The organism is Gluconobacter sp. P5H9_a, assembly GCF_018812085.1.
In the GTDB taxonomy this organism is placed as follows: Bacteria; Pseudomonadota; Alphaproteobacteria; order Acetobacterales; family Acetobacteraceae; genus Gluconobacter.
Window position 1 is genome coordinate 33,545 of record NZ_JACRVW010000017.1, and the last position, 57,671, is coordinate 91,215.

The 57,671-nt window shown below is 56.1% G+C and carries 48 protein-coding genes and 3 tRNA genes (1 of these 51 cut by a window edge); 36 read left to right on the forward strand and 15 right to left on the reverse strand.

Annotated elements, in window-relative coordinates; genetic code table 11:
* Both KP708_RS13195 and KP708_RS13200 read left to right on the forward strand, forming a co-directional pair.
* Positions 1-240, forward strand: a 240-nt coding sequence (locus KP708_RS13195; RefSeq protein WP_215757195.1) for a hypothetical protein, incomplete at its 5' end; no start/stop codon positions are given.
* 61 nt (positions 241-301) lie between these two features.
* A tRNA-Pro gene (locus tag KP708_RS13200) sits at positions 302-378 on the forward strand.
* A gap of 48 nt (positions 379-426) precedes the next feature.
* On the opposite strand, the gene KP708_RS13205 is transcribed toward KP708_RS13200, so the two are convergent.
* The 3 genes from KP708_RS13205 to KP708_RS13215 form a co-directional block, all read right to left on the reverse strand.
* On the reverse strand, positions 427-1,533 hold the full coding sequence (locus tag KP708_RS13205) for an AI-2E family transporter (RefSeq protein WP_202207326.1): 1,107 nt from the start codon (positions 1,531-1,533) through the stop codon (positions 427-429).
* An 89-nt stretch (positions 1,534-1,622) separates the two neighbouring features.
* Positions 1,623-2,054 (reverse strand): DUF3574 domain-containing protein, encoded by a 432-nt coding sequence (locus KP708_RS13210; RefSeq protein ID WP_215750827.1) that lies wholly within the window; start codon positions 2,052-2,054, stop codon positions 1,623-1,625.
* Complete coding sequence (locus KP708_RS13215; RefSeq protein WP_252347493.1) at positions 2,051-2,689, reverse strand: NUDIX domain-containing protein; 639 nt, start codon at positions 2,687-2,689, stop codon at positions 2,051-2,053. Before KP708_RS13215 ends, KP708_RS13210 begins: the two co-directional genes overlap by 4 nt.
* 268 nt (positions 2,690-2,957) lie before the next feature.
* On the opposite strand from KP708_RS13215, the gene KP708_RS13220 reads away from it, so the two are divergent.
* From KP708_RS13220 to fusA, 3 genes are all read left to right on the forward strand, one after another.
* Positions 2,958-4,760 (forward strand): ABC transporter ATP-binding protein/permease, encoded by a 1,803-nt coding sequence (locus KP708_RS13220; RefSeq protein ID WP_215750829.1) that lies wholly within the window; start codon positions 2,958-2,960, stop codon positions 4,758-4,760.
* A 96-nt stretch (positions 4,761-4,856) separates the two neighbouring features.
* A complete protein-coding gene (gene rpmB, locus KP708_RS13225; protein ID WP_007282133.1) occupies positions 4,857-5,159 on the forward strand; it encodes a 50S ribosomal protein L28 in 303 nt (100 codons plus the stop codon).
* Positions 5,160-5,325: 166 nt separating this feature from the next.
* The gene (fusA, locus tag KP708_RS13230; RefSeq protein ID WP_202207330.1) at positions 5,326-7,428 is read left to right on the forward strand and encodes an elongation factor G; all 2,103 of its coding nucleotides are present in this window, start codon (positions 5,326-5,328) and stop codon (positions 7,426-7,428) included.
* 454 nt (positions 7,429-7,882) lie between these two features.
* Here fusA and KP708_RS13235 read toward each other — a convergent pair whose 3' ends face one another.
* Entirely contained in the window at positions 7,883-9,472 is a 1,590-nt protein-coding gene (locus KP708_RS13235) for a S10 family peptidase (RefSeq protein WP_215750830.1), read from the reverse strand.
* A gap of 86 nt (positions 9,473-9,558) precedes the next feature.
* Positions 9,559-12,324, reverse strand: coding sequence for a phosphoenolpyruvate carboxylase (locus tag KP708_RS13240; protein WP_252347494.1), 2,766 nt, complete (start codon positions 12,322-12,324; stop codon positions 9,559-9,561).
* A gap of 125 nt (positions 12,325-12,449) precedes the next feature.
* On the opposite strand from KP708_RS13240, the gene KP708_RS13245 reads away from it, so the two are divergent.
* The 8 genes from KP708_RS13245 (at position 12,450) to KP708_RS13280 (ending at position 19,753) form a co-directional block, all read left to right on the forward strand.
* Complete coding sequence (locus KP708_RS13245) at positions 12,450-13,739, forward strand: DUF445 domain-containing protein (protein ID WP_215750936.1); 1,290 nt, start codon at positions 12,450-12,452, stop codon at positions 13,737-13,739.
* A gap of 120 nt (positions 13,740-13,859) precedes the next feature.
* Positions 13,860-14,342, forward strand: a complete 483-nt coding sequence (locus KP708_RS13250) for an SUF system Fe-S cluster assembly regulator (protein WP_046902051.1) — start codon at positions 13,860-13,862, stop codon at positions 14,340-14,342.
* 12 nt (positions 14,343-14,354) lie between these two features.
* Entirely contained in the window at positions 14,355-15,842 is a 1,488-nt protein-coding gene (sufB, locus tag KP708_RS13255) for a Fe-S cluster assembly protein SufB (RefSeq protein ID WP_046901415.1), read from the forward strand.
* A 3-nt stretch (positions 15,843-15,845) separates the two neighbouring features.
* Positions 15,846-16,616, forward strand: a complete 771-nt coding sequence (gene sufC / locus KP708_RS13260; RefSeq protein ID WP_046901416.1) for a Fe-S cluster assembly ATPase SufC — start codon at positions 15,846-15,848, stop codon at positions 16,614-16,616.
* Positions 16,613-17,806: a Fe-S cluster assembly protein SufD gene (sufD, locus tag KP708_RS13265; RefSeq protein ID WP_215750832.1), complete on the forward strand. Its 1,194-nt coding sequence runs from the start codon at positions 16,613-16,615 to the stop codon at positions 17,804-17,806. The genes sufC and sufD overlap by 4 nt, the downstream gene beginning before the upstream one ends.
* Positions 17,803-19,014, forward strand: coding sequence for an aminotransferase class V-fold PLP-dependent enzyme (locus tag KP708_RS13270; protein WP_215750833.1), 1,212 nt, complete (start codon positions 17,803-17,805; stop codon positions 19,012-19,014). Before sufD ends, KP708_RS13270 begins: the two co-directional genes overlap by 4 nt.
* The gene (locus KP708_RS13275) at positions 19,011-19,379 is read left to right on the forward strand and encodes an SUF system Fe-S cluster assembly protein (RefSeq protein ID WP_064273147.1); all 369 of its coding nucleotides are present in this window, start codon (positions 19,011-19,013) and stop codon (positions 19,377-19,379) included. The genes KP708_RS13270 and KP708_RS13275 overlap by 4 nt, the downstream gene beginning before the upstream one ends.
* Before the next feature lie 17 nt (positions 19,380-19,396).
* Positions 19,397-19,753: an iron-sulfur cluster assembly accessory protein gene (locus KP708_RS13280; RefSeq protein WP_046901420.1), complete on the forward strand. Its 357-nt coding sequence runs from the start codon at positions 19,397-19,399 to the stop codon at positions 19,751-19,753.
* Here KP708_RS13280 and KP708_RS13285 read toward each other — a convergent pair.
* The 3 genes from KP708_RS13285 to KP708_RS13295 all read right to left on the reverse strand — a co-directional run bounded on the left by KP708_RS13285 (position 19,698) and on the right by KP708_RS13295 (position 24,017).
* The gene (locus tag KP708_RS13285; protein WP_252347508.1) at positions 19,698-21,023 is read right to left on the reverse strand and encodes a class I SAM-dependent RNA methyltransferase; all 1,326 of its coding nucleotides are present in this window, start codon (positions 21,021-21,023) and stop codon (positions 19,698-19,700) included. The two genes, KP708_RS13280 and KP708_RS13285, sit on opposite strands and share 56 nt — an antisense overlap.
* On the reverse strand, positions 21,016-23,475 hold the full coding sequence (locus KP708_RS15850; protein WP_371822765.1) for a DEAD/DEAH box helicase: 2,460 nt from the start codon (positions 23,473-23,475) through the stop codon (positions 21,016-21,018). Before KP708_RS15850 ends, KP708_RS13285 begins: the two co-directional genes overlap by 8 nt.
* Positions 23,476-23,564: 89 nt before the next feature.
* Positions 23,565-24,017, reverse strand: coding sequence for a hypothetical protein (locus KP708_RS13295; protein WP_046901422.1), 453 nt, complete (start codon positions 24,015-24,017; stop codon positions 23,565-23,567).
* A 158-nt stretch (positions 24,018-24,175) separates the two neighbouring features.
* Between KP708_RS13295 and KP708_RS13300 the strand changes: the two genes are divergently transcribed.
* The 18 genes from KP708_RS13300 to recO all read left to right on the forward strand — a co-directional run bounded on the left by KP708_RS13300 (position 24,176) and on the right by recO (position 45,607).
* Positions 24,176-25,645, forward strand: a complete 1,470-nt coding sequence (locus tag KP708_RS13300; protein ID WP_215750835.1) for an NAD(P)H-hydrate dehydratase — start codon at positions 24,176-24,178, stop codon at positions 25,643-25,645.
* A gap of 69 nt (positions 25,646-25,714) precedes the next feature.
* Positions 25,715-25,799: transfer RNA gene (locus KP708_RS13305), tRNA-Leu, on the forward strand.
* Between the two features lie 56 nt (positions 25,800-25,855).
* Complete coding sequence (gene tig, locus KP708_RS13310) at positions 25,856-27,187, forward strand: trigger factor (protein ID WP_215750836.1); 1,332 nt, start codon at positions 25,856-25,858, stop codon at positions 27,185-27,187.
* A 131-nt stretch (positions 27,188-27,318) separates the two neighbouring features.
* Positions 27,319-27,963, forward strand: a complete 645-nt coding sequence (locus tag KP708_RS13315) for an ATP-dependent Clp protease proteolytic subunit (RefSeq protein WP_046901425.1) — start codon at positions 27,319-27,321, stop codon at positions 27,961-27,963.
* A gap of 199 nt (positions 27,964-28,162) precedes the next feature.
* A complete protein-coding gene (gene clpX / locus KP708_RS13320; protein WP_046901426.1) occupies positions 28,163-29,428 on the forward strand; it encodes an ATP-dependent Clp protease ATP-binding subunit ClpX in 1,266 nt (421 codons plus the stop codon).
* 158 nt (positions 29,429-29,586) lie between these two features.
* Complete coding sequence (lon, locus tag KP708_RS13325) at positions 29,587-32,127, forward strand: endopeptidase La (RefSeq protein ID WP_215750837.1); 2,541 nt, start codon at positions 29,587-29,589, stop codon at positions 32,125-32,127.
* Between the two features lie 139 nt (positions 32,128-32,266).
* The gene (locus KP708_RS13330; RefSeq protein WP_007282110.1) at positions 32,267-32,554 is read left to right on the forward strand and encodes an HU family DNA-binding protein; all 288 of its coding nucleotides are present in this window, start codon (positions 32,267-32,269) and stop codon (positions 32,552-32,554) included.
* Positions 32,555-32,624: 70 nt separating this feature from the next.
* Positions 32,625-32,699 (forward strand) — tRNA-Val (locus tag KP708_RS13335).
* Positions 32,700-32,721: 22 nt separating this feature from the next.
* Positions 32,722-33,444, forward strand: a complete 723-nt coding sequence (locus tag KP708_RS13340; RefSeq protein ID WP_215757196.1) for a biotin--[acetyl-CoA-carboxylase] ligase — start codon at positions 32,722-32,724, stop codon at positions 33,442-33,444.
* Positions 33,445-33,461: 17 nt separating this feature from the next.
* A complete protein-coding gene (locus tag KP708_RS13345) occupies positions 33,462-34,259 on the forward strand; it encodes a type III pantothenate kinase (protein ID WP_046901429.1) in 798 nt (265 codons plus the stop codon).
* A gap of 51 nt (positions 34,260-34,310) precedes the next feature.
* Positions 34,311-35,969 carry a ribonuclease J gene (locus KP708_RS13350; protein WP_064273152.1) on the forward strand — a complete coding sequence of 553 codons (1,659 nt, stop codon included), beginning with the start codon at positions 34,311-34,313 and terminating at the stop codon, positions 35,967-35,969.
* A gap of 11 nt (positions 35,970-35,980) precedes the next feature.
* Positions 35,981-37,297 carry a proline--tRNA ligase gene (gene proS / locus KP708_RS13355; protein ID WP_099212244.1) on the forward strand — a complete coding sequence of 439 codons (1,317 nt, stop codon included), beginning with the start codon at positions 35,981-35,983 and terminating at the stop codon, positions 37,295-37,297.
* Complete coding sequence (locus KP708_RS13360) at positions 37,297-38,544, forward strand: lipoprotein-releasing ABC transporter permease subunit (protein WP_215750839.1); 1,248 nt, start codon at positions 37,297-37,299, stop codon at positions 38,542-38,544. The genes proS and KP708_RS13360 overlap by 1 nt, the downstream gene beginning before the upstream one ends.
* Positions 38,537-39,226, forward strand: a complete 690-nt coding sequence (locus tag KP708_RS13365; RefSeq protein WP_215750840.1) for an ABC transporter ATP-binding protein — start codon at positions 38,537-38,539, stop codon at positions 39,224-39,226. Before KP708_RS13360 ends, KP708_RS13365 begins: the two co-directional genes overlap by 8 nt.
* Before the next feature lie 60 nt (positions 39,227-39,286).
* Positions 39,287-42,709: a DNA polymerase III subunit alpha gene (gene dnaE, locus KP708_RS13370; protein WP_215750841.1), complete on the forward strand. Its 3,423-nt coding sequence runs from the start codon at positions 39,287-39,289 to the stop codon at positions 42,707-42,709.
* Positions 42,710-42,880: 171 nt separating this feature from the next.
* Positions 42,881-43,675, forward strand: a complete 795-nt coding sequence (gene rpsB, locus KP708_RS13375; protein WP_046901435.1) for a 30S ribosomal protein S2 — start codon at positions 42,881-42,883, stop codon at positions 43,673-43,675.
* A 102-nt stretch (positions 43,676-43,777) separates the two neighbouring features.
* Positions 43,778-44,686, forward strand: a complete 909-nt coding sequence (gene tsf, locus KP708_RS13380; protein ID WP_046901436.1) for a translation elongation factor Ts — start codon at positions 43,778-43,780, stop codon at positions 44,684-44,686.
* A 123-nt stretch (positions 44,687-44,809) separates the two neighbouring features.
* Positions 44,810-45,607 (forward strand): DNA repair protein RecO, encoded by a 798-nt coding sequence (gene recO, locus KP708_RS13385; RefSeq protein WP_215750938.1) that lies wholly within the window; start codon positions 44,810-44,812, stop codon positions 45,605-45,607.
* Here recO and KP708_RS13390 read toward each other — a convergent pair.
* Positions 45,567-46,043 (reverse strand): hypothetical protein, encoded by a 477-nt coding sequence (locus KP708_RS13390; RefSeq protein ID WP_215750842.1) that lies wholly within the window; start codon positions 46,041-46,043, stop codon positions 45,567-45,569. The genes recO and KP708_RS13390 overlap by 41 nt on opposite strands.
* Here KP708_RS13390 and parC point away from each other — a divergent pair.
* On the forward strand, positions 46,020-48,230 hold the full coding sequence (parC, locus tag KP708_RS13395) for a DNA topoisomerase IV subunit A (RefSeq protein WP_211496928.1): 2,211 nt from the start codon (positions 46,020-46,022) through the stop codon (positions 48,228-48,230). The genes KP708_RS13390 and parC overlap by 24 nt on opposite strands.
* Positions 48,231-48,232: 2 nt before the next feature.
* On the opposite strand, the gene KP708_RS13400 is transcribed toward parC, so the two are convergent.
* The gene (locus KP708_RS13400; RefSeq protein ID WP_215750843.1) at positions 48,233-48,949 is read right to left on the reverse strand and encodes an arginyltransferase; all 717 of its coding nucleotides are present in this window, start codon (positions 48,947-48,949) and stop codon (positions 48,233-48,235) included.
* Between the two features lie 115 nt (positions 48,950-49,064).
* On the opposite strand from KP708_RS13400, the gene cls reads away from it, so the two are divergent.
* Positions 49,065-50,477 (forward strand): cardiolipin synthase, encoded by a 1,413-nt coding sequence (gene cls, locus KP708_RS13405; protein WP_215750844.1) that lies wholly within the window; start codon positions 49,065-49,067, stop codon positions 50,475-50,477.
* Between the two features lie 3 nt (positions 50,478-50,480).
* Here the strand turns inward: cls and KP708_RS13410 are convergent, their stop codons facing one another.
* Positions 50,481-51,107, reverse strand: coding sequence for an endonuclease/exonuclease/phosphatase family protein (locus tag KP708_RS13410; RefSeq protein WP_215750845.1), 627 nt, complete (start codon positions 51,105-51,107; stop codon positions 50,481-50,483).
* The gene (locus tag KP708_RS13415; protein ID WP_046901442.1) at positions 51,104-52,180 is read right to left on the reverse strand and encodes an AI-2E family transporter; all 1,077 of its coding nucleotides are present in this window, start codon (positions 52,178-52,180) and stop codon (positions 51,104-51,106) included. The genes KP708_RS13410 and KP708_RS13415 overlap by 4 nt, the downstream gene beginning before the upstream one ends.
* A gap of 51 nt (positions 52,181-52,231) precedes the next feature.
* Between KP708_RS13415 and KP708_RS13420 the strand changes: the two genes are divergently transcribed.
* The 3 genes from KP708_RS13420 to KP708_RS13430 are packed head-to-tail and all read left to right on the forward strand — an operon-like array spanning position 52,232 to position 54,552.
* Positions 52,232-53,122 carry a sulfurtransferase gene (locus KP708_RS13420; RefSeq protein WP_252347495.1) on the forward strand — a complete coding sequence of 297 codons (891 nt, stop codon included), beginning with the start codon at positions 52,232-52,234 and terminating at the stop codon, positions 53,120-53,122.
* 3 nt (positions 53,123-53,125) lie between these two features.
* A complete protein-coding gene (gene metC / locus KP708_RS13425) occupies positions 53,126-54,343 on the forward strand; it encodes a cystathionine beta-lyase (RefSeq protein ID WP_215750846.1) in 1,218 nt (405 codons plus the stop codon).
* Entirely contained in the window at positions 54,343-54,552 is a 210-nt protein-coding gene (locus KP708_RS13430) for a hypothetical protein (RefSeq protein WP_215750847.1), read from the forward strand. Before metC ends, KP708_RS13430 begins: the two co-directional genes overlap by 1 nt.
* Here the strand turns inward: KP708_RS13430 and KP708_RS13435 are convergent.
* From KP708_RS13435 to KP708_RS13445, 3 genes are all read right to left on the reverse strand, one after another.
* Positions 54,532-56,034, reverse strand: coding sequence for a YifB family Mg chelatase-like AAA ATPase (locus KP708_RS13435; protein ID WP_215750848.1), 1,503 nt, complete (start codon positions 56,032-56,034; stop codon positions 54,532-54,534). The two genes, KP708_RS13430 and KP708_RS13435, sit on opposite strands and share 21 nt — an antisense overlap.
* Before the next feature lie 36 nt (positions 56,035-56,070).
* Positions 56,071-57,318 carry a phosphoglycerate dehydrogenase gene (serA, locus tag KP708_RS13440; protein ID WP_215750849.1) on the reverse strand — a complete coding sequence of 416 codons (1,248 nt, stop codon included), beginning with the start codon at positions 57,316-57,318 and terminating at the stop codon, positions 56,071-56,073.
* 80 nt (positions 57,319-57,398) lie between these two features.
* On the reverse strand, positions 57,399-57,671 hold the 3' end of the coding sequence (locus tag KP708_RS13445; protein ID WP_202207355.1) for an inositol monophosphatase family protein. The gene runs 534 nt beyond the window's last position; only the last 273 of its 807 coding nucleotides appear in the window; its start codon lies beyond the right edge, outside the window; its stop codon occupies positions 57,399-57,401.

Below are 57,671 nucleotides of genomic sequence, written 5' to 3' on the forward strand. Positions count from 1 at the left end.
GCCGAAGCCGAAGCCGAAGCCGAAGCCGAAGCCGAAGCCGAAGCCGAAGCCGAAGCCGAAGCCGAAGCCGAAGCCCCTTTCTCAATTTATGACACAGAAGAAGTTTTGGTTCTGCAGGATGCGAATCAGCACCTTGCTGCCTCCGTCAGGCATCTGGATGCAGAAAACGAATTTTTGCGTTCTGAAATGAAGGAAATTCTGGAAGAACTTCAAATTTTGAGAAGTCTTCTTCCGGTATAGGGCAGATGCCCCATTGCGGGGATGAGTTTACGCTGCTAAACCACCGCCACCGCAGGACGAACGGGCAGTAGCGCAGCCTGGTAGCGCACCAGTCTGGGGGACTGGGGGTCGTGGGTTCGAATCCCGCCTGCCCGACCAGTCCTGCGGTAATTTCCTGAAAAAATGATGTTTTTGTAAAAGGCCTTTTCAGGCCTTTTTCTTGTCTGTGCGCTCTTCTGTCCAGAGCGTCCACAGCAGGTGCAGTGCGGCCATAATTGCTGGTCCAAGGAATAAGCCGAGAAGGCCCCATGTTTCTGCTCCGCCCAGAATACCGAGCAGGACCCAGAGGAATGGCATCTTGGTGCTGCCGCCAATTAAAACGGGGCGGACAAAGTGGTCAGCTACAAAAATCACGACTGAACCCAAGGCCATCACCACGATTGCGCCGATCATGCTGCTTTTGGCCAAGAGCAGGAGTGCGACCAACCCGACGGTTGGCCATGCAAGAAATGGTATCATTGCGGCAACAGCCGTGAGCATGGCAAAGAGCAAGGGCTGTGGAGCACCTGTCAGCATATAGGCGGCTCCCATGATCGCCCCTTCTCCTAGGCCGACCAGCACCAGCCCTGCGAGAGTTCCGTGAACGGATGAGATCATCTGCTTGGCAAGGCTTTCTCCTTGCTCACCAAACAGCCGATGCGAGCCGACAAGCCCTTTGCGGATAACGTAATCACCATCCTTTAGCAGGAAGAAGAGCGTTAACAGGGAGAAGGCGAAAAGTGTGCCCCGACGCGCTACCTGCGACCCAACCTGCTTTGTCATTTGCATGCCATGTGCGACATCGACTGAGTGGAGCAGATGTGACAGCCGTTGCGGGCTGGTCATGTGGTTTTGCCACCAGGTGGTTGCCTGCGTAGCGACGAACGGAAGGTGAGGAACCCACTCAGGCATCGGGATGCCGTTATTGCGTACGTCCTCAATCCACTCCAATGCGCTTCTGATCTCGTCGGCAAGTTTGACGCCAACAAGTGAAACGGGGACCAGAAAGATCAGAGCAACAACTAACGTGAAGCTCATAGGCAGCCAGTCATTGCGGCCAAACCGACGCTCAGCGCGCTGGTAAAGCGGCCACAGGGAAATTGCGAATACACATCCCCATAACAAAGCGGGAAGAAAATTTTTCAGTGTGTAGAGACCGATAGCCACGAAAAAGAGGGCCAGAAACCCACGCGCCCGCCGCTGTATGGTTCCGGTGGAATCCGAGGCTTCCACCGGAATGACTTCAGGGGAACGAGGAGGAAATTGATCGGTCATGGGGGTCCTGAAAATAGTGGCCGGAAATTATGGCTGATGCGCTATCCGTTCGCGCACTGGCGAAGTGTTTGCATCATGCCCGTAGGTTCTCAGTTGAACAGTGAGCATCCGGACTGGATGGTGAGGCCCACAGCCTGTTGGGAGAACTGTTGCCGGTAAGCGGCTTGAATTGCACGCAGATTGTGCTGAAGGTTCTTATCAGGAGGCGTCACAACCCAGAGAATTCTGGACGGCTCCCTGCCTACGATATGGGTGACTGTGTTCATCCACTGCCCATCAGCCTTGAAAACTGTCAGGCCGCTCGGGAAATAGGGAGTAATTTGGGATGTGACAAATGTCTGCCACTCATCATCTGTTATCGGCAAGCCGCCGGGGCGCGTCTGCCCGAACATCATCCTGATCTGTAATGTATCCTGAGCGCGCATTTCGCGGCAGAGATCGGGTGTGACACTGACTGGTACGACACAGCCTCCCAAAAGGGGAAGCGAGAGGAGCAGCGCAGTGAGACCGAGGTTTTTCATGAGTGTGTTTGTGCCAGTGCATTTTTAAGGATGGTACATTCGCTGCGAGTGAACAGACCCCGCCGGATAAACAGATCGATCAGAACAAGATTGACGTTGAACTTGAAGTCATCAGTATCTCGGACGAGAGAGAATGCATCCGTTAGTGGTATCAGATGAAAGCTCTCAACTTCGCCATCTTCTGCTACCGGTACAAAATCTGTCGGCAGGACCAAGTCGTAACAGTGAAGAACATCTCTTCTAAGGCCTTCAGGGCGGTCCATGGCGTAGTGCAGTCGGCTGACGGGCTCTGCGCGGCGGGATAGCTCTTCCGGGATGCCAGCCTCTTCCTGAGCTTCCTTGATCACCGTCATCTGTGGGTCAAGCCCGGCACTCATGCCGCCAGCGACCAGATGGTCCAGTTTTCCAGGATCAAGACGCTTGGACATACTCCGACGGGCGATCCATAGCATTGTGCCCGTGGAATGCTCCACGAGGCCATTCATATGGATGCCTTCTGCCGCTACTCCCAGAACAGGAATGGCACCCCGGTCAACACGCCCAATGACATGGCCTTGCGCGTTGCGAACGTCGAAGGGCTCATCATGCGAAGCATACACGCCCTGTCTGGCAAGAGTTTGGGAGAGGGGAAACAAGTCCTCTCCTGACGCAACGCCAAATTTTTCCTGTGTTTTTAATCCCAAAGATTCAAGCTGGAGGGACGTTTCGGGGGAAATCCATCCAATCTGCTCGTGAGCACAAAAAAACGGGAGCCGTCCGCCGGGAAGGCGTGCGCTATTGCAGGCCTCTATATGTCGGAGGAACGGATCAAGATTCGGGAATGGAGACTTTTCTAGCACAATCGAAAGTTTCGCATGCGCGCGGGCGATTGCAAAGCGGAGCTTCTCTTTCTCATAGTCTGGCATGTCAAAGAAACACGATTCGAAATCGGAAAGCCTGTCTCTCAAAGAACTCTGGAAAAAAATTCGTCCTGAAAACCCTGGCCGTACGGCGTTCTGGGTCGGGGTGGCGATGGTTCTGCTTCTTGTAGAAAGCGGGACGACTGTTGCGACCCCCTGGCTATTCAGTCGGATGGTGTCGGCGTTGTCAGAGCATCAGGCGCTGCTGGCTGTCCCCTTCTGGCTGATTGGCCAGTATGCGATCATCCGTGTTGTTGCTGGCCTATCGACACCGCTCCGTGAAATGCTGATTGCTCCTATTGAAGCTGACCTGCAGAGGCGTGTTGCGCTGGTCGGACTGGAGCATCTTCATGCCATGAGCGTCCGGTTTCACCTTGATCGGCAGACGGGAGCTCTCACGAGGACACTGGATCGTGGCTCGGATGCGATTGGCACACTGCTCAGTCTTGTCCTCTTCAACGTTCTGCCAAACACCATCGAACTGATGATGACGCTTTTCGTCGTGTTTCGGATCTTTGACTGGCGGTATGTTGTGGTGGCTGTCGGCGGGATCGGCGTTTATGCAGCTGTATCGTATGTTTTTACACGTATGCGAATGACGGCCCGGCGTGCGCGGAATACAGCCAACAGTCAGGCACAATACCAACTCGTTGACAGTATGCTGAACTTCGAGACAGTCCGCAGTTTTGCCAACAGTCATCAGGAAATTCTCCGCTACGATCGGTCGCGCGTCGCTCTGAAAAACGCTGAAATTCGTCTGAAAAGGTTGGTTGGCCTTTCCCAGATGGCGCGAAGCCTGCTGATTGCGGGGGCAACCGCGATCATATTGTTACTGGCCGCTCATGACATCGTGCAGCACAGGATTGGTGTCGCGCAGTTCGTTCTGATCGGTAGCTACCTTCGAGGGCTCTATAGTTCTGTAGGAGCGCTGAATTACGTCAGTGCGGGCTGGAGAAATGCCCGGGTAGATCTTGAGAACTACCTTGAACTTCTTGGTACGCACTCAGAGATTGTTGAGGCAAAAAATCCGGTATCCCTGCCGGTCAAGCTTGCAACCGGTGGTCCAGCGTCGATCAGGTTCGAGCATGTTTCCTTTAGTTATGATCCGTCCCGTGAGATCTTGCATTACATTAATCTTGACGTTCCGGCAGGAACGTCTCTGGCGATTGTCGGTCATACGGGCTCGGGGAAATCGACGATTGGACGTTTGTTGACCCGTGCATACGATCCTACATCGGGTTCCATCTCTATTGATGGGAAAAACCTGCGGGATGTCGCGCTGGAAGACTTACAACGTGTGATTGGCACGGTCCCCCAGGATACCGTTCTGTTCAACGCGGGGATTGGCGAAAATATTGCCTATGGAGATCCGTCTGCTCCTGAATCTGCGGTCGAGCTCGCAGCGACCCGTGCGCAAATCCACGACTTTATTAATGAACTGCCAGAAAAATATGACACAGTCGTTGGAGAGCGGGGACTGAAACTCTCAGGAGGCGAAAAACAGCGCGTCGCAATTGCTCGTGTGCTTCTCAAGGACCCACGCATTCTGCTTCTTGATGAGGCGACGAGCGCGCTTGATACGTGGACGGAAGCCGCGATACAGCAGGAGTTGCGTGCGCTTTCTCTTTCCCGGACAACAGTGATCGTTGCGCATCGTCTGTCCACAGTGCAGGACGCCGATCAGATTGTTGTGCTGGATGCAGGCAGGGTAGTCGAACGCGGAACGCACACGGAATTGCTGCAAAAAGACGGTTATTATGCAAGAATGTGGTCGGTTCAGGCAGGAGAAGCGGTCATGAGGGCTTGACGAAAGCCCTCTCGTTCGCGATAAGCCGCGCCTGATTTACGGAACGCGCCGGGCCTCCGCTGTCCTGCGTCATCCAGCATCGAGGAAAGTGCTACCATGTCTCGCCGTTGCCAGGTCACGGGCAAGGGCGTGCTGACGGGCAATAACGTCAGCCACGCCAATAACAAGTCCCGCCGTCGTTTTCTCCCGAATCTGCAGGAGACCACGATGATCTCCGATATTCTTGGTTCGTCAGTGCGCATGCGCCTGTCCACCAACGGTATCCGTACGATCGAGCACAATGGTGGGCTGGATTCGTTCCTGCTGGGAACGCCAAACCGCAAGCTTCCTGAAGAAGCTCAGGTCATCAAGCGTCGTATCCTGCGCGTTCAGGAACGCAAGGCTGCACAGACCGCCTGAGAAATCTTCCCGGCTGATGTCGGGTCATAAAGATTACTCTTGAAAACCATGGCGGTCTGGGTCATTCAGCCGCCACTGGGACAAATCAGGTTCGGCTTTAACGAGCCGCAGCGGAGGTGTTTCAGTCCAGACTGAAACACCTTTTATTGTTTTTTGGAGGTTCTCCGTGTCCGAAAGCGTTCAGGAAGCCAAATCGGCTCTCTCGAAGATCCGCAATATCGGTATTACCGCACATATTGACGCTGGTAAGACCACCACGACCGAGCGCATCCTGTACTACACGGGTGTCTCCCATAAGATCGGTGAAGTGCACGACGGCAACACCACCACCGATTACATGGCACAGGAGCGTGAGCGCGGCATCACCATCACGTCCGCTGCCGTGACGTGTGAGTGGAACGACCACCGCATCAACATCATCGACACCCCGGGCCACATTGACTTCAACATTGAAGTGAACCGTTCGCTCCGCGTGCTCGATGGCGCCATCTTCGTCATCGAAGGTGTTGCTGGTGTGCAGCCGCAGTCCGAGACCAACTGGCGTCTTGCTGACCGCTACAACGTGCCGCGCATCATCTTCATCAACAAGCTCGACCGTACGGGTGCAGACTTCTACTACGCTTTCAGCACGCTGAAAGAGAAGCTGGACATCGTTGCAGTTCCGCTGCAGCTGCCGATCGGTGCTGAAGAAAACTTCGTTGGTGTGGTCGATCTCGTTGAGATGCGTGCGATCGTGTGGGAAGGCGGCGAACTCGGCGCCAAGTTCCACTACGAAGAGATCCCGGCTGACCTGAAGGAAAAGGCTGAGGAAGCTCGCCAGACCTTGCTTGACACCGCTCTTGCCGTTGATAACGACGCCATGGAAGAGTACTTCGAGAAGGGCGATGTTGACATCGCCACGCTGAAGAAGTGCATCAAGAAGGGTGCAATCTCCGGCGAATTCCGTCCTGTCATGTGCGGTACGGCGTTCAAGAACAAGGGCGTTCAGCCTCTGCTCGATGCCGTCATCGACTATCTTCCGGCTCCGGACGAAGTTGAAGGCATCCGTATTGCTCCGCCGGAAGGCGAAGAGGTTGACGAAGACTTCCTGCCGATCGTTCCTGTCGATCCGGATGGAAAGTTTGCTGGCCTTGCGTTCAAGATCATCTCCGACAAGTACGGCACGCTGACCTTCGTTCGCGTCTATCGCGGCGTTCTGAATGCTGGCGACACGATCCTGAACACGACCAAGGGTCATAAGGAACGCGTTGGCCGCATGTTCCAGATGCATGCTGACAAGCGTCAGGAAGTGAAGTCCGTTGGTGCGGGTGACATTGCTGCGTTCGTTGGTCTGAAGGACACGGTCACGGGTGACACGCTGGCTGATGCCGCTGATCCGGTGGTTCTGGAGCGTATGCAGTTCCCGGTTCCGGTTATCGACATCTCTGTCGAGCCGAAGACCAAGGACGGCGTCGAGAAGATGACGCTGGCACTGCAGAAGCTGACGGCTGAAGATCCGTCCCTGCACCTCAAGACCGATCAGGAAACGGGTCAGACCATCCTGTCCGGCATGGGTGAGCTTCACCTGGACATCATTGTTGATCGTTTGCGTCGTGAATACGGTGTTGATGCCAACATTGGCGCGCCTCAGGTTGCTTATCGTGAGACGATCACGAAGCCGCATGTCGAGACCTACACCCACAAGAAGCAGTCGGGTGGTTCGGGTCAGTACGCTGAAGTCAAAATCGAGTTCGCTCCGTCTGACAAGCCGGACGAGATCATCTTCACGAACAAGGTCGTCGGCGGTACGGTTCCGAAGGAATACATCCCGGCTGTCGAAAAGGGCATCCGGATGCAGAGCACCACGGGTGTTCTCGCTGGCTTCCCGACGGTGGACTTCCAGTTCACGCTGCTCGACGGTAAGTACCATGACGTTGACTCGTCGGCTCTAGCCTTCGAAATCGCGGCCAAGGCCTGCTTCCGTGAAGGTATGAAGAACGCCGGTCCGGTGATTCTTGAGCCGATCATGGACGTTGAAGTCACGACCCCGAACGATCACGTGGGTGACGTTGTTGGCGATCTTAACCGTCGCCGCGGCATCATCCAGAGCCAGGAAACGTCTGGTTCGACCGTGATGATCCGTTCCCAGGTGCCGTTGAAGGAAATGTTCGGCTACATTTCCCATCTGCGTTCTGCAACGAAGGGTCGTGCATCCTTCACCATGCAGTTCCACCACTACGAGGCTGTTCCTCGTAACGTGGCTGAAGAAATCATGGCGAAGTCGGCCTGATTTTTTCACCTCGGTGAGACATCTGACCCCGCCAGAGCAATCTGGCGGGGTTTTTTGTGCCTGTATTTCATAAGGATGCACCAATGCGTCCGCCTGACAGGCAGACATGCACTGTTGCTTGTTCTTCCTGCGAATAACCTTTTACACGCAGAATTTTTCCCTCGGAGTGGAGCACTCAGGCATACCGGCCTCTGGTACACGCTATCCCGGGCTTGGGAGAGGTAGGGTGGGCCCGTTTCGGTCGTTATTTCGGCCGTCCAGATATGACCGCTTCGGCAAAAACTCTCACTGATCAGATCAGTGACAGGGTGGCATCAATCAAACCGTGCTGCATGTACGAGTTTGTGATTAACGGGTCCTGATAGAATTCTCGTTCGGGTAAGTTAGGGCGCCGAAGCATAAAAAAGGCGACGAAAGGTTGCCCCTTCGTCGCCTTTTCTAAAAACGCTAGAGATCAGTGCAGATTGTCTGTCCGGCGGATGAACGCTGCGACATTGTCATGAAGCTGCTGTAGTGCTGCCGGGTCTACGTAAACCATGTGCCCAGACGAATACTGAGCGTACTCGATGTTCTTCTGAAGGTTGGTAGCCATCGGAAGATGCTTCATCTCGTAAATGCCTTCGTAGTAAGGCGTTGCGAGATCGTAGTAGCCACCGTTCAGCATCACATGCAGGTTTGGGTTCGTCTTGATTGCCATGGCAAGGTCGCTCATGACATTGGGAACGCCCTTGGGCTGATAACCATGTCCTGGCTGGGTGTGTTTGTTGTCCCAGTTCCCTTCGGGATTAAAGAGGCGGTAAGTTTCGTCTGTGCCGTACTTCAGGGTGTTCCGCACATAATCATTGAAGACCGAAACATAGGCAGAGCTGATTGCACTGGACTGCGGATCGTAATCCGCTTCCTTCGTCATCGGATCAAGCGTCGGGCTGGAATACCGCGTATCGAGGCGACCTGTTGCCATTCCCGTTGCAGCCTGAAGCTGCTGTTCGAATTGGCCGCCGTTCACGCGGAGATCAGAGCGCAGAATATAGTCCACCGGCAGGCCAGTGTAGGTGTGGAGCTTCTCTGCGATGGCCTGACGCTCGCTTTCCGGCAGGTCTGCTCCCTGACGGAGGGCAACGGTATAATCCGTCACAGCAAAATGCTCGACTTCCTTCAGGAAGGCCTTCAGGTCCGGGTGCTGCTGCGGAAGGCAATGGTGATACCACGCCGTTGCTGCATAGGTGGGTAGAGCGAGAACATACGGGTCATCAACGCCAGGATTGAACTGCGGTGCATCAGCGCTGTTGTCGTAATTCAGGATCTGGGAGAGCAGGATGACACCATTGAAATCGATGTTCTCTTCCTGCTCCAGATCATTGATGACGACTGCGGAGCGCATGGTGCCGTAGCTTTCGCCAAACAGGTATTTGGGCGAATTGTAGCGGTGGTATTTTGCAAGGAACTTCGAGATGAAGTGGGTAAACGCTTCCCCGTCACCATCGACACCAAGGAACTCCTTGGCGGCATCCTTGCCCGCAATGCGCGAGAAGCCGGTTCCCGGAGCATCAACAAACACAACGTCAGACACGTCCAGTAGAGACTGGGGATTGTTGATGAGGGCGTAAGGTGCCGCGGGAAGATGCTGGTCACCAGGTGTGTTGACGCGGCGTGGCCCGAACGTGCCCATATGAACCCAGACAGATGCCGACCCAGGCCCGCCGTTATACAGGAAGGTAATGGGCCGCTTAGCCGAAGGAACGCCATCCTTGAAGTAGGCGGTATAGAACATGGATGCGACAGGCGGGTTCTTGTCACTGTCGTCTTTGCCGGCTTCAACCTTGATGCCGCGCTTGGTCAGAACCTCATTGGAATCATTATATTCTGACCCGTGCACGAGAATGGTCCCGGCAACAGCCTGATAAGGAATTGTCGAGCCATCCACGACTACCGTGCCGCGTGTCACGCTGTCGGCATTGGGGGCAGGAGTGTCCTTGGCGGGTTCAGCGGCAAGAGCGGGTGTTACCATCATGGCAACACCCAGGAAGAGAGCCTTGCGAAGCATTCAGAAGGGCCTTGTGTTAAGTGTTCTGCCCTTCTCTAAACGCATAGCTGACTTGCAGACAAGCCAGATGTTATAATGTTTCGTTCTTAACCGAATGCACGGTTCGTATGCATGATCGCCACGCCGATTTCCCGTAGCAGATTGAACGAGCGTTCCAGTGGCTGGAAAATTTCCCGGTGTTCCCGGGCAAAGCCACTTTCTTCGCCCGCGTCGCCCGGCTCGCCAAAGTCCAGATTGGCCACGCTCGGGCCAGAGACCGGGAAGAGGTCATCCAGCAGATGTAGAGAGCGCGGGATATCCAGACACAGGATCAGGTTGGTGATGGAATCACGTGTCAGGCTATTGCGCGGACCAAAATAGGGAATACGCGTAGACAGAACCCACAGTCGATCAATCAGGGCAAAGCGGATGGCGTGCAGTAGCTTTTCACGGGGCTCCATACGCGGGGCATCCGGCCACGCGGCACGTAGGGCAATATGATCCGTCTGGATACGGCGGAACATTGCCGGTGCGCTCGTCCAGAAGCGCAGAACTTCCAGTCCATGGGAAATGGTCAGGAAATTCTGACGCTCTTCTTCGTCCTGCGCTTTGGATGCGCGATCCAGCCAGGTTCCCGGATCAAGCTGACGTATTGTTGCGCGCAGGACTTCCAGATCGGAGTGAGCCAAGGCCTGTCGGGCAAAGTCCATGGCTTCGCGGAAACGTGGCGAGCTGGTGACAAACTGCTCGAATGTTTCCGGATGGCGCTGCGCCGCACTTCCAAGTCCGTGCAGCACATTGGCCCACCAGCCAAGCTGTTGAAGGATGGCATTGTTCGGGATGGCGCGTAGCTGACTTGGATGCGTGATGCGCGTCACTGTAGCGGCATCAGACTGGCGTGCAGAGGGACGGGAGCCTGTCTTGTCGATCAGGGATGGTCCAAAAGCACTCAATAGTGCCGCATATCCCGGATCGTTGACCAGAGCGCCCATGTCCAGCGCGATGGTCGAAAAGAAGTCTGCTGCAAAATCCGGGCGTTCATAGACTGGATCATTCACGCTCGTCGGAACGTGCGCCACATGCTCGGCCAATGTTGCAATCGTGGAGGCTGCAATGCTTCCCGTTCCGAACAGCGTATAGCCGTCACCACCCTGAAATGCGGTTTCTACACGGCAGCCGACGCCTGCATTCTGGAATGCAATCCGCGTTCTTGCCGGAGAAAAATAGTCCAGACGCTGACGAAGACTGAAAGGATGGGCGCCGCGGCCGATGCTTTCGCCATGGGTGTCGAACAGTGTGAGGGCAACGTCCCCGAGATCATGTTCTTTCAAGAGGTCCAGCGTCCGCATCCGTAGCCGCTCAACCAGATTCGTGGCGGCTAACTGCCCGACATATCGACCCGAGTCCGAATAACCGAACTGGAGGGATAGTCTGCCATTCGCTCGCAGATAATCCCGCCAGTGTGGGGAGCGGAACGCTTCCTCAAGGATGGTCTCTCCGTTTTCGAGTGCGCTTTCCGTCTCGAAAAGAGGAGAAATTTCGATCTGATGATCCTGAATACCGAACAGGCGGGCGAGCCACAGCGTGGCCAGCAGTGTGTATCCGCTTTCTGTCTCGGCAATGAGGAAGCGGATGGGGGAGCCGGAGTCGATGTGCTTGAGAATCTGCGCCATCGTCATCATCAGACGTGCGGCCGATGCCGGTTCAACGAGTAGAGAGCCAAAATCAACATGGCGCGCCGTCAGATCATCGAGGGCATCATTGATCCGAGACAGGAGCACGCGGCGGCGGGACGGCAGAGCCGGATCATCCGTCAGGCCCAGGCGCGTTCTGGCAACATTGTAGATTTGGGCGGCATTCAGGCGCGTGTGGATGTGCGCAATACCAAGCCCGTGGCTCATGAACCCAGCCCGGAGCGTGCGCAGACGCAGGGCATCTGACGCTTCCAGTCCCGATGCGGCATCACGGAAAAAGGGCTGGAGTTCTTTCGCGTCCAGCAGGGCTTTTTCCCGATGTGCGATCAGGGTCTGTGCAAAGTCACGGATGTCTTCGGGGGTCGCGCTTTTGCTTCTCGGACATGCAGCATGTTGTGTCCGGACCGCTTCCATAGCGCGGCGAACACGCATCGCCAGTGACGTATCCTGAAGGCGGAGTTCAGTCAGGCCCGATTCAAGGCGCTCAAGCTGGGCAAGTTTGAGTTCCAGACGGATGCGGATTGTGTCCCACCAGCCAATGTCATTGCGCCCGTCTGTATCAAAACCAACCCAGCTTGCGAGAATGACAGGTGAGGGATCCACATGATCCGCCTCATTCGCCCAGCGGGATGTCATTTTTTCAATGAGAGATGCCGTCAAATCATCAAGAGCATCGCGGCCACGTAGAACGGCTGCCAAGGCCAGGGACTGTTCATCAGCGAGTGTTGGCGGTGCAGAGCGACGATGTGTTGTCAGACAGGGAAGAGGTTCTTTCGGATTGGATGCACGTTCTGCCAGGAGGGCATACACATGGTCAGCTAAAGCAAACGTCGGGTGAGCCGTAAAAACAGCAGCGATTGCGGGTTTGGTCAGAGCTTCGGGAGAAGGGGCCTGCTCGACCAGTTTCGCCGCGACCTGCTTGAGACGTTCTGTCGGATCTGCGTCTTCAAGGCCAACATAGTGCCGAAGATGGGCTGCACGCTGGGAGAAGTATTCATCCCGCAATGTTCGAACTGTATGCTCCAGTTCCTCGATTTTCTCGCCTTTTCCGATGGACAGTTCATCACCAATGGAGGCAATCAGATCACCCAGGCCGTTGCGCTCCTGTGTGAGGCGCGTGGTCATGGCGTCGATGCGTTCGGAAAGAGATGTGTCGTGCCGGGAGGCGCAGTCAGACATCGGGAGCAGTCTCGCTTCTGCGGGAGGTAAATTGAAAACGGGCAAGTTATGTTCCATGCCCGGCCTGTAAGCGCAACCTTGTTGCGGACGCGACAGTGCGTCCGGATGATGCTATCGGAGGCTTCATGCATCCGGATATGAAGAAAGATGTCAGTCAGGTCATTCCGCAGAAGGGATCTTCGCCAACAAGATTGGCCGGAGGCCTTCTAATCGGCATGGGCGCGGTTGCCACAGGTACGACCTATCTCGCGGCCAGACATTTCCACGACGATAGCCTGGCGTTAGGCGTACTCCGGGCAGGCTCACGAGCAGGCGTTGTTGGAGGCTTGGCGGACTGGTTTGCAGTGACAGCCCTGTTCCGACATCCGATGGGGCTTCCTATTCCTCATACGGCTATCCTTCCCAGACAGAAGGTGCGGTTAGGGCAGGCGCTGGGCCGGTTTGTGTCCGGTCAGTTCTTTACGGATGCGGACGTTCATCGGGCCCTCTCCAAGATTGATCTACCAGGTCTGATTGCGGACGCTCTCAGCGAGCCATCTACCCGACAGACACTTGTCGCCACGCTGCGCGCCAGTATCCCCAGCCTGTTTGATCGCCTTGAGGACGGTCGGGCGAGTGCTGCTCTATCGCGCGCGCTGCCGGTCCTGCTCAATGGTGAGGAAATCGCGCCACTCGTCTCTCGCGCCATGAGGGCGATGGTGGACAGTGAGATGCATCAGGAAGTGCTCTCCTTCCTTCTGGCAAAGCTCAAGGCCACGGTCGCCGCCAAGGAAGGTGATCTGAGGCAGTTCGTCGAGGAGCGGGTGCGTGAGCAGGGGGGACGCTTCCTCGGCTGGGCCATTGGGGGATCGGTTGCCAATCGGGTTCTGACTGCTCTTCAGGCAGAAATTGAACGGATCGATCCGATGGACTCGGATATTCGGCACGGTTTCACGACGTGGGTGCGGGCTGAAATCGATCGGATGGAAACGGATCCGGATCGCCGACAGGATCTGACGCGAGCGATTGGCTCAGTTCTGACGCATTCCAGTCTGAAAGCCTGGAGCGGTGAGCTCTGGGAGCGCGTTCGCCGGATGGCAGAAGAGGATTGCGCAAAAGAGGACGGTTGGAGTGCCTCTGTTCTGGATACGGCGATTACCGGTCTGGCAACGTCCATGCGTGAAAATGATCCGCTGAGAGAGCGCATCAACACAACCGTGGAGCGCATGGTCTCGAAGCTGCTTCCTGGCGTCAGAGACAAGCTCTCCGGGTTCATCGCCAACGTCATGGCAGGATGGGATGGCGATGACCTTGCGCGCCGTCTGGAAGCACGTGTAGGGCGGGATCTGGCCTATATTCGCGTTAACGGGACTGTCGTCGGGTTTTTGGCTGGAGCTGGCCTTGATCTGATCTCCCGCCTGTTTTTCGGTGTCTGAAGAGGTTATAACTCCGTTTAAGACATCACAAACTTCTTGACCTTTGTGACAGCATGGGTCATCTGGAACCTAATCAGGACTTCATAAGTCTTGAATGAATGTAATGTGAGTGTGCAAGCTATGCTGAGGCTCTCCAAACTAGCCGATTATGCCACCGTCCTCCTTGTCCACCTCGGACAGCACGAGGGTCTGGCAACAGCCGCCGCGCTGGCAGGAGAGACCGGAGTACCCGAGCCAACCGTTGCAAAGCTGCTTAAGGGTTTGGCTTCGAGCGGACTCGTCATCTCTCATCGAGGGGCCCGTGGCGGTTATCGGCTGGCAGGTGCGCTGGAAGAAATTACGATCGCCACGGTTATCGCTGTTGTTGATGGTCCGATTTCGATTACAGCCTGCTGCGACGGTCGGGAGTGCGAACATAGCTCCCTGTGTGGCCTTTCGGGGCAATGGGACATGGTGAATGACGCCATTCTCCGAACGCTCAACAGTATTACGCTTGCGGATATGGACCGACATTCCGTTCTACATAGCGGGAAGGAGCCCAAGGAGCCTTCTCTCGACACTACCGGCGCCGGGCCAGTCCCCGTGGCTGATCCGGTCAACTGAGGACACCAAATCATGCCAGCTGTGACGGAGACCCGCGAGACAGTCGAAAAGCTCGCGAAGTCCAGTTACGAGTGGGGCTTCGAGACTGATATCGAAATGGATATCGCTCCCAAGGGCCTGAATGAAGATACGGTTCGCCTGATCTCGGAGCGTAAGAGAGAGCCTGAGTGGATGCTGGAATGGCGTCTCAAGGCTTTCCGCATGTGGCTGGAAATGAAAGAGCCTGAATGGGCCAAAGTCAGCCACCCTCCGATTGATTATCAGGATGCGCATTACTTCGCTCAGCCCAAGAAGAAGCCTGGCCCGAAAAGTCTGGATGAAGTCGATCCCGAACTTCTCAAAACCTATGCCAAGCTAGGCATTCCGCTGCATGAGCAGGCGTTGCTGGCTGGTGTTGAAGGTGCTGAAGATCAGAAGCGTCTTCCTGTTGCCGTTGACGCTGTTTTTGACAGCGTGTCGGTTGCGACAACCTTCCGCAAGACGCTTGAAGAAGCTGGTGTCATCTTCTGCCCGATTTCGGATGCCATTCGCGAACATCCGGATCTTGTAAAGCAGTATCTTGGTTCGGTTGTACCAGCCGCTGACAATTTTTTTGCAGCATTGAATTCCGCCGTCTTTACGGACGGGTCGTTTGTGTTCGTTCCAAAAGGTGTGCGTTGCCCGATGGAGCTCTCCACATACTTCCGGATCAATGCCCGCAACACCGGCCAGTTTGAGCGGACCCTGATTATCGTCGAAGATGGGGCGAGCGTCTCTTATCTGGAGGGGTGTACGGCTCCTCAGAGAGATGAAAACCAGCTTCATGCGGCGGTTGTCGAGCTGATTGCGATGGATGATGCGTCCATCAAGTACTCTACGGTGCAGAACTGGTATCCGGGAGACGACGAAGGTCGCGGTGGTATTTATAACTTCGTGACGAAGCGCGGAGCGTGCCGCGGCGCACGGTCCAAGATTTCCTGGACTCAGGTTGAAACCGGTTCCGCGATTACGTGGAAGTATCCCTCCTGCGTTTTGGCAGGCGAGGGCTCGGTCGGCGAATTCTACTCCGTTGCTGTGACCAATAATCACCAGCAGGCCGATACAGGTACGAAAATGATTCATCTGGCGCCGAATACGCGCTCGACGATCATTGCCAAGACCATTTCGGCCGGCCGCTCTGACAGCACATATCGTGGTCTTGTTCGTATGCAGCCGAAGGCACGCAATGCGCGCAATTTCACGCAGTGCGACAGTCTGCTGATTGGTGATCAGTGTGGTGCACATACGGTTCCGTATATCGAGAGCCGCAACATGACCGCGCGTATCGAGCACGAAGCAACGACGTCTAAAATCTCCGAAGACCAGCTCTTCTACTGTCGCTCTCGCGGGCTTTCTGAAGAAGACGCAGTTGGTTTGATTGTTAACGGATTTTGCCGCGAGGTGCTCAAGGAGCTGCCAATGGAATTCGCGGTCGAGGCTCAGAAGCTACTCCAGGTCAGCCTCGAAGGAAGTGTGGGTTAAGACATGAATGATTTTCTCAAGATCCAGGGCCTCGAAGCACGCATTGATGCCGATGGGACGCCAAAGGAAATCCTGAAAGGGATCGACCTTGAAATTCCAAAGGGCGAAATTCATGCCATCATGGGCCCGAATGGCTCTGGCAAATCTACGCTCTCCTATGTCCTTTCCGGCCGCGATGACTACGAAGTAACAGGCGGCAGTGCGACCTTTAAAGGTCAGGATCTTCTGGCTCTGGACCCGGAAGAGCGTGCGGCTCTGGGCGTGTTTCTCGCATTCCAGTCTCCCGTCGAGCTGCCGGGCGTCAATAACGCCAATTTCCTGCGGACAGCCGTCAATGCTGTGCGCCGTGCGCGCGGTGAAGACGAACTGGATGCTGTTGCTTTCCTAAAGGCCGTCCGGGCTGAGACCAAGCGTCTGTCCATGTCTGACGAAATGCTCAAGCGTGCTGTTAATGTAGGTTTCTCCGGCGGTGAGAAGAAGCGCAATGAAGTGCTCCAGATGCGCTTGCTGCAGCCCTCTTTCGCTATTCTCGACGAGACAGACAGTGGTCTGGATATTGATGCCCTGCGTATCGTTGCAGATGGCGTGAATTCTCTTCGTGGGCCTGATTTCTCGGCACTTGTCATCACGCATCATCAGCGTCTGCTCGATTACATCGTTCCTGACCGCGTGCATGTCATGGCCAAGGGCAAGATCATCTTTAGTGGTGGTCCGGAAGTGGCAAAGACGCTTGAGAAGCAGGGCTACACCCAGTTCCTTGAGGCTGCAGCGTGAGTACAGGGACCGCAGTTCAGTCGTCCCCAGCCCTGAGCGCTTTCGTCGGGCGCGCAGCGGGACATGGCTCTGTTCTGGCTGAGCGCGGGATTCCCACGCGGCGTGTTGAGGCATGGCGATATACGCCCCTGCGGGCCTTTACGGAAACGGTGTGGAACGAAGCGCCTGCACTGTCGGATCATGATGTGCAGTCTCTGTTGGACGCTCTTGCGTTGCCAGAAGCCGAAAGCCGTGCGGTTTTCGCGAATGGGCAGGAAGCTGCATCTCAAACATGCCTTTCGGAAAATCTCGTTCGTTCGCAGGGTGAAGCCGTTGACCCGTTAGAGGATCGCTTTTCGGCTATTCTCAACGCAGCCCTGCGTCAGGATGGTCTGTCCATTCGCGTGCCTGCGGGCGTTGCTGCTGGAACGCTAAGCCTCGTTTCCCTCACCTCAGGGAACGCCATTTCCACACATCTGCGCCATCAGATTGTTCTGGAAGACGGTGCATCTCTGACGGTGTTCGATGTTAACGCAGGGGACGGTCGGTATGTGACCAACCCGCGGTTTGACATTGTGGTTGGGAAGGGTGCCCAGCTGAATCACGTCAAACTGCAACGTGAGGGTCTGGACGCGGGGCATCTTGCTCTTGTTTATGCATCCGTGGACGCGAACGGAAACTACGACAGCTTTACCCTGAATCAGGGTGGTGAACTGGCGCGGCACGAAGTTGTTGCGACGCTGACCCAAGCCCATGCACAGGTCCATGTGAACGGAATCCAGATCGTGGATGGTACACGCCTGAACGACCTGACATCCATGATTCATCATGCAGCGCCTGATTGTGGGTCGCGCCAAACGGTTAAGACTGTGCTCTCTGAGAGCGGACAGGGCGTGTTCCAGGGCAAGATTCTCGTCGATCGTGTTGCCCAGAAGACTGACGGCTATCAGATGAATCAGGCACTTCTTCTGTCAGAGAAAGCGCAGATTAACAGTAAGCCTGAGCTGGAAATTTACGCGGATGACGTGAAGTGCAGCCATGGCGCGACTGTGGGGGCACTGGATGACGAGCAGCTTTTCTATCTGCGCTCTCGTGGTGTGCCAGAAGCAGAAGCGCGCGCTATTCTCGTTCAGGCCTTCCTTCTGGATGCACTTGATCTCGTAACAGACGAGACCCTGCGCGACGTACTGATCCGGAGCATCACAGCATGACGCCGGCTGTACGCGCGCAGTTTCCGATCCTGTCTGAGCAGGTGCATGGTCGTCCGCTCGTCTTTCTCGACAGTGCCGCTTCAGCCCAGAAGCCGGAATGCGTGATCGAAGCTATGCGCGATGCGGCGTATCATCAGTACGCCAATATTCATCGCGGCTTGCACTGGATGAGTGAGCGGACAACAGAAGCTTACGAACGTACGCGTGATGCTGTCGCAGGGCTCATTAATGCGCCAAACCGCCATGAGGTTGTCTTCACGCGAAACAGCACAGAGGCCATCAATCTGGTGGCGCATAGTCTTGGCTCACTGATGAAGCCAGGGCAGGCGGTTCTGATCTCGGAACTGGAGCATCATGCCAATATTGTCCCATGGCTCATGCTGCGGGACCGGGTTGGTATCGAACTCCGTGTAGCCCCAATGGATGAGAGTGGTGACATCAATCTTGAGGCGTATGAAGCGCTTCTGGATGATGGCAATGTCGCTCTCGTGTCCATTACGCATATGTCGAATGTGCTGGGGACCGTCACACCTGCCAAAAAACTGGCAGAAATTGCCCATGCTCATGGCGCGCGCATTCTGTTTGATGGGTCGCAGTCTGTCGTACATCGGAAAATCGATGTGCAGGATATCGGAGCAGACTTTTTTACCTTCACTGGCCATAAGCTTTATGGGCCAACAGGTATCGGCGTACTCTGGGGGAAGCGGGAGCTTCTAGATGCCATGCCACCGTTCCTGGGTGGCGGCGAGATGATCCAGAATGTTTCTTTCGAGCGTGCGACCTGGGCAACTGTCCCTCATAAGTTCGAAGCGGGAACCCCTGCCATTCTGGAAACGATTGGTCTGGGCGCCGCCGTTAAGTTCGTGGAGGGGATTGGCTACGACGCAATCTCTCGTCACGAAACAGCCTTGACCACATATGCCGAGCAGCGTTTGGGCGAGGTTGAGGGTCTTAAAATTCTTGGGTCTCCGCAGGTTCGCGGTGGTGTTCTGTCCTTCGTGATGGACGGCGCTCATCCCCATGATCTGGCTACCTTGCTGGATCAGTTGGGAATTGCGATCCGTGCTGGTCAGCATTGTGCGGAGCCGCTTGTCCGTCGTCTCGGTGTGCATGCTACGGCACGCGCCAGTTTCGGTATTTACACGACACAGGATGAGATTGACGTCCTGATCACAGGCCTTGAACGGGCACGGAAGATGCTCACATGAGTGATGCCATGACCGAACAACACCCCATTGATGAGAGCACTCCCGTAACAGGTGAGGGCACTGGCCCGGACCAGGACGCTGTTATAGCGGCCATTGCGACCGTTTATGATCCGGAAATCCCGGTAAATATTTATGAGCTGGGCCTGATCTACGCGATTGACCTGCATGATGACGGCCGGGTCAACGTGGAAATGACCCTGACGGCTCCCAATTGTCCGAGTGCTCAGGAACTGCCGGAAATGGTGCGTGACGCCATTCTGAAAGTGCCAAATGTGACGAATGCCACTGTGGAAATCGTATGGGATCCGCCGTGGGACATGAGCCGCATGAGTGATGATGCGCGTCTTGCGCTTAATATGTTCTGATCTGAGGGGCAAAAGTCATGTCTGAAACCCTGACACGTCGACCACTTCCCGCTCTGATGTCTGTGTCTGATCGTGCAGCTGAGAGGTTGCGCGTTCTCTATGCCGGCGCTCATCAGGGACAACTTTTACGCATTGGTGTTGGTACGCGAGGCTGCTCAGGCCTGTCTTACGAAATGACTTTTGTGGATGAGCCAGCCGTAACGGACGAGCGCGTAGAAGACCAAGGTGTGACCCTGCTTGTTGATCGCAAGGCCACACTTTTTCTGACGGGAACAGTCATGGACTACGAGATCAAGGATCTCGAAGCCGGATTTACCTTCAGGAATCCAAATGAGAAGGGACGTTGCGGCTGCGGCGAGAGTTTTCACGTTTGATCCGTTTAGGATCACGTGAAAATACCAGAACCGTTTCCACTTCTGTGGACCAGAGGAACTGGTCCACAATTGTCCAGTTCAGGACTGAATAGCCTGCCTCTTTTAATGCGCGGCCATCTTTTTCCAACGCAGCAGGATTACAGCTCACATACACGATGTCTTTAACGCCAGATTTGGCGAGTGGCATTGTCTGTGCACCAGCACCAGCATAAGGCGGATCAAGAACGACAGCTCGCGTTGACTTCAGATCCTGAGGCAGAAGAGGCTGACGCATAAGATCACGATGGAATCCGTCCACCCGTCGACCGCCTGCTGCGGCCTTTAAGCAAGTTGCAGCAGCAAGATCGCCTTCATACGCTATTACGCGGCCTTTTTCCGACATGGGGAATGTCAGAGTACCGCAGCCTGCGAAAAGCTCGACGGTGATATCTTTTTTGTTGAGTGGCGGAAGCCCATCAACAACAGCCTGTACAATGGCATTTTCCGCATCTTCAGTCGCCTGAAGAAAGGCAGCAGGAGGCGGAGTAATTTCCACGCTTCCAAATGCTTCCTTGACTGCCCGCGTCTGTGAGACCGTTTCAATAGAACGGTCTTTCGGGTTTTGCCATGAAATCCGCGGCAGTCCGTGTTGCCTCCCGAAGGCGGCAAGTTTCGTGCGGTCAGCGGTAGTCAACTCAGCTGGCGTTGAAAGCGTCAGGTCTGGGCCACTATCCAGAAGATTGAGGACTAAGCCTCCGCGGCCGGTCAACGCACCCAGAGAAGACAGGACCTCACGAAGTGGCGTCAGCAAAGCAAAGAGGGTCGGGTGCAGGACATGACACTCCGTCATATCCACCGGATCGCCATTGCGTCGATGAAGCCCGAGGATAACGCCGCCTGGAATACGCTGGATCGCGAGGTCCATGCGTCGGCGCGTGTATGACGGGGTTTGATAACGCTGCGGAACAGGAAGATCTTCAAAGCCTGCTGCGGTGAGAGCTTCAGCGACTCGCGTTGTCTTCCAGTCCAGCAGCGCAGGCAATGACATCTGTTGAATCGCACAGCCACCGCATTCGCCAAAGAGAGTGCACGGGGGTGCAACTCTATCTGACGACGGAGCCGTAATTTCAATCAGTTCAGGGCGCGTACCAGAAAAGCGGGCTAGCACTTCCTCTCCTGGCAATGTGCCAGGAATAAAAAGAACATGCCCGTCGTGATGAGCCACGCCGTCAGCCGCAGCGCCTAAACCTTCAATCCGGAGGGGAAAAGCTCCGGTCCCGGGGTTATTCATCACCGTAATGACGAGCATCGTGCTGAACGGGAAGGGTCAGGTCTGTTTCGGCTGCCACCGACAGCCTGTGTCGCCGAGGCACCAGCATGAATGCAGGTGTATCGCCGCCAAAGCCTGTCTTCGGCGCATCGGTTTCAAAGGCAGGGGCAAGTTCAACGGACTGGCGATCGTGAGGAGCAGGCTGCGCAACGGGGGTTGCAACAGGCTGTGGCGCGTTTGCCACCTGTGTCTCGTCACGATCCGTGCGATTGCGCTTGCGCCCTCCGCGTCGGCGCTTGTTACGGCGCTGGCCTTCCGATTCGTCCTCAATGCTGGGTTCTTCGGAAGTTTGCGATGGAAGTGCCTGCTTGGGTGTATGAATCAGGCGGCCGTTCTCGTCTTCCTGAGCCCAATCAACAGACTGTATTCCGGCGAATTCCAGACGGGGAATAACCTTTCCTGTCAGGGTTTCAATCGCGTCCAGGAGGCGGCGGTCACGCGGTCCAGCAATGCTGAAGGCATGACCATGCTTACCGGCACGACCAGTGCGTCCGATGCGATGCACATAGTCTTCCGCATTGAACGGCAGATCAAAATTGAAAACATGCGACAGACCGCCGATGTCAATTCCACGTCCGGCAACGTCAGAGCAGACCAGAATCTTCAGCTCGCCAGACTTGAAGCTATCAAGCGTCGAAAAGCGTAAGGACTGTGCAAGATCGCCATGCAGATGACCTGCGGCGAATCCATGCTTCGTCAGATAACGCTGGAGCATGTCCACGTCGCGCTTGCGGTTACAGAACACAATGGCGTTCTGAACATTCTGCGCCTGAAGCAGCTTACGCAGTGCCCGGCGCTTCTCGTCCTCTTCAACGACAATCAGACCTTCTTCAATCGTGGTTGCGACAGAAGATGGACGGGAGACCGTGATCTGTACCGGATTTCTCAGGAAGGCATCGGCAAGGCGACGAATTTCGGGTGCCATAGTGGCGGAGAAGAAAAGCGTCTGGCGATTTGCGGGCAGCAGGCTGACGATTTTTTCAATATCGGGAATGAATCCCATATCGAGCATACGGTCAGCTTCGTCGATAACCAGCGTGCTTGTCTGAGTCAGCAGCAGGCCGCCGCGTCCGAACAGATCGAGAAGGCGTCCCGGAGTCGCAATCAGGACGTCCACACCGCGGTTCAGAACTTCGCGTTGTTCGGCCATGCTTTCACCGCCGATCAGCAGCGCATGGGTCAGGCGTAAGTGCTTGCCGTAAAGCTTGAAATTATCTGCAACCTGGAGGGCCAACTCGCGGGTCGGCTCAAGAATGAGCGAACGCGGCATTCTGGCCCGAGCGCGAGAACCAGACAGCTTCTCAATCATCGGAAGCGTGAAGGATGCTGTTTTTCCCGTTCCGGTTTGAGCCACACCCAGAACGTCGTGCCCCTTTAGAACTTCAGGAATAGCCTGAGCCTGAATAGGAGTCGGATGCTCGTAACCCAGTTCCTGAATGGCGCGCATGATGGCGTCAGAAAGGCCAAGATCAGCAAAACGCGGACGATCTTCTGAGGCCTCAACAGCGACTACAACTTCAGCTTGTGCCGGCTCAGGTTTAATCTCAGCCGTCATTTCCGGAATAGCTGGGGCAGTTACCGGAGCTTCAGCCTCGGGCCGAATCTTCCTAGGGCGTCCACGACGAGCTGGTGCTTTCGCTGGAGCCTCTGCTGCCTCTACCGGAGGAGCAACTTCAGGACGGGCCTCGGCTTCTGCTGGTTCAGATGCGGGTACCTCGGCTGCGACAGCAGCTTTGGGTTTGCGCCCGCGACGTGGCTTCGGTGTTTCTGCTGGCTCAACGACTTCAGGTGTAGCCTCAGCAGCAACGACTTTCGGTTTGCGCCCGCGCTTTTTGGGAGCAGGCGCTGCGACTTCTTCAACGACACCGTCACTTACAACCTTCGGCTTGCGACCGCGGCGCTTGGGCGCAGGAGTTTCGGTTGCTTCCGGGGCAACAGCTTCGACGGACTCGGTTGTTTCCGGAGCTGGCTTGCGTGCATTGCGGCGAGGAGTGCTCACAGTGTCGGTATCAACCGTCTCGCTCTTGGGACGACGGCCACGACGTACTGGGGCAACTTCAGCAGTTTCTGGTGCGCTTTCCTCTTCGGAGATTGCAACTGCCTTCGTGCGCCGACGAGAAGGTGTTGCGGTCTTGGCAACGGCTTCTGTCTCTGTCTTTTGAGCAGCGGGACGACGACCGCGAGGCTTCTTTTCAGCTACGACCGGCTCAGGAGTAGCCGAATCGGCATCTTCCGTTTCGATCGGGGAATTCTTGATTGCCTTCGCACGGCTGCCTACGGGGCGTCCGCGTTTTGCAGGGGCAGAGGTACGGGGCTTGGAAGGACCGGAGGTCGTTTTCGCGCTCAAATGACTCTCGAGACTCTCGTTGACGGTACAGACCTGACGGAATGGACCGGAGTTGAGGGCGGGCACATGTCCCGCAACTTTAAAGTGGTGCGTTATCGGCTAAACGCTGGAAAGGCAAGCGATACAGCCCATGAAGCGCCATATCGCTACCACAATCACATGCCGTGCGCCATGGCTGCAATCAGAATGTTCACAAGACCAAGGCCAGCCATGAGAACCATACGGTTTCTGAGAGTGTCAAAAACAGCAGGCTGAGGGCGCATGGCCCGACGGGCTCGCAGGAATGGACCGCGAACTGTCGTTATGAAAACCACCGCCATGGCAATGCCGATCAACTGCATGGCATTGATCGTCCAGTTCACGGCAGCAAAGCCGCCTTCATGGAAAACAAGTGCCCAGCCGCTCACCAAGGAAAAAGGCACAACCTGCCAGAGGCCTTTGAAAAAACGTGTGTAGTTCTGCAAAAGAACCGACGAGCGTGGTCCGGGGTCGAGGAGGCCAACTGTGGAGCGGACAACCAGGGCGGAGTAGATTGATCCGCCAATCCAGTATGTCATGCACAGAAGATGGATTGCGAGCACTAGGCTCCAGAGAAGTGAACCCGTCATTGATCCTCGTCATGGTCAGGTGGGTGAAGGAAGAGCAGGGATATCCCTGATGTATCGGCCGGAGGTTACCCGAGGGGAATGTCCAAAGGCCATAGGGAACGCGGATGTTGCCTGTGCTTTCTGTAAGCACGCCCGCTCATCAGGAGAAGAACAGAGTTATGCCTCCATACTCTCTTGCGCTGCTAACACCCGAGGAAAGCGACGTGATGGATCATGCTGCTTCGGCTGTCGTTCCTGTCGCGCAACTCATGGAAAATGCGGGATGGGCCGTTGCTCGAGCCATTCGCAAGCGGTTTCAGAAATGTCGCGTGGCCGTTGTTTGCGGCCCGGGTAACAACGGAGGAGACGGTTACGTCGTGGCCCGTCTTCTGGCGCGATGGGGATGGTCGGTCCGAGTGGTGGCGATGGGCACTCCCAAAGAGGGTGGGCCGGCATTTATCGCTGCGTCAGGGTGGGCTGGTCCTGTGCTGCCATTCGAGAGAGCATCTCTGGAAGGAGCTGACCTGCTGGTTGATGCTGTTTTTGGGTCCGGGTTGAAGCGTCCAGTCAGTGACGACGTAGCTGAAGTGCTCGCGGCTGTTCCTCGGCGTGTGGCGATCGATATGCCGAGCGGCGTATCCGGAGAAACTGGAGAAGTGCTCGGTCAGGCACAGAGTTGCGCGTTGACGGTCACATTTGTGAGGCCACGGCCAGGTCATTTTCTGGAGCCCGGGCGAGGATTGTGCGGGGAGCTGGTCTGCGCCGATATCGGTATGCCTGAGCAAGCATGGAGTGGCCTGACGCCAAAAATAAGTTTCAATTGGCCGGGGCTTTGGGAGCTGCCGGTCTCCGGAGAGGGAGACTATAAATACCGACGCGGTGTTGTGAGTGTTTGTGGCGGCGCTGTTATGCCGGGCGCCACAAGGCTGGCAGCACGAGCCGCACGGCGGACAGGCGCCGGGCTTGTCCGCATCGCAGCCCGAAAAGCTGCCGAAGCCTATCGACTCGGCGACCCGGGACTCATCATTGATGACCAGCCTCTTGGTTCCCTGCTGGAAGATTTGCGACGGAAGGTTTGGATCTGCGGGCCCGGCCTGGCCCCTGAAGAGGTTTCCGAAGTTCTCCCTGCGCTATTGGCCGCAAAAAAAACGGTTCTTGCGGATGCCGGTGCTTTGGCGTGGGGAGCGGAAGACCTTTCTCGTCTGAGAGGTGTGGCGGCTGTCACGCCGCATATCGGCGAATTCAAAAAGCTGTTTGGCTCTGTGACGGGGAGTCGAACTGAAGCTGCCTTAAATGCTGCGCGTGAGTTGAATGCCGTGATGGTCATGAAGGGGGCAGATACGATCATAGCTGCGCCAGACGGACGCATTGCGATCAATGCGCACGCCACATCAGCGCTTGCTACTGCAGGATCGGGCGACACGCTGACAGGGGTGATTGGGACTTTGATGGCTGCGGGAATGGAGACCTGGGAGGCGTGTTGCGCAGGTGTCTGGCTGCATGGTGAGGCGGGAATACAGGCAGCCCGTGATCACGGTGGGTGGCCCGTCGCAGAGGATCTGGATCTTCCCTTGGGAGAGGCGCGGAGCGTTGCGACAGAGCTTGCAAAGGCGGATTTAAGCAAAAACCCGGTGGCCGCCCTGTTGTGAAGTAGCGTTTCATGCGCTAAAGGCCGCGCTTCCAAGGTTCGGTAACACGAACCCCGGAGACGGGGCTGAGCGGGCGTGGTGGAATTGGTAGACACGCCAGATTTAGGTTCTGGTGGCGCAAGTCGTGGGGGTTCAAGTCCCTCCGCCCGTACCAACCCGGTTTCCTGAGAAGAGATTTTAACATACCCGACCGAGAGGATCGCCTGGCTCATGCAGGTTACGCCCACGCTCAACGAAGGACTTAAGCGCGCCTTCACTGTCGTTGTCCCGTCTGCCGACCTGCAGGCTCGTCGCGCAGCCCGACTCGCAGAAGTAGCGCGCACGATCAAGCTTCCGGGTTTTCGTCCGGGCAAGGTGCCGGCATCTCTCGTCAAGCAGCGTCACGGCGCAGCCGTGAATGCGGAACTGATGGAAGAAGTTGTCAACGACACGGTTGGCAAGCTTCTCCAGGAACAGGACGTCCGTCCTGCTATGCAGCCGAAGGTAGAGCTGGTTTCTGCTCCGGACTCTGATGGCGATCTGGAATTCAAGATCGAAGTCGAAGTTCTGCCGGAAATTGCAGTTCCTGACCTGTCCGGTCTGAAGCTGACGCGTCTGACCTCCAGGGTTGACGAAGAAGTCGTGAACAAGGCTCTGGCTGACCTCGCCCGTCGCAGCCGCAAGTTTGACGCCATTGAAGAAGATCGCGCTGCCGTAAAGGGTGACGTGGTCTGCGTTGACTTCGTTGGCAAGCATGATGGCACGCCGTTTGACGGTGGCACGGCTGAAGACGTGAACGTCGAAATCGGCGGTGAAGGCTTCATCCCGGGKTTTGCCGAGCAGATGGAAGGCATGAAGGCCGGGGAAGAGCGCGTTATCAACGTGACGTTCCCGGAAGACTATCAGGCTGAAGAACTGGCCGGTAAGGCTGTGACGTTCGATATCAAGGCGAAGTCCCTGAAGAAGCCTGTTGATCCGGAAATCAACGATGATCTGGCCAAGGACATTGGTCTTGAGAGCATCGAGCAGATCCGTTCCCTGATCACGGAGCAGGCTGAAGGCGAGTACAAGCAGCTTTCCCGTCTGCGCATCAAGCGCGAGCTTCTGGATGCCCTGTCCGAGAAGACCGACTTTGAAGCCCCGCAGAGCATGGTTGACGCCGAGTTCGGTCAGATCTGGACCCGCGTTGAGCAGGATCGCGAAGCGGGTCGCATGGACGAGGAAGATGCAGGCAAGGACGAAGAGACCCTGCGTGCAGATTACCGTCGTATTGCAGAGCGCCGTGTGAAGCTGGGTCTGCTGCTGGCTGAAATTGGTCGCAAGCAGGAAATCCAGGTGTCCCGCGAGGAACTGCTGGGTGCGATGCAGCAGGAAGCTCAGCGTTACCCGGGTCAGGAAAAGATGGTTTTCGAGTTCTTCTCCAAGAACCCGCAGGCTGTTGAAGGGCTCCGTGGCCCGATCCTGGAAAACAAGGTTGTCGACTATCTGATCGAGCTGGCTGACGTCACCGAAAAGGAAGTCACACCTGAAGAACTCGCAGAAATCCCGCCTGCCGAGCTCTGAGAGTACTGACGTAAGAAGGACGGGCACTCTCAGGAGTGCCCGTTTTGCTGTCTGCTCCCTTTGACGGAACGCTCTCTCGGGTCCATGTTAGAGAGAACAGACAGCCCATCGGGCATTGAGGAACAGACAGTATGACCATTGGGGACCGCGATCCCGTCGAGGTGTTCAACAACTCTCTGGTGCCGATGGTGGTCGAACAGACTGCCCGCGGAGAGCGAGCTTTCGACATTTTTTCACGCCTCCTTCAGGAGCGTATCATCTTCCTGACCGGCCCGGTTTACGATCAGGTTTCATCCTTGATCAGCGCTCAGCTTCTGTATCTTGAGAGCGTCAATCCGACCAAGGAAATTTCGTTCTACATCAACAGCCCTGGCGGTGTCGTTTCCGCTGGTCTCGCGATCTATGACACGATGCAGTACATCCGCTGCCCCGTCAGCACTGTTTGCATTGGTCAGGCGGCATCCATGGGATCGCTGCTGCTGGCTGGTGGCGAGAAGGGGCATCGTTACTGCCTGCCGAATGCGCGCGTGATGGTGCATCAGCCATCTGGCGGTGCTCAGGGCCAGGCTTCCGATATTGAGATTCAGGCTCGTGAGATCCTGTTGATCCGCCAGCGCCTGAACGAAATCTATCGTGAGCATACCGGGCAGACGCTTGAAGAGATCGAGCGCAAGCTCGAGCGTGATAGCTATTTGTCTGCTGAAGAAGCGAAAGAATTCGGCCTGATTGACGCTGTTGTGCGACGTCATCCCAACGTGGCAGCCAGTCAGGATTGAGTTTGTTTGAAGTGACAGGGGAGCAGGTTGCTCCCCTTGGAAAGAAAAAGCGGCATACCGATATGCCGCTTTTCATGTCTTGGAGCCCAGGGCTTCGGGGTTGCCGAAGGCTGAGACCTCGGCCTAGAGTTTTAAGTGCTTCCGCATGTCTGCTGCCGAAAAGTGGTCGGTGCGTGCGTGAGGGGAAAGAGGAACAGCGATGAGCAACAAATCCGGCGATTCCAAAAACACCCTGTATTGCTCGTTCTGTGGGAAATCCCAGCACGAAGTGCGCAAGCTGATCGCTGGCCCGACAGTTTTCATCTGTGATGAATGCGTTGAGTTGTGCATGGACATCATTCGCGAGGAGCATAAAACGCATCTCGTGAAGTCCCGAGACGGTGTTCCGACGCCAAAAGAAATCTGTAAGGTTCTAGACGATTACGTCATTGGTCAGTTCGAGGCCAAGCGCGCGCTTTCTGTGGCCGTTCATAACCATTATAAGCGTCTGGCCCATGCTCAGAAGAGCAATGACATCGAGATCGCGAAGTCGAACATTCTTCTGATTGGCCCGACCGGAACAGGCAAGACGCTGCTGGCTCAGACGCTGGCTCGTATTCTCGATGTGCCGTTTACCATGGCTGATGCCACGACGCTGACCGAAGCCGGTTATGTGGGCGAGGACGTTGAAAACATCATCCTGAAGCTTCTTCAGGCATCAGACTATAACGTTGAGCGTGCGCAGCGTGGCATCGTCTACATCGATGAAATCGATAAGATTTCTCGCAAGTCCGATAACCCCTCCATCACGCGTGACGTGTCGGGCGAAGGTGTACAGCAGGCGCTGCTCAAGCTGATGGAAGGGACAGTTGCGTCCGTTCCGCCGCAGGGTGGCCGAAAGCATCCCCAGCAGGAGTTCCTGCAGGTGGATACGACGAACATGCTGTTCATCTGCGGTGGTGCATTCGCGGGCCTGGACAAAATCATTGCCGCTCGCGGCAAGGGCTCGGGCATCGGCTTCGGAGCGGATGTGCGTTCTGATGACGAGCGGCGTCTTGGAGCAATTCTTCAGACCGTTGAACCTGAGGATCTTCTCAAGTTTGGTTTGATTCCAGAGTTCATTGGGCGTCTGCCTGTTATCGCGGCTCTGAACGACTTGGATGAAGCTGCTCTGATCCAGATTCTGAGCAAGCCCAAAAATGCGCTGACCAAGCAGTATGCACGTCTTTTTGAGATGGAAGGCGTCAAGCTGACATTTACGGAAGACGCACTTTCCGCCATCGCCAAGCGTGCTATCGAACGTAAGACAGGTGCACGTGGTCTTAGATCGATCATGGAGAATATTCTCCTTGGAACGATGTTCGATCTCCCCGGGCTGGACAGCGTTGAGGAAGTCGTCATCAATCGTGAAGTGGCGGAAAGCAAAGCCAACCCTGTTTATGTGTACGGGAAAGGCAAAAGCGAGCCGGCTGAGCAATCTGCCTGAGGATGTTGAAGGGGGCGTCTTGTCAGGCGGCCTTTTCGTTCCGACATTCTGGATAGATGCTGTCTGAATTCGTGCCTTTTCTGCATGAAGAGACATCACGGTGTTCGCGCTGCCAGGCAGGCGGAGGCCGTGGGATCGTCCCTATGGAGATCAAGTGAATGACTGACGATACCAAGCCTAAAACGCGCCGTCGCACAAAGAAGGTGGACGACGCTGCTGTTGTAGAAAAGAAGCCTGTCCGCAAGCCGCGAGCCAAAGCTGCCGCTCCAGTAGAGGCTGTGCCTGAGGCCGCTCCGGCTTCGCGTCCGGATGTTATGGCTGTACTGCCGCTGCGGAACATTGTTGTGTTTCCACACATGATTGTTCCGCTGTTCGTCGGCCGGGAAAAGTCTGTCAAGGCGCTGGAAACGGTCACGCGTGACAGCAAGCAGATCCTGCTTGTTGCGCAGAAAGATGTTTCGCAGGATGACCCTTCTGCTGACGACATTTACCGTTACGGCACGGTTTCCACCATCCTTCAGCTGCTGAAGCTGCCGGACGGCACCGTTAAGGTTCTGGTCGAAGGAACCCGCCGTGTTGAGATCACGCGTCTGTTCGACGTGGACGGTCACTTCGAAGCTGAAGTGAAAGAAATTGCGGAGGAGCCTTTGTCGGCTACTCCGGGCAGCGATCTGGAAGCCCTTGGCCGTTCAACGGTTTCCCAGTTTGAGCAGTACATTAAGCTTAACAAAAAAATCCCGCCTGAAGTCATGGTTTCGATCAACCAGATCGAGGATCTGTCAAAGCTGGCGGACACAATTGCCAGCCATCTGAATCTCAAGATTTCCGAAAAGCAGGAAATTCTTGAGATGGCCTCTGCTGAGCAGCGTCTGGAGCAAGTCTTTGCTCATATTGAGACAGAGATTGGTGTTCTGCAGGTTGAGAAGCGTATCCGGAACCGCGTGAAGCGGCAGATGGAAAAGACGCAGCGCGAATATTATCTCAATGAGCAGCTCAAAGCGATTCAGAAGGAGCTTGGGGAAGGCGAGGATGGCAAGGACGAACTTGCCGAGCTTGAAGAGAAGATCAACAAGACGCGCCTGAGCCGTGAAGCCAAGGAAAAGGCCCATGCCGAGCTGAAAAAGCTCCGTGGCATGAGCCCGATGTCTGCGGAAAGCACGGTCGTCCGGAATTATCTGGACTGGCTGTTGGGTATTCCGTGGAAAAAGCGTTCCAAGATCACCAAGGAGTTCACGCACGCTGAAGGTGTGCTTGAAGCCGAACATTACGGTCTGGAGAAGGTCAAGGAGCGTATCCTTGAGTATCTTGCCGTGCAGACGCGTTCCCAGAAGATTAAGGGACCGATCCTGTGCCTCGTAGGGCCGCCGGGCGTTGGTAAAACGTCTCTCGCACGGTCAATCGCCAAGGCAACGGGCCGTCAGTACGTTCGGATGTCTCTGGGTGGTGTGCGCGACGAATCGGAAATTCGCGGTCATCGTCGGACGTATATCGGGTCCATGCCTGGAAAAATTATTCAGGGCATGAAGAAAGCGAAAACGTCTAATCCGCTGTTCCTGCTGGATGAGATCGACAAGCTAGGCGCGGATTGGAGAGGCGATCCTTCGTCTGCACTTCTGGAGGTCTTGGACCCAGAGCAGAACTCAACGTTTGCCGATCACTATCTGGAAGTCGATTACGATCTCTCCGATGTCATGTTCGTGACGACGGCTAACAGCCTGAACATGCCGCAGCCACTGTTGGATCGTATGGAGATCATCAATCTTTCCGGATACACGGAAGATGAGAAGGTCCAGATCGCGCGTCGTCATCTGCTGTCAAAGCAGGCTGAGGCCCACAATCTCAAGCCGGATGAATGGTCTGTTTCCGATGAGACGTTGTTGGAGCTGATCCGGTCCTACACGCGTGAGGCGGGCGTTAGAAATCTCGAGCGTGAGATTGCCCGGTTGGCTCGTAAGGCCGTGAAGGAAATCATTACGACGGGTGTGACACACGTTGAGATCACGCCGGATAACCTGGAAAAATACGCAGGTGTCCGTCGCTTCCGTCATGGTGAGACTGAGACGGAAGATATGGTCGGTGTCGTGACCGGACTTGCCTGGACGCAGGTCGGCGGTGAGATCTTGACGATTGAGAGCGTCATGGTGCCTGGGAAGGGGCAGGTGAAGCAGACTGGCAAGCTGGGGGAAGTGATGCAGGAGAGCATCTCGGCCGCCCTGTCTTACGTCCGATCACGAGCCCAGGACTTCGGCATCCGGCCACCTCTCTTCGAGAAGCGCGACATCCATGTGCATCTTCCAGAAGGGGCTACGCCAAAGGACGGTCCGTCCGCAGGTATCGCGCTTGCTACGTCTCTCGTCAGTATTCTGACGCAGATTCCCATCCGTAGAGATGTGGCGATGACGGGCGAGATTACGCTGCGTGGTCGTGTGCTGGAAATTGGTGGCTTGAAAGAAAAGCTGCTTGCAGCGCTTCGGGCAGGGATCAAAACTGTTCTTATCCCGAAGGATAATGAAAAGGATCTTGCCGAGGTTCCTGAGAATGTCCGTCATGCTCTCAAGATTATTCCAGTCAGTCACGTCGACGACGTTCTGAAAATTGCTCTCACGCGTATGCCTGAGGCGATCGAATGGGATGAAAATGTCGATCCTGTAGGTGGAATTCCGGCTGAGAAAGTGGCTCCAAGGGCACTTCCGCACTAACGGTTGGGTTCTTATACGATTCTAACAGTTGACGCGGCCAAAAAGCGCTTCATAGTGCGGCCGCAGATCGAACAAGCGCCTGAGCCGCAAGACTCTTCGGAGGTTGGCTCAGGTGCTCTTAACACCAGAAAGGCACATCATGGAGAAGCCCCTCAACAAGCAGGAACTGATCGCCGCCGTTGCTGACGCCGCCGATCTTCCGAAGGCCAAGGCCAGCGAAGTTGTCGATGCGGTGTTCAGCACGATCGAGAAGACGCTTGCCAAGAAGCAGGAAGTTCGTCTGGTTGGTTTCGGTAGCTTCGTGACCGCTACGCGTAAGGCCGCCAAGGGCCGTAACCCGCGTACGGGCGAAGAGATCGACATTCCGGCATCCACCTCTGTCCGTTTCAAGCCGGGCAAAGGTCTTAAGGACGCCGTAAGCGAATAATTTCGCTTTTTTGGTTCTGAGTGCCTTTACGGGTGCTCAGAACCGTGTATATAGGCCACGTGTTTTCAGAGGGCGATTAGCTCAGCGGTAGAGCGTCTCGTTTACACCGAGAGGGTCGGCAGTTCAATCCTGTCATCGCCCACCACATGAAGACTGTTTTTTTGACTATGGCCTGGCGTTTCGAAGTTTATGAGACGTTGGGATCGACTTCCGATCTCTGTAAAGAGAAAGCCGAGGCTGGAGCCCACGAGAGGCTCGCCGTTCAGGCACTTTTCCAAACATCAGGGCGTGGAACCCGAGGTCGCAGTTGGGTAGATCCCGGCGGTAATCTGGCAATTTCTCTGTTGTTCAAACCGCAAAATCCTGAATTTTTTTTAACTGCGTGCCCGTTTCTTACCGCTTTGGCGCTTTACGAAACAGCGCAGAGTTTCTGCCCTTCAAAAGCAGAATTTTTGCTGAAATGGCCGAATGATTTACTCCTGAGTGAACGCAAAATGGCGGGAGTTCTGATTGAGGCGGGCGGTGTTGCGTCTAACAGATGGGTTGTTGTCGGTATTGGTGCAAACCTGGCGCAGGCGCCTGACGTCCCTGGTCGTCAGTTGGCAGCCCTTTCCGAAGTCGCTCCTGCAGTCGATCCCATCAAGTTTGGCGAGGCACTGACGGCGGAAATGGACCGCTGGATTGCCGCGTGGAATGATCATGGTTTCGAAGTCATTCGTCGGGCATGGCTCGAAAGAGCGCATCCGGTGGGACGTCATCTTGCGGTTCAGCGTGGTGAAACTTATATAACAGGTTCATTKTCAGGGTTGGATGAACAGGGGCGACTGCTTCTCGCTCTCCCGGGTGGTGAAACCATACCGGTCGTAACAGGTGATATCCTGCTGGGTTAAAGGGACCGGATCGGAACGTGCTTCTCGTCATTGATGCTGGCAACACCAACGTTGTGTTTGCCGTCCACGACGGCCAGTCGTGGATCGGTCAGTGGCGCATGTCCACCAGCGACTCCCGTACAGCAGATGAATATGCCGTTTGGTTACTGGGCCTTTTTGATCGTATCGGGCTGACGCCTGCTTCTGTCACACGCGCGATTATCGGAACTGTTGTTCCCGCAGCATTATATGATTTGCGGCGTTTCTGTCGTCAGTGGCTCGATGTGGAGCCACTTGTGGCTAATGCTGGCTTGGATTGGGGCATTGAAGCACTAGTCGATAATCCGGCAGAACTTGGTGCGGATCGTCGATTGAACGGTCTGGCAGCCCAGCACTTTTATGGTGGCCCGCTCATTGTTGTTGATTTTGGCACGGCAACAACGTTTGATGTCGTGAATGAATACGGTCAATACTGTGGTGGGGCGATTGCTCCGGGCGTCAATCTGTCCATTGATGCCTTGCACAGAGCGGCCGCTCGATTGCCACGGATGAGCATCGGGCGCCCTCTGAACGCAATTGGCCGAAGCACAAGCGTTGCCATGCGTTCCGGACTCTTCTGGGGCTATGTTGGCCTGGTTGAAGGGATCGTAGGAAGAATTTCCGAAGAAATGGGCGGACGCCCCAAGATTGTTGCAACAGGCGGTCTTGCGCCTCTGTTTTCAGAGGGCACCAACCTGTTTGACGTGATGGCCCCGGATCTGACCCTGGATGGCCTCCGTCTTCTGGCGGACCGCAATGCGCTCCTGCCGATCTCTAATTCCCCCGAAGGCATGTAGGCTTTCGGCAATGAATATCGCTCATGATGGTAACACACGTAAGGAATAACTATGACGGATACACCTGACGGTTTGTCCTTCCTGCCTTTGGGCGGGACGGGCGAGATCGGCATGAATTTCAATCTCTACCGCCTCACTAAAAACAGTAAGGAAACCTGGCTCGCCATCGATTGCGGCATTGGCTTCTCAGGTAACGACACGCCTGAAGCTGAAGTGCTGATGCCGGACCCGACGTTTATCGCGGACCGCGCAAAGGATCTTTGTGGGCTGGTCATCACACATGCCCATGAAGATCATCTGGGTGCAGTAGCCCATCTCTGGCCTTATTTGCGCTGCCCGGTTTATGCCACGCCGTTTGCTGCCGCAGTGTTGCGTCGTAAGCTGCATGAAGCGCATCTGGTTAATCAGGTAAAAATTCATGTGGTGATGCCGGGCTCGCGCTTCCATGTCGGCCCGTTTGATCTTCAGTTTGTGTCGGTGACGCACTCTGTCGCGGAGGCACAGGCAGTTGCTCTGCGAACACCCCATGGGCTGATCGTTCATACCGGTGACTGGAAGCTGGACGAAAATCCGCTTGTTGGCCCGGTCACTGATCTGGAAGAGTTTCGTCGTCTGGGTGACGAAGGCGTTCTGGCGATGGTGGGTGATAGCACCAACGTCATGAAGGAAGGCCGCTCAGAGTCCGAAGCGGACGTCCGCAAGGGTTTGACGGATCTGATCACAAGTCTTCAGGGGCGTGTGGCCGTAACGTGCTTTGCCAGCAACGTGGCGCGCGTTGAGAGCATTGCGAAGGCTGCCATGGCGGCTGGTCGTGCTGTCATGATCGTGGGCCGTTCCCTGCGTAATCTTGAAACTGCTGCCCGTGAGTGCGGTTACTTCAGCGATCTGCCTCCGTTCCTGACGGAGCAGGACGCACGCGACGTCCATGATGACAACCTTCTGATGATCATCACGGGAAGCCAGGGCGAGCCTCGTTCTGCCCTGTCCCGTATCGCGTCCGATACTCATCCGAATATTTCGCTGGGTGAGGGTGACACGGTCATTTACAGCTCTCGCGTCATTCCGGGGAATGAGCAGGCCGTCATGGCTGTGCAGGACAACCTGTCCCGTCGTGGTGTGACTGTTCTGACTGACAAGGACGCGAAGGTTCACACGTCCGGTCATGCAACGGGCGATGATATTCGCGTTCTGTATGGCATTGTCCGTCCGAAATACAGCATTCCGACGCATGGCGAATGGCGTCATCTGACGGCACACGCGGCTCTGGCTCATGAAATGGGTTCTGATCCGATCCTGTTGGAAGATGGCGACATCCTGAACCTGTCTCCAGGTGAAGTGAAGGTTGTCGATACGGCACCGACTGGTCGCCTGGCGCTGGATGGCGGTCGTCTTCTGCCCATGACGGGTGGTGTTCTGGCGGCACGCCGCAAGATGCTCTTCAACGGCATGGTTCTTGCGAGCTTCGCTGTTGATGACGAAGGCTATGTGATCGGTGAGCCAAAGATCAGTGCGCCAGGTCTTCTGGAATCGGAAGATCCGGAAAGCATTCGCATTCAGGAAGAATTCGCTGATTCTATTGACGAAATTCCTGATGAACTGCGAAAGGACGACACGGCATTCCGTGATGCGGCCAAGACGGCCCTGCGCCGTGCCCTGGGGCGCAAGCTCCAGAAGCGTCCGCTTGTCGATGTTCATCTGCTGCGCGTCTGAGAGAATAGAGTATGCGTCTGAGTAAAGCCTTTCAGCCGACGCTGAAGGAAGTTCCGGCGGAGGCGCAAATTGCGTCTCATCGCCTGATGCTACGTGCAGGTCTGGTTCGCCAGACCTCCTCGGGTATTTATGCCTGGTTGCCAGCGGGCCTGCGTGTTCTTCGGAACATCGAGCAGATCATCCGCGAAGAGCAGGATACGATTGGCGCACAGGAAGTCCTGATGCCGACGCTTCAGTCTGCTGATCTGTGGCGTCGTTCGGGGCGTTATGACGCTTATGGTCCGGAGATGCTGCGCATTCAGGACCGTCATGGTCGTGAGCTGCTTTACGGACCGACGAACGAGGAAATGATCACGGATATCTTCGGATCGTCCGTAAGTTCCTATAAGCAGCTTCCCAAGGCGCTGTACCATATTCAGTGGAAGTTCCGTGATGAGGTTCGCCCGCGCTTCGGTGTGATGCGTGGTCGTGAATTCCTCATGAAGGATGCCTATTCCTTCGATGCAGACTATCAGGGGGCGGTTAACAGCTATCGCCGCATGATGCTGTCCTATCTGCGGATTTTCCAGCGTCTTGGCGTTCGCGCTGTGCCAATGGTTGCAGATACGGGGCCGATCGGTGGTGATCTCAGCCATGAGTTCCTGGTTCTCGCGCCAACAGGTGAAAGCGGCGTATTCTTTGATGCTGCCCTTGAAGAGCAGGATTGGCTGGGCCGTCCGGTTGACTGCGATAACGAGGAAGATCTCGCCGCATTCTTCTCTTCCGTGACGGATCACTATGCCGCAACGGATGAGAAGCACGACGAGGCTGCCTGGGCGGAAGTGCCGGATGACCGGAAGCGGGAAGGGCGTGGCATCGAAGTTGGCCACATCTTCTACTTCGGCACCAAGTACACGGAATCCATGGGTATCGAAGTCAGCGGTGCCGACGGGACGAAATTCTCGCCTCACATGGGGTCTTATGGCGTCGGTGTCTCCCGTCTGGTGGGTGCGATCATCGAAGCGTCTCACGACGATGCGGGCATCATCTGGCCGGATTCTGTCGCACCGTACAAAGCTGCGATCCTTAACCTTCGTCCGGGTGATGAAGCCTGTGATGCTATCTGCGAAGAGATCTACGGGGCTGATCCAGAGAACTTCATGTACGATGATCGCTCCGAGCGCGCGGGCGTGAAGTTTAACGATGCTGATCTGATGGGTCATCCCTGGCAGATCATTGTCGGTCCTCGTGGTGCCAAGGAAGGCAAGGTTGAACTGAAGCGCCGTGCAGATGGTGAGCGGTTCGAGCTGCCGGTGGCTGAAGCGCTGGCCAAGATCGGAGCAGCCTGATGTTTGGCCGCTTCGAGCGTATGGTGGCGGGGCGCTATCTGCGTGCCCGCCGTGGCGAACGCTTCGCCTCGATCATTGCAGTTTTCTCATTGGTCGGAATTGCGCTCGGAGTGGCCACACTCATCATCGTGATGTCGGTGATGAACGGGTTTAAGGCCGATCTGATGGGGCGCATCCTGGGTCTTCACGGTGATCTCACTGTGTTTGGCTATGGTCGCCCTATTGAAGCCTATCAGAACGACGTCGAGGCTATCCGCTCTGTTTCTGGAGTGAAATCTGTCATTCCCATGGCGCAGGGGACTGTGCTCGTGGAAGCTGGTCGGTATTCAACTGGTGCAGAGGTTCAGGGTGTCGCCCAGCAGGATCTTCGTGATTGGCGTGCTCTGAGTAACGGGATTATTTCCGGTTCGATTGATCGTTTTACCGGCGACGATGCTGTTGCCATCGGGACGACCATGGCAGATCGTGCTGGCCTGACGGTCGGTTCTCCGATCACCCTGTTGTCTCCGGACGGCCAGGCCACACCGTTTGGCACGATGCCGCGCGTGAAGACGTACCATGTGGCCGCCATCTTCGATGCCAACTGGAACGATTACAACTCGAACATCGTTTTGGTGCCGCTCCCTGCCGCACAGAAGTTTCTGATGCTCGGGAGCGCCGTCTCCTTGATTCAGGTTTCAACCAACGATCCTTCGAATATTCAGCCCACACGTCAGGCCATTGCGCAACGCCTTGATGATCCGCGTCTTCGGGTTCTGGACTGGACGCAGAGCGCGAACGGCTTCCTTGATGCCGTGACGGTTGAGCAGAACGTTATGTTCCTCATTTTGACGCTCATCATTCTGGTTGCAGCCTTTAACGTCATTTCGTCCCTCATTATGATGGTGAAGGACAAGACGCGTGATATCGCCGTGTTGCGGACTCTGGGTGCGAGCCGGGGGGCAATCATGCGGATCTTTCTGATGAATGGCGCTTTCGTCGGGATTGTCGGTACGGCTGCTGGTTCTGCCCTTGGTATTGCGTTTGCCCTGAATATCGAACGCATCCGGCAGTGGCTCCAGTCTCTTACCGGCACCAACCTGTTCAACCCGGAAGTTTACTTTCTCGAGCGTCTTCCCGCGAAGCTGGTCTGGTCGCAGGTTGGAGAAGTAATTGCCATGTCTCTGGTGCTTTCTCTTCTCGCAACGCTGTATCCATCCTGGAGAGCCGCGCGAACTGATCCGATTGAGGCGTTGCGTCATGAGTGAGATACAGGTTCCAGCATTAAAGCTGGAAAATCTGACGCGTCGTTTTCGGTCAGGTGAAGAAACACTCGAAATTCTATCGAGTGCTGAGTTTACGCTTTACCCTGGCGAAATCGTGGCTCTTGTAGCCCCGAGTGGAACCGGAAAATCTACACTTTTGCATCTTGCAGGCCTGTTGGAAGCTCCAACCGAAGGTACAGTTTACATTGGTGGCAAGGCCGTAAGTGGATTGAGCGATAGTGTTCGCACGGCTGTGCGGCGTGATCAAATCGGGTTTGTGTATCAGTTTCACCATTTGTTGGGTGAGTTCACAGCACGCGAGAATGTCATGTTGCCCCAGTTGGTTGCGGGTGTGTCCGCAAAGGTGGCGAAGGCGCGTGCCGAAGATCTATTGGGACGTTTTGGATTGTCTCATCGCCTGAATTCTTTGCCCGGCCGCCTGTCTGGCGGTGAGCAGCAGCGGACTGCTATCGCGCGGGCATTAGCCAACAGGCCAAAACTTCTCCTTGCGGATGAGCCAACCGGCAATCTGGATGTTGGGACGTCTGATCACGTTTTTGATGAGCTATTGCGTGCCGTTCGTGAGGAAGGTGTTGCAGCACTGATTGCAACGCACAATCAGGAACTTGCAGCCCGTATGGACCGGACGGTGACGTTACGGGATGGGAAGCTCGTACCGTTCTGAGTTGAGGTGACCTGCAAGAAGAGCGCTGTATCTGCTCGCCGGTCCTGATAGAATAGAGGCATGTCTCATGCCGATTTTGTCCATCTCCGTAATCACTCAGCCTACTCCCTGAGCCAGGGCGCCATTCGCATTCCAGATCTGGTCAGTCTGGCTGTGAAGAACGGTATGCCTGCCGTTGCATTGACGGACAGTGGCAACTTATTTGGTGCTCTGGAATTTTCTCTTTACTGCCGAAGCAGCGGTGTGCAGCCAATTGTCGGCTGTCAGCTCTCATTTCCATCGCGCAGTACCAAGCCCGGAGCTCCTTCTGAGCCGCTGGTGGTGTTGGCCCGGAACGAGACGGGACTGGCCAATCTCCAGATCCTGTCTTCTGAGGGCTTTCTGAACGGTGATCCGGCTGATCCAACAATCGCTGTGGATGTGCTGTGCCAGCATGCCGATGGGTTGTTCCTTCTGACTGGCGGCAATCGTGGGCCGATCAATCGGTTGATTTACGACGAGCAGAAAGGTGAGGCAGAAGAACTGCTGCGTCGTCTGGCAAACGCTTTTCCGGGTAATATTGCTGTGGAACTCAATCGCTTCGGCGCAGCGGGTGAACGCGAAATCGAAAGCGTTCTGATCCCACTCGCGGACAAGCTTGATATTCCCCTTGTGGCTACCAATGAGTGCTTCTTTCCGACGCCGCAGATGCATGAAGCCCATGATGCGCTCATCTGTATTGCGCAGGGGCGGACGATGGCCGAAGCGGATCGTTGGCACGTTTCTCCTCAGGCCTGGTTCAAGACGCCGGCTGAGATGCGGGAGATCTTCAAGGATCTGCCAGAAGCTTGTGACAATACGCTCATTATTGCGCAGAAATGTGCCATCGCTGCGTGCACGCGAAAGCCACTTCTGCCGATTTGCCCGAAGGTTCGTGAGGGCTCAACCGAAGAAGAAACGCTTCGTGCCATGGCATGGGAAGGGCTGGAAAAGCGCCTCGAAGCTATCAGTGCGGACGAAGATAAACGAAAAATCTATTCAGATCGGCTGCAAACTGAACTCGACATCATCGCGAAGATGGGCTTCCCCGGCTACTTCCTGATCGTTGCCGACTTCATTCAGTGGGCAAAAGCGCATGATATTCCCGTCGGGCCTGGGCGTGGATCGGGTGCAGGCTCACTGGTGGCTTATGCACTGACCATCACTGATATTGATCCGCTACCCTTTGGCTTGTTGTTCGAGCGCTTCCTGAACCCGGAACGTGTCTCGATGCCTGACTTTGATATCGACTTCTGTCAGGACCGGCGAGACGAAGTTATCCGCTATGTCCGTGAGGAATACGGTGGAAGCCGTGTCGCTCAGATCATTACCTTCGGTAAACTTCAGGCCAAAGCTGCCGTCCGTGACGTTGGTCGTGTACTTGGTTTGCCTTACGGCATGGTTAACCGCGTTGCAGAACTGATCCCGAATAATCCTGCCAAACCAGTGACGCTGGCGCAGGCGATTGAGGGCGAACCGCGCCTGCAAGAGATGCGAGACAGCGATGAAGCTTTAAAACGGCTTCTGGAAATTGCTCTTCAGCTTGAAGGTCTCTATCGGCACGCCTCAACACATGCTGCAGGCGTCGTGATTGGTGACCGAGAACTGGTCGAGCTGGTGCCGCTTTATCGAGACCCGAAGAGCGACATGCTGGTCACCCAGTATAACATGAAGTTTGTTGAGCAGGCCGGACTGGTCAAGTTCGACTTCCTTGGTCTGACGACATTAACCATACTAAAGCGTGGTCTGGATTTCCTTAAAGAACAAGGAATTATCGTCGATCTCTCACGGATTCCATTAGACGATAAAAAGACTTTTGAAATGCTCGCGAAGGGAGATACGGCTGGTGTCTTCCAGTTTGAAGGCGCGGGCATGCGCGACATGCTCAAACAGATGGCCGCCAGCCGTCTGGAAGATCTGATTGCCGGTGTGTCGTTGTATCGACCAGGGCCGATGGCCAACATTCCGGACTATTGTCGGCGTAAACATGGCGAGGCATGGGAGCCGCCTCACGAAGAAATTCGGGATATTCTGGAAGAGACCTATGGAATCATGGTCTACCAGGAACAGGTCATGCAGATCGCTCAGAAAATGGCAGGCTACAGCCTTGGTGGTGCTGACCTTCTGAGACGCGCCATGGGCAAGAAGATTGCGTCTGAAATGGAGAAGCAACGCGAGATCTTCACTGATGGCGCTACGGCCCGAGGAATTCCAAAAGATAAAGCCGTAGAAGTCTTTGATCTTATGGCTCGTTTTGCGGACTATGGCTTTAACAAATCACATGCCGCTGCCTATGCTCTGGTTTCGTATCAAACGGCCTGGATGAAGGCGAACCATCCAGTCGCATTCCTTGCCGGCTGTATGTCTCTGGCGCGGGAAAAGACGGATAAACTCGCTGCGCTTTGTCAGGAAGCAAAGCGTATGAAAATTTCGGTACTTCCTGTTGATATCAATCGTTCAATGGCAGATTTTTCCATTGAGACACTGGAGGACGGGCGTCAGGGTATTCGTTATGCGCTTTCAGCCATCAAGCGCGTAGGGACTGCCGCCATGGAGGCGGTGGTAGCAATTCGCGGAGACCGTCCTTTCAAAGATCTGACAGATTTTGCAGAGCGATGTGACCCTAAAAGCATCAACAAAATTCAGATAGAAAATCTCGCAAAATCAGGAGCTTTTGATAGTCTTCTTAAAGATCGTCACACTGTATTTGCGAGTGCGGACATCCTCATCCGCCGGGCGCAGGCGAGAGCGCAGGAACAGCAGGTTGGTCAGACGGGTCTGTTTGGCGGGAGCGGACAGGAGCGGGAAATTCTCCGTCTGAATGAGGGGCGCCCTTGGCCGGATTTCGAACGTCTCTCGCTGGAAGCGTCTGCTATTGGTTTCCATATGAGCGCCCATCCTCTGGACGCATACCGTACGGTTCTCAGGCGCTTGGGTGTCACGCCGTCGAACGCACTGGAAAATGCTGCAAAAACAGGAAGTACCCGCGTCAAGATCGCTGGATGCGTCGTGGATAAGAAAGAGCGTCCTACCCGAACTGGCAAGAAGATGGCGTGGGTTAATCTTTCGGATAGTGGCGGTGGCTGTGAAGTCACGCTCTTCGCTGAGACATTGATGTCCTGCCGGGATCTCTTGGTCGCAGGGCAAGCTATTCTTGTGCAGGCTGAACTCAAACTGGACGGGGACGCTCTGCGGATCACGGCACAGAGCGTCATGGATCTGGAGGTCGCAGCCGCGGCTGAGCGGTCTGAAATGCGTGTGTGGCTCCGCCAGTCAGCCGCTTTGCCCAGTCTTTCCGAAATGCTTGAAGAAATGCGTGGCGGACATGGGCGTGTCGTACTGCTTCCTTCTCTGGAAGAGACCCAGGATGTGGAAATCCTTCTGCCCGGGACATATCGCGTGACGCCTCGGTTGGCTGAGCGGATGCGAACCATCCGTGGCGTAGAGAAGGCTGAACAGCGATAAACCAGAGAAAATTCTTGCAATAAGGGCGCGTATCAGCCATATCGCGCTCGTCCGTTTTCTTCCCTTCAAGGAGGTTGGCGGACAATCCGCACGCATGACCATGAGGTTTTCTGGTGTTCCGCAAGGGACGTCGTCATGCGGAGGTCTAACCAGATGCTAGGAATTTGAATCATGGCAATGCCAGAATTCACCATGCGCCAGCTCCTTGAAGCCGGCGTTCACTTCGGTCACCACACGCGCCGTTGGAACCCTGCAATGGCGCCGTACCTGTTTGGTATTCGCAATCAGGTCCACATTATCGATCTGCAGCAGACCGTTCCCCTGCTGGACCGCGCCCTGAAGCTGGTCCGCGAGACGGTTGCAAACGGTGGTCGCGTTCTTTTCGTTGGAACGAAGCGCGCTGCTGCTGAGCATGTTGCTGAAGCTGCTCAGCGTTGCGGCCAGTACTACGTGAACCACCGCTGGCTCGGCGGCATGCTGACGAACTGGAAGACCATTACGGGTTCCATCAAGCGTCTGCGCCAGATCGACGATATGCTGTCCGGTGACACGGCTGGTCTGACGAAGAAGGAAGTTCTCGACATCACGCGTGACCGTGAGAAGCTCGAGCGCTCCCTCGGCGGTATCAAGGAAATGGGCGGCCTGCCTGACCTGATTTTCGTGATCGACACGAACAAGGAAAAGCTGGCTGTTGAAGAAGCCAACAAGCTCGGCATTCCGGTCATTGGCATTCTGGACAGCAACTCCAACCCGGCCGGTGTCACGTACCCGATCCCGGGCAACGACGACGCTATCCGCGCCATCACCCTGTACTGTGACCTGATTTCTGGCGCAGTTCTGGACGGCATTTCTGCTGAGCTGGCCGCTTCCGGCCACGATATCGGCGCTGAAGAAGAGCTTCCGGCTGAGACCGCAGTTCTTGAAGCTGCCGTCGCCGAAGGTGAGCAGGCTCCAGCCGCTAACTGAGACAGCGTGCCGTGTTCTCTCTGATGGCACGGCAACTGAAAAACATGCATGCGGTCGGGCGTTTACGCTCGGCCGCATGATCTTTTCGAGGGATAAGAGAACATGGCAGAGATCACCGCAGCCCTGGTTCGCGAGCTACGCGAAAGCACCGGCGCAGGCATGATGGATTGCAAGAAGGCTCTGACTGAAGCCTCTGGCGACATGGAAGCCGCCATCGACTGGCTGCGCACGAAGGGCCTGTCCCAGGCTGCCAAGAAGTCTGGCCGTACCACGGCAGAAGGTCTGGTTGGCGTTGTTTCCGGCCCGAACCGTGCCGCTATGGTCGAAGTCAATGCCGAGACGGACTTTGTTGGCCGTAACGAAGCATTCCAGGCTTTCGTTGAGCAGGTTGCTCAGGTTGCTCTGGAAGTTGGTGATGACCTGGAAACCATCAAGGCTTCCAAGGTTCCGTCTGGCCGTACGGTTGCAGACGAACTGACGCATCTGATCGCTACGATCGGTGAAAACATGTCCATCCGTCGCGCCAAGGTTCTGTCCGTAGAGACCGGCGTTGTCGCAAGCTACGTGCACAGTGCACTGCGTCCGGGCATTGGCAAAATCGGCGTTCTGGCTGCTCTTGAAGCACCGTCCGAGAGCGAAGCCATTCTGACGCTTGGCCGCCAGATTGGTATGCACGTTGCTGCAACCCGTCCGGCTGCTCTGGACGTTGCAAGCGTTGATCCGGAATCTCTGGAGCGTGAGCGCGCTGTTCTGATCGAGCAGGCTCGTGAGTCCGGCAAGCCGGAAGCCATCATCGAAAAGATGGTCGAAGGTCGTGTCCGCAAGTTCTACGAAGAAGTTGTTCTTCTTGAGCAGGTCTGGGTACTGGACGGCGAAAGCCGCGTGTCCAAGGTCGTTGAGAAGGCTGGCGCGAAGCTGATTGGTTTCGAGCGCTTCCAGCTTGGCGAAGGCATCGAAAAGGAAGAAAACGACTTCGCTGCTGAAGTGGCTGCTGCTGCTGGCACGAAGTAAGATCTTTCTTTTTCCGGCTGATGGGCTTGCCTGTTCAGTTGAATACGAGAGACTGGAAACTCCCGCATGGTTATCGTGCGGGAGTTTTTCTGTTTTCAGGGGCTGTGGGGCTGCTTTGCAATGATGGAATGGGAAGCCGCTGCGCTTGTTCTCTCCGTTCGACCCTACGGTGAAGGCAGCGCACTTGTTCACTTATTGAGCGAAGAGCACGGTGTTTCGCATGGAATGGTCCGTGGTGGTGGTTCACGGAAACAGGCCTCGCTCTGGCAAACCGGTAATCTTGTTATGGCCCGATGGCGCGCCCGGTTGTCTGATCAACTTGGAGGTGTGACTGCCGAGCCGGTGCAAAGTGTGGGAGCCAGATTGCTGGACTTGCCGTTGCAACTGGCGATGGTCAGTAGTGCATGTGCCCTCGCTGACGGGGCGCTCCCACAGGGTGAGCCTCATCCTGAGCTTTTCATGCGCTTGATCCGTCTACTTACATTGATTGCTGTTGCTCCCGAGCCGCCTCCCATGGCGGCCTATATTCGCTGGGAACGTGAACTGCTCGGTGGCCTTGGGTACGGTCTGGATCTTTCGACCTGTGCAGTTACGGAGACGACTGAAGATCTGGATTTTGTCTCTCCACGATCTGGCCGGGCTGTCAGCGTTGCGGGAGCAGGAGAATGGCGGGACCGTCTATTGCCGCTTCCGGCCTTCCTCCGACATGACGAAGAAGAAGGCCTGCCTGACGAATGGCTACAGGGAATGACCCTGACAGGTCATTTCCTGGCACGCTGGGTCTTTGGCGTCCGGCATCAACCATTGCCTGCAGCCCGCGAAAGGCTTTTTGAACGTGTCCGTAAATTGACGGAGCCAAACGAGTTGCAGAGCGATGAGGTCAGTATTGCACCTGAGCCGGACCTGGGCGAAGGCCACTGACGACATCCGGGTCCGCGCGCCAGTTCCAGACTGACCAGTCCCATCCCGGATGCTGATTAATTTCTGCGGTCATACGTTGTTCTTCATTCGCAGAGACATGGTGGCCGGACTGGTAAGCGTGGTAAGCTGACATATTGCCCATATAGACGCACCCACAGGCTGTCGGATCCGCATAGAGCAGGACCGGAATATTGCCTTGCATGCGGTACGTCATGGTGTTGGCAGGAAGCAGGTTCATCATTTGCCAGCGGGCTGTTGTATCGGCTGGATGGGCGACAAAGCCGCTGCGAGCCAGTGTATCTTCCTCATGGAGGATGGGCCGGTAGGGTGAACAGGCCGAAAGAAGAACGAGGGCGGCGCTGGACAGAAGCGGGCGCCAGTGTCTAATTCCTGCGGAGAAAAGGGGAAGTGCATGGGCGTTGATCTGGCGGGTCATATTGAGGATACCAAGCTCGCGGAGGCTCTGAGCGAGCGATATATTGCGTATGCGATGTCGACGATCATGTCGCGGTCCCTTCCGGATGTGCGTGATGGTCTCAAGCCGGTGCATCGGCGCCTCCTCTATGCGATGCAGCAGCTACGCCTTGATCCCACATCAGGGTTTAAAAAGTGTGCACGTGTCGTCGGTGACGTGATCGGTAAGTTTCATCCGCATGGTGATGCGTCCGTTTACGAAGCGCTGGTGCGTCTGGCGCAGGATTTTGCCGTCCGTTATCCGTTGGTGGAGGGGCAGGGTAACTTTGGTTCCATCGACGGTGATGGCGCGGCTGCCATGCGATACACGGAAAGCCGCCTGACGGAGATTGCCCAGACGCTGCTGGATGGCATCAACGATGATGCTGTCGACTTCCGGCCGACCTACGACAACGAAGATCACGAACCGATCGTTCTGCCTGGGACGTTCCCGAACCTTCTGGCCAATGGCTCCGCGGGTATTGCGGTGGGCATGGCGACAAGCATTCCGCCTCACAATGCTGGTGAAATCTGCCGAGCTGCAAAGCTGCTGATTGAAAAGCCTGAAGCAACAGTTGCGGAACTTGTCGATTACATCCCAGGCCCTGACTTCCCGACCGGTGGCATTCTGGTGGAAGATCGGGATTCGATTATCCGGTCTTACGAAACTGGCCGAGGCAGTTTCCGGACACGGGCGCGCTGGGAAGTTGAACAGGGACGTTTCGGTACGTGGTGCATTGTCGTCACTGAAATTCCCTATCAGGTGCAGAAATCCCGGCTGATCGAACAGATTGCCGAGTTGATGGAGCAGCGTAAGCTGCCCTTGCTCGGAGATGTCCGGGATGAAAGCACCATGGAAATCCGGCTGGTGCTGGAGCCCAAGACCAAGGGATGTGATCCTGAGGTCCTGATGGAGACGATGTTCCGCAACACGGCACTTGAGAGCCGGTTCAGTCTGAACATGAACGTTCTTGGCGGGGATCGTGTACCGGGTGTTCTGTCGATCAAGCAGGTCATTCAGGCTTGGCTGGCACATGTGCATGAAGTGCTGGTTCGACGTTCCAACCATCGCCTTGCGGCAGTCCTGCGTCGACTGGAAATTCTTGACGGCTTTCTGGCGGTTTATCTGAATCTTGATGAGGTTATCCGCATCATCAGAGAAGAGGATGAGCCCAAGGTCTGCCTTATGAAGACCTTCACATTGACGGATATTCAGGCGGAAGCCGTGTTGAATATGCGTCTGCGCTCTTTGCGGCGCCTGGAAGAGATGGAAATCCGCAAAGAACGTGATGCGCTGGCGGATGAGCGGAAGTCTCTTGAAACCCTTCTGGGGTCTGAAAAGCGGCGCTGGACACGGATCGGCAAAGATCTGGACGCCACGATTAAAAAATTCGGCAGTGGCCCACTAGGTGATCGCCGGACAACAATTGCTGAACCGCCCAAAGCCATCGATATTTCAGCGGCTCTGGAGGTTGATCGTGAGCCTCTGACAATCCTGCTGTCCAGCGAAGGCTGGATACGGGCCATGAAAGGTCACGGATTGGACCCGGAAGGCCATCGATTTAAGGAAGGCGATTCACCAGGACTGATGGCGGAGTGTCAGAGCACAGACCGGGTTTGCCTGATTGCCAGTGGCGGAAAGGCGTTCACACTCAAGGCTGCGGATCTACCCCGCGGGCGTGGTTTCGGTCAGCCAGTGCGGACGCTGATGGATATCGCACAGGAAGAACGCATCGTGGCGATGTTCCCCGTGACGGAAGATGGCAGACGCCTGATCGCGTCCGAAAGCGGGCGTGGCATGATTGTCTCTGAGGCCGGTATCGTTGCTGAAAAGCGGACAGGTAAGCAGGTGTTTAACGTCAAGGATGGGGAAAGCGTTTTTGCCTGTATTCCGGCAGTTGGAACGCATGTTCTGGCGGTTGGGCATAACAAGCGCGTTCTTATTTTCCCAATGGAGCAGGTTCCTGAGATGACGCGTGGGTCAGGCGTCTCTCTGCAGAAGCTGGGAGATAGCACATTGCGGGATCTTCGAGCGTTTACGCTTGAAGAGGGCCTTCTGTGGCAGCCCGGGCAGCGTGTACGACCTGCTGCTGATCTGGCCCCGCTTGAAGGACGGCGCGGTGCAGTTGGGCGTGCCGCCCCGCAATGGATCCTGCGCAAACCCAGCTGATGTCAGACCGGTGCGGCCAACGTTTCCCAGTGACCGCCCTGGAAGATCTCAGCCGGACGGAAGGTGGCCTTGTAAGCCATTTTCCGGCTGCCGGGGACGTAATAGCCCAGATAGAGGTGAAGGCTTCCGCGCCGCTTGGTCAGATTAATCAGCGTCAGGATTGAATAGGTTCCCCAGGAGGCCGTCGGGCTGGATGTATCGTAGAACGTATAAACTGCGGAAAGTCCATCAGACATGATGTCTACTAAGCTAACGCAGACGAGTTGGCCTTCCGGAGTTCGAAATTCTACGACAACCGTTTCCACGGGCGTGTTGGAAATCAGTTCGACATAGTCCTGCCAGGACATATGCGCCATATCGCCATCTGTATGGCGACTTTCCTGATAAGCCTGGAACAGGGCGAACTGCTCGTGCGTTGGTACCGGTGGCATGATGACAGCATTGGTATTTTCGTGATGCTTCCAGACGCGCTTCTGGGCACGCGAAGGCGTGAAGAGTCCTACAGGAAGACGCAATGGCTTGCAGGCCCGGCAGTCAATGCAGACCGGTGCATAGGCAATTGTGTGGCTGCGCCGGAAGCCAGCCTGAGACAGACGGTCATGCAATGCCGAAGCATTCGGACCAGAAAGATCAGTCAGAACCTTGCGCTCCATGCGATCAGGCAGGTACGGGCATGGTGCTGGCTCGGTTGTGTAGAAGAGCTGTGGGCGGTGTTGCACAGGGCCGCTCCTCCAATGAAAAACCAGATGCGTTCTTTAGCCTAACTCAGACAGGACGCTGGCGCATCCATCATCTTTGCGGGAAGAGTATAGCCTCGGCCTGATTGGGAGTTTTATGAGGCACTGGACCATTCTGGATTGTGTTCTGACGTTTTTTCGCTGGGCGCTTCCCATTTGTGTGACGCTCCATGCGCTGCGGCATAAACGGAATACCTCTGCCTGTGCCGGGTGGATTGGCGTGTGCTGGATCGGACCGTTTGTCGGGACAGCGCTTTATCTGATGTTCGGCATCAACCGGGTGCATCGCCGGGCCCGGAAGATGATTGATCATCATTCCTGGGAAGGACGGGAGCTGCTCGCCAAATACCGGCAGGTGATGGACGGCCATCTGGCGCCATTGGCGAAGATGCTCGGACGACTGACAGAGCGGCCGCTGATGGGGGGAAACTCCGTCAAGGTGTTGCATGATGGGGATAACGCTTATCCCGTCATGATCGAAGCCATCAATCAGGCGCAGACGTCGATCGTGCTGTGCTCTTACATTTTCCGGGCTGACAGGATCGGAGAAATGTTTGCGGAAGCTTTGGTGGAAGCACACAGACGGGGCGTCGAAGTTCGTGTTCTGGTCGATGGAATCGGGAGTGGATATTTCAGGTGTGCGATTGAACGCCGCCTGCGACGGGACGGCGTGAAGTGTTCGCGGTTCATGCATTCTGTGTGGCCGTGGCGCATGCCGTTCATCAACCTCCGCAATCACCGTAAAATTCTGGTGGTGGATGGTCGTCTCGGTTTCATGGGGGGGCTGAATATCGGTGAGGAGAACATGCTTCGTCTCCGCACCAAACTGCCGGTTGCGGACACGCATTTCCAGCTGCGCGGGCCGATTGTGCATCAGCTTTCCGTAGCATTCGCCTGGGATTGGTCTTTTACAACCGGGGAAGAGCTTCGTGGGGAGCCGTATCTGCCTGAGCCGGTTCCGGTTGGTGATGTACCCATGCGGATTGTTACGTCTGGGCCGGATGCGGATCTGGAAAAGATCGAGTACGGAATGCTTCAGGCCATCACGTTGGCAAAGACGCATGTTCGCCTCATGACGCCATATTTTCTGCCAGACGATCGATTTTCAGCAGCATTGAATTTGGCCGCTCTACGAGGCGTGGTGATTGACGTTGTGGTGCCCAAGAGTAGCAATCATGCCATCATTGATTATGCACGAGATGCCAATCTGAGGCCGTTTCTGGATGCCGGGTGCCGCATATGGATGGCCGATCCGCCCTTCAACCATTCCAAGCTCATGGTTGTGGACGATGAATGGAGCTTTGTTGGCAGCACTAATCTGGACGTACGTTCTCTGCGGTTGAATTTCGAAATCAATCTGGAGATTTACGACACGGGCGTCGCGCGGGACCTGTCTGCGTTCATGGATAGTCACCGGAAAAACCGCCTGACCCACCACGATATTGATCGGACGCCTTATCTGATCCAGGTCCGCAACTCGGCGCTCAGACTTTTTCTTCCTTACCTGTAACCGTCAGGGATTGAGGCGCAGCGTCACCGAGATGGGTCGGTGATCAGACCCAAAACGTGGCAGGGCCTTCGCCTCAAGGCGGTTCACCCCACGTACGAGGCATCGGTCCAGTCGCAAGGGAAGGCGATCCAGCATGCGGTGTGTTTTTTCACGAGGGCCAACATCGTGAAAGCCGGGCAGGAGCACGGGTCCAACAAGATTGAAGTCCCCCATGATGACGGCACGCCGGTGCATGTTGGCTGTCAGACTGCGTAATTGCCTGCGGTTCAGGATCTGACCGTGTGACAGATGGACGTTGGCGAGAGAGAAATTTCCAAAGTCGAGGATCTGCGCCGTACGCTTGACCACCAGGCCACGCGGTAGATGGCAGAAGGACGGAGGCTGCGTGAAAGGCAGACGGCTCCAGCACGCTGTGCCGTGTGGGCGTCCGGGAAGAGGGATACGATCATAATAGCCTCCCAGGATTTCTGGCAGGACATCGACGGATTCCTGAGCTTCCTGCATCAGGACGACGTCTGGATTTTCCGCACGAATGACTGTCAGGATGTCTTCGAGCGATGCGCCATCCCAGCGCAGAAGGTTCCAGCTCAGAACGCGAAACGGTGAGCCAGACGTAAGGGATGCCGTCACTTGGGAGACTCCGAAATATAGAGGGGGCCTGATTGGGGCCTGTGTGGGCCAGCAGCGAACTCACTTGTCAGGGTGTAGCCAATGGCCAAAAGGACAGGCCCGAGAAAAATCCCCAGTCCGCCAAAGGCCACGACGCCACCCAGAACTCCCAGAACGGTCAGGAGATAAGGCAGTTGTGCCCCCCGTGAAATGAAAATCGGGCGGATCAGGTGGTCGGCGCCTGAAATGACGATGACGCCATAAGCCGCCAGAAAGAGACCGTGTCCGACGTGATGGGTCATGGCCAGCCAGATGGCCGCTGGAATCCAGATCAACGGGGCGCCAATGGGAAAGACAGCCACGAAAGCTGCGATACCCGCCAGGAGAACGGGCGATGGGACACCTGCGATCATAAGGCCAATCCCGGTCAGAACGCCTTGAATGATGGCCGTGCCGAGCACGCCGTACACAGTGCCACGAATGGTCCGACCAATGACATTGATGAGCCGTGGTGTAGCGCGTGGGCCAGCAATGCGAGCGATGAGGGCCGTAATGGTCATGCCGAGGGCGTCGCCGTTCAACCAGAGGAAGAATGCGACGAACAGCGCCATGACCAGCTCAACGAGACCGCTGGCCAGCTTTACAAGAACGGCAAGCGTGAAATGAGCGATCTGCCCGAAGTAAGGACGCAGCATCTCCGTGGCGGCACCGACGTCATGCGTCAGATGATACCAGCCTTCGACCAGGTGTGGGCCAGCCATAGGGATGCGCCCCATCCATGCCGGGGGTGGGCCAGCTGAGGCGGCTTTGAGAAGCAGCGTGTCCAGGCTTGCGATGGTTGCTGGAATATCGCTGATTCCGGCAGATGTCAGAACGGACAGAGGCACGATAATGGTCACGGCGCTGAGCATCATCATGGTGAGTGCAGCGAGAGCCGGACGAATATGACGTCGCAGCCACCGATAGATGGGCCAACTCGCAAAAGTCAGGATTGCCGCCCAAAGGATGGCTGAAAGAAATGGCCAGAGGATGATTCCACATCCATAGGCAATTCCGACAAGGACGAAGCCAAGAATGATCCGTTCGGTCTTCATGCAATGGTTTTCCGGACGGTCAGGGGCTTCAAGGCTGGGACCTGCATGTTCATGACTGGACACTGTGCCACGCTCTGGCGTTCTGCGCATCCCTCGACCTATGGTGGATCCATGACGAACTCACCCCTTATCACCGCAAAAGACCTCCTTTTTGTTGGGACGGCATATGTTCCGCTCGACGCCAGTGTTCTTCTGCCCGGTCAGAAGGGCGATCTGGACGCAGCTTTTCGTGAGCGTCGCCTGCCAAATGCGCGCCGATTCGACATTGATGTTTTTGCCGATCCGGACAGTCCGCTTCCACATACGGTGCCGGGTGCAGCCCGGTTTTCCCGTCTCATGGGTGAACTGGGGCTGAGTGAAGAGACGTCTCTTGTCTTCTATGACGGCAAAGGAAGCGTTGGAGCCTGCCGAGCGTGGTGGTTGGCTCGTCTTTTCGGGCATCAGAACGTGAAGGTTCTGGATGGCGGACTGGCAGCCTGGGAAAAGGCGGGCGGCGCATTGGAACATGGTGCTCCCACGCCAATACAGCCAGTGTCCTACAGGACGCGTCCACAATACCGGTTACTCGCTGGAAGCGCCGACATTCTGAACGCTGACGCGCACACTGTCGTGCTGGATGCGCGGAGCCATGCCCGTTTCACAGCGTCTGTGCCAGAACCTCGCCCTGGTGTCCGAGGGGGGCATATGCCGGGAGCTCTCAGCCTCGACTGGACGCAGCTTGTGGATGAGGCCGGTCATTTTCTGCCCGTTGAGTCTCTGCAAGATCTGTTTGCTCCAGTCGCTGGGCGGCGGGTGATTGCCAGTTGCGGGTCGGGTTTGACGGCGGCAACGCTCCTGGCTGGTCTGGCAATCGCTGGGCTGCCAGATGGCGCGCTCTATGATGGGTCCTGGGCTGAATGGGGTAGCGATCCACAGGCACCAATCGTGACGGGAGAAGAATAAGACATGAGCGACCTTGAAACGAAGGTGAGTGCTGGCTGGAACCGTCTGGCGTCAACGCTGGTGCAGGGTGGCCGGGCCGACGTCAGGGAGAGCGGCACGCTTGTGAACCTTCCTGTCACACGCGGCTCGACAGTTCTTTTCCCAAGTCTTGAAGCCATGAACCGGATGGATGGTCGAAGCCATTCGCATAAGGCCGTGTATGGCGCCATGGGGACGCCCGTTCAGCATGAGCTGGAAAAGCTCCTGTCGCTCATTGAGGGCGGAACGCATACGCAGGTCGTCAACTCTGGCCTGAGTGCCTGCACGACGCCGCTTCTGGCATTTCTAGGGCAGGGCGATCATCTTCTGCTTCCCGATTCGGTTTATGGTCCGACACGTCGTTTCGCAGATACGATGCTCAAGCGGATGGGAATCAGCACAACCTATTATGCTCCCATGGCGACACGCGCAGAGATTGAGGCGCTGATCCGAGCCGAGACCCGGATTATTCTGGCGGAGAGCCCGGGAAGCCATACATTCGAGGTGCAGGATGTACCGATGCTGGCGGATGTCGCTCATCAGGCGGACGCATTGCTGTTTCTGGACAATACCTGGGGCATTGGCGTGTTTCAGCCGTTTGAACATGGCGTGGACGTGTCCATTCAGGCTTTGACGAAATATCCCGGCGGCCACTCTGACGTCATTATCGGGTCCATTACGGTTAATGATGAGACACACTGGAAAACCCTGCGTGACGCATCCATCCAGTTAGGTCAGTGCGCAGGCCCGGATGACTGCTGGCTCACCCTGCGTGGCCTGCGAACCATGGGAGTGCGCCTCACGCATCAGTCGCGTTCGGCTCTTGAGATTGCACAGTGGCTAAAGACGCGCCCGGAAGTTGCCCGGGTTCTGCACCCCGCTCTGCAAGACTGCCCCGGGCATGAATTCTGGAAGCGCGATTTTACGGGGGCTTGCGGTTTGTTCGGTGTTGAACTGCAACCGGATATCAGTGTCGAGGCTGCGGAACGCATGATTGATGGTCTGAGCATGTTTGGGATCGGTGCCTCTTGGGGCGGTTACGAGAGCCTTGTTCTTCCGACCACAGGCCATGTCCGCCGTGTGACCGAGGCTGGGGCTCCAAAGGCCGCGACGTTCCGTCTGCATATCGGTCTTGAAAGTGTAGATGATCTCAAGGCAGATCTGGTGCGGGGCTTGGACGGTTTGCGGCAGGTCGATCAGTAATGCCACGCAAGGAATGGATGATCTGGTGGGTCATGGTCTGCGGGTATGTCTTGATGACTGCGACCCTGCTTTATGGCGTCTGGCTGTTTGGAACGGCGTTTTTCCTGAGGATTAATTTCTGGATCACGCTGTTCATCATGGCCGCAATGATCCCATCTTTTCTGGATCTGAAGCGGCGCAAGAACGGATTAACGCCGCCGAAATCCTAACGCTTCCGCTACATGGTGGCGCTGGATCTGCTGCGTTCCTTCCAGATCAGCGATCGTTCGGGAGACGCGCATCAGGCGTGTCAGGCCGCGATTTGAAAGGCGCAGTTTTTCGGCAGCCTGTTCAGCCAGGGACCTCGCATCATCGTCTATGACAAACAGGTCTGGCGAGGCCTGAGCATTGCACACGTTCTGACGGGTAATCTGTCGATCGCGTGCTTTTTCAACACGGGCACGGACGGTTGCACTGTCTTCACCCCGAGGAGCACGACTGATCTCGATAGGCGAGAGCGGGTCAATCTGCACGCAGAGATCCATGCGATCCATCATCGGACCTGAGATCTTTGCGCTGTAATCTTCTCCGCATCGAGGGGCCTTGCGACAACTCCGGTCAGGGTCTCCCAGATATCCGCAGCGACAGGGATTCATGGCCGCGATGAACTGAAAACGGGCCGGGTAGGTTGTGTGCTGGGCAGCGCGGGCGATCGAAATTGAGCCGGTCTCGATAGGTTGTCGGAGAGCTTCCAGACATGACCGCGAGAATTCTGGCAATTCATCCAGGAAAAGCACACCATTATGGGCAAGGCTGACTTCGCCGGGTCGTGCTTTGGCCCCGCCACCGACCATCGCAGGCAAACTGGCACTGTGATGAGGCGCACGATACGGCGGCCGGATTGTCAGGCGACCGTCTTTCAAGAGCCCTGACACACTGTGAATCCGGCTTGTTTCCAGCATTTCCTCAGTCGTGAGATCCGGCAAAATACCGGGCAACCTGCATGCGAGCATGGATTTTCCAGCACCTGGTGGTCCGCTCATAAGAACGGAATGTCCGCCAGCGGCGGCAATTTCCAGTGCTCGACGCCCAAGAGCCATGCCCTTCACATCAGCGAGGTCAGGCCCATAGTCAGGGGTGTATCCCTCTGCCGCGGGAACAGGCGTTAAAACCTGTTCGCCCCGGAAATGAGAAACAAGGCTAAGCAGGGTGTCTGGAGCCAGAATATCTTCGTCTGGATTGCCCCAGCGTGCCTCTGTTCCCTGCTGCGCCGGGCAGATCAGCCCTAGAGACTGAGCCCCTGCACCGAGTGCCGCGGACAAAACGCCATTGACCGGATTGATCCGTCCATCCAGTGAAAGCTCACCGACGGCCGCATAGGCAGAGACAGCCTCGAACGGCAGAATGCCCATGGCGACCAAAAGTCCAAGCGCGATGGGAAGGTCAAAATGTGCACCTTCCTTGGCGAGGTCTGCGGGGACGAGGTTGACCAGAATACGTTTGGGAGGAAGGGCCAGACCCATGGCCGTCAGGGCAGCACGGACACGCTCGCGTGCTTCGCCGACTGATTTGTCCGCCATGCCGACCAGCAGAAACGCTGGAAGCCCTGTCGAGACCTGAACTTCAACCGTAACCGGAACAGCTTCGATGCCAGAAAAGGAAAAGCTTTGGATACGGGCGAGGGTAGGAGTGTTCTGGCCAGATGTCGTCATGGAACGAGATCTTAGCCAGAACATATTACTGGATGGTTAACGCTGGTAAATCAGGCGCGCACGAAGCGTTCCATCAAGGGCGCGCAGGCCATCCAGAAGGTGCTGGTCCATATCGGGGCCCGTCGATTCAGCCTCGACGACAACGTAACCAACTTCACCGTCCGTTTGCAGATATTGCGCCGTCACATTGCAGTTCTCGGCTGCGAACAGCTCGTTGATCTGGCGCATGATGCCGGGGCGATTGGCATGAACGTGCATGAAACGCGTACCACGAGGGCGTTCTGGAAGCTGTACGCTTGGAAAATTCACGGCACCGATGGTGGAGCCCACGTCAGAGTAGTCCACAAGCTTGCGGGCGACTTCAACGCCAATCCGCTCCTGTGCTTCCATGGTGGAGCCGCCGATATGCGGGGTGAGGATGACGTTCTCCAGGCCCTGAAGCGGAGAAACAAAACGCTCCCCTGCAATCTTGGGCTCGACTGGGAACACATCCACGCCAGCGCCCATGAGATGGCCGTCCTTGAGGGCTGCGGCCAGAGCTTCAAGGTCAACAACACTGCCACGGGCGTTGTTGAGAAGAATCGAGTTGGGCTTCATGGCCCGGATCTCGGCTTCTCCGATCAGCAGGTCTGTGTCCGGTGTCTGGGGAACGTGAAGCGTGACGATATCGGACTTGGCAAGAAGGTCCTTGAGCGTCGCGACTGCAACGGCGTTGCCGTGCGGGAGGCGGGGCATGATGTCATAATACAGGACGCGCATGCCAAAGGCTTCGGCCAGAACGGAAAGCTGTGAACCGATGGAACCGTAACCGACGATACCGAGCGTCTTACCACGGACTTCCCACGCATTAATGGCGGATTTGTCCCAGCCACCTTGGTGGCACTGTTCAGAACGGGACGGAATGCGGCGCATCAGCATGACCACTTCACCCATCACCAGTTCGGCGACGGAGCGCGTGTTGCTGTAAGGCGCGTTGAAGACCGGAATACCGGCCATGCGGGCGGCGGTCAGATCGACCTGATTTGTCCCGATGCAGAAGCAGCCGATGGCCATCAGGCGATCAGCGGATTCAATGACTTCGCGCGTCAACTGCGTCCGGCTGCGAATACCCACCATATGCACGCCTTGCAGTGCTTCCTTGAGGGCATCGCCTTCAAGAGCGCCTTTCAGACGCGTGACCTCTGCATAACCCTGCACATTAAAATGCTCGACAGCACTCTCATGGATGCCTTCAAGCAGGAGGATGCGGATCTTATTCTTGGGGAGAGAGAAGTGCGTTTCCATATTTCCATCCCGGTCCTGAACCGGAAGGCTCCGGCTCTCATTCCAACCTGTCCCGGCCCATGATCACCGGGGCGTCATGCCTAGCCCATCGTTCCCGGATGGGAAAGGTGGTTCACGATGTCTGTGAGCAGGGCAGGGTTGCCGCACGCCAGAACGGTTCCATCACTTTCGAGCGTAAGAGGCTTGCCCTGCCAGTCCGTAATGCTGCCACCTGCACCTTCAATGACCGGAACAAGTGCACCCCAGTCCCATGGGTTCATGGTGCATTCGGCGATCACATCGATCTGCCCAAGCGCCAGTAGTCCGTACGCGTAACAGTCTCCGCCCCATGATGTCCGCCGGACCTGCTTCTG

What these genes read in the sequence shown, in the direction of transcription:
- KP708_RS13205 (WP_202207326.1), bottom strand. Translation starts at nt 1,533, where the DNA reads ATGACCGATCAATTTCCTCCTCGTTCCCCTGAAGTCATTCCGGTGGAA.
- KP708_RS13210 (WP_215750827.1), bottom strand. Translation starts at nt 2,054, where the DNA reads ATGAAAAACCTCGGTCTCACTGCGCTGCTCCTCTCGCTTCCCCTTTTG.
- KP708_RS13220 (WP_215750829.1), top strand. Translation starts at nt 2,958, where the DNA reads ATGTCAAAGAAACACGATTCGAAATCGGAAAGCCTGTCTCTCAAAGAA.
- rpmB (WP_007282133.1), top strand. Translation starts at nt 4,857, where the DNA reads ATGTCTCGCCGTTGCCAGGTCACGGGCAAGGGCGTGCTGACGGGCAAT.
- KP708_RS13235 (WP_215750830.1), bottom strand. Translation starts at nt 9,472, where the DNA reads ATGCTTCGCAAGGCTCTCTTCCTGGGTGTTGCCATGATGGTAACACCC.
- KP708_RS13240 (WP_252347494.1), bottom strand. Translation starts at nt 12,324, where the DNA reads ATGTCTGACTGCGCCTCCCGGCACGACACATCTCTTTCCGAACGCATC.
- KP708_RS13245 (WP_215750936.1), top strand. Translation starts at nt 12,450, where the DNA reads ATGCATCCGGATATGAAGAAAGATGTCAGTCAGGTCATTCCGCAGAAG.
- KP708_RS13250 (WP_046902051.1), top strand. Translation starts at nt 13,860, where the DNA reads ATGCTGAGGCTCTCCAAACTAGCCGATTATGCCACCGTCCTCCTTGTC.
- sufB (WP_046901415.1), top strand. Translation starts at nt 14,355, where the DNA reads ATGCCAGCTGTGACGGAGACCCGCGAGACAGTCGAAAAGCTCGCGAAG.
- sufC (WP_046901416.1), top strand. Translation starts at nt 15,846, where the DNA reads ATGAATGATTTTCTCAAGATCCAGGGCCTCGAAGCACGCATTGATGCC.
- KP708_RS13270 (WP_215750833.1), top strand. Translation starts at nt 17,803, where the DNA reads ATGACGCCGGCTGTACGCGCGCAGTTTCCGATCCTGTCTGAGCAGGTG.
- KP708_RS13275 (WP_064273147.1), top strand. Translation starts at nt 19,011, where the DNA reads ATGAGTGATGCCATGACCGAACAACACCCCATTGATGAGAGCACTCCC.
- KP708_RS13280 (WP_046901420.1), top strand. Translation starts at nt 19,397, where the DNA reads ATGTCTGAAACCCTGACACGTCGACCACTTCCCGCTCTGATGTCTGTG.
- KP708_RS13285 (WP_252347508.1), bottom strand. Translation starts at nt 21,023, where the DNA reads ATGAATAACCCCGGGACCGGAGCTTTTCCCCTCCGGATTGAAGGTTTA.
- KP708_RS13295 (WP_046901422.1), bottom strand. Translation starts at nt 24,017, where the DNA reads ATGACGGGTTCACTTCTCTGGAGCCTAGTGCTCGCAATCCATCTTCTG.
- KP708_RS13300 (WP_215750835.1), top strand. Translation starts at nt 24,176, where the DNA reads ATGCCTCCATACTCTCTTGCGCTGCTAACACCCGAGGAAAGCGACGTG.
- KP708_RS13315 (WP_046901425.1), top strand. Translation starts at nt 27,319, where the DNA reads ATGACCATTGGGGACCGCGATCCCGTCGAGGTGTTCAACAACTCTCTG.
- clpX (WP_046901426.1), top strand. Translation starts at nt 28,163, where the DNA reads ATGAGCAACAAATCCGGCGATTCCAAAAACACCCTGTATTGCTCGTTC.
- lon (WP_215750837.1), top strand. Translation starts at nt 29,587, where the DNA reads ATGACTGACGATACCAAGCCTAAAACGCGCCGTCGCACAAAGAAGGTG.
- KP708_RS13330 (WP_007282110.1), top strand. Translation starts at nt 32,267, where the DNA reads ATGGAGAAGCCCCTCAACAAGCAGGAACTGATCGCCGCCGTTGCTGAC.
- KP708_RS13350 (WP_064273152.1), top strand. Translation starts at nt 34,311, where the DNA reads ATGACGGATACACCTGACGGTTTGTCCTTCCTGCCTTTGGGCGGGACG.
- proS (WP_099212244.1), top strand. Translation starts at nt 35,981, where the DNA reads ATGCGTCTGAGTAAAGCCTTTCAGCCGACGCTGAAGGAAGTTCCGGCG.
- KP708_RS13360 (WP_215750839.1), top strand. Translation starts at nt 37,297, where the DNA reads ATGTTTGGCCGCTTCGAGCGTATGGTGGCGGGGCGCTATCTGCGTGCC.
- KP708_RS13365 (WP_215750840.1), top strand. Translation starts at nt 38,537, where the DNA reads ATGAGTGAGATACAGGTTCCAGCATTAAAGCTGGAAAATCTGACGCGT.
- dnaE (WP_215750841.1), top strand. Translation starts at nt 39,287, where the DNA reads ATGTCTCATGCCGATTTTGTCCATCTCCGTAATCACTCAGCCTACTCC.
- rpsB (WP_046901435.1), top strand. Translation starts at nt 42,881, where the DNA reads ATGGCAATGCCAGAATTCACCATGCGCCAGCTCCTTGAAGCCGGCGTT.
- tsf (WP_046901436.1), top strand. Translation starts at nt 43,778, where the DNA reads ATGGCAGAGATCACCGCAGCCCTGGTTCGCGAGCTACGCGAAAGCACC.
- recO (WP_215750938.1), top strand. Translation starts at nt 44,810, where the DNA reads ATGGAATGGGAAGCCGCTGCGCTTGTTCTCTCCGTTCGACCCTACGGT.
- parC (WP_211496928.1), top strand. Translation starts at nt 46,020, where the DNA reads ATGGGCGTTGATCTGGCGGGTCATATTGAGGATACCAAGCTCGCGGAG.
- KP708_RS13390 (WP_215750842.1), bottom strand. Translation starts at nt 46,043, where the DNA reads ATGACCCGCCAGATCAACGCCCATGCACTTCCCCTTTTCTCCGCAGGA.
- cls (WP_215750844.1), top strand. Translation starts at nt 49,065, where the DNA reads ATGAGGCACTGGACCATTCTGGATTGTGTTCTGACGTTTTTTCGCTGG.
- KP708_RS13415 (WP_046901442.1), bottom strand. Translation starts at nt 52,180, where the DNA reads ATGAAGACCGAACGGATCATTCTTGGCTTCGTCCTTGTCGGAATTGCC.
- KP708_RS13420 (WP_252347495.1), top strand. Translation starts at nt 52,232, where the DNA reads ATGACTGGACACTGTGCCACGCTCTGGCGTTCTGCGCATCCCTCGACC.
- metC (WP_215750846.1), top strand. Translation starts at nt 53,126, where the DNA reads ATGAGCGACCTTGAAACGAAGGTGAGTGCTGGCTGGAACCGTCTGGCG.
- KP708_RS13430 (WP_215750847.1), top strand. Translation starts at nt 54,343, where the DNA reads ATGCCACGCAAGGAATGGATGATCTGGTGGGTCATGGTCTGCGGGTAT.
- KP708_RS13435 (WP_215750848.1), bottom strand. Translation starts at nt 56,034, where the DNA reads ATGACGACATCTGGCCAGAACACTCCTACCCTCGCCCGTATCCAAAGC.
- serA (WP_215750849.1), bottom strand. Translation starts at nt 57,318, where the DNA reads ATGGAAACGCACTTCTCTCTCCCCAAGAATAAGATCCGCATCCTCCTG.